At 41.6% G+C, this 57,671-nt stretch carries 53 protein-coding genes and 1 tRNA gene (2 of these 54 only partly in view); 31 read left to right on the top strand and 23 right to left on the bottom strand.

All coding sequences use genetic code 11. The annotated features are described in order from the left end of the window. Positions 1-656, bottom strand: the 5' portion of a protein-coding gene (nusB, locus tag FQ608_RS09450) for a transcription antitermination factor NusB (protein ID WP_158857769.1). Its footprint begins 532 nt before the window's first position; the window shows 656 of its 1,188 coding nt (coding positions 1-656); the start codon lies at positions 654-656; its stop codon lies beyond the left edge, outside the window. Between the two features lie 175 nt (positions 657-831). After that, positions 832-1,932: a Glu/Leu/Phe/Val dehydrogenase dimerization domain-containing protein gene (locus FQ608_RS09445; RefSeq protein ID WP_158857767.1), complete on the bottom strand. Its 1,101-nt coding sequence runs from the start codon at positions 1,930-1,932 to the stop codon at positions 832-834. A 152-nt stretch (positions 1,933-2,084) separates the two neighbouring features. On the opposite strand from FQ608_RS09445, the gene FQ608_RS09440 reads away from it, so the two are divergent. Beyond that, positions 2,085-3,881, top strand: coding sequence for an ABC transporter ATP-binding protein (locus tag FQ608_RS09440; RefSeq protein WP_158857765.1), 1,797 nt, complete (start codon positions 2,085-2,087; stop codon positions 3,879-3,881). Positions 3,882-4,026: 145 nt separating this feature from the next. On the opposite strand, the gene fabG is transcribed toward FQ608_RS09440, so the two are convergent. Next, positions 4,027-4,773: a 3-oxoacyl-[acyl-carrier-protein] reductase gene (gene fabG / locus FQ608_RS09435; RefSeq protein WP_158857763.1), complete on the bottom strand. Its 747-nt coding sequence runs from the start codon at positions 4,771-4,773 to the stop codon at positions 4,027-4,029. A 217-nt stretch (positions 4,774-4,990) separates the two neighbouring features. Between fabG and lpdA the strand changes: the two genes are divergently transcribed. From lpdA to FQ608_RS09365, 14 genes are all read left to right on the top strand, one after another. Then, complete coding sequence (gene lpdA, locus FQ608_RS09430; protein ID WP_158857761.1) at positions 4,991-6,391, top strand: dihydrolipoyl dehydrogenase; 1,401 nt, start codon at positions 4,991-4,993, stop codon at positions 6,389-6,391. Between the two features lie 69 nt (positions 6,392-6,460). Continuing rightward, positions 6,461-6,994, top strand: coding sequence for an RNA polymerase sigma factor (locus tag FQ608_RS09425; RefSeq protein ID WP_158857859.1), 534 nt, complete (start codon positions 6,461-6,463; stop codon positions 6,992-6,994). Then, on the top strand, positions 6,994-7,824 hold the full coding sequence (locus FQ608_RS09420; protein ID WP_158857759.1) for an anti-sigma factor: 831 nt from the start codon (positions 6,994-6,996) through the stop codon (positions 7,822-7,824). The genes FQ608_RS09425 and FQ608_RS09420 overlap by 1 nt, the downstream gene beginning before the upstream one ends. Before the next feature lie 98 nt (positions 7,825-7,922). Next, positions 7,923-8,354, top strand: coding sequence for a DUF2721 domain-containing protein (locus FQ608_RS09415; protein WP_158857757.1), 432 nt, complete (start codon positions 7,923-7,925; stop codon positions 8,352-8,354). A 40-nt stretch (positions 8,355-8,394) separates the two neighbouring features. Further along, the gene (locus tag FQ608_RS09410; RefSeq protein WP_158857756.1) at positions 8,395-9,411 is read left to right on the top strand and encodes a threonine aldolase family protein; all 1,017 of its coding nucleotides are present in this window, start codon (positions 8,395-8,397) and stop codon (positions 9,409-9,411) included. A gap of 22 nt (positions 9,412-9,433) precedes the next feature. After that, on the top strand, positions 9,434-10,696 hold the full coding sequence (locus tag FQ608_RS09405) for a replication-associated recombination protein A (RefSeq protein WP_158857754.1): 1,263 nt from the start codon (positions 9,434-9,436) through the stop codon (positions 10,694-10,696). A gap of 204 nt (positions 10,697-10,900) precedes the next feature. Further along, positions 10,901-12,100, top strand: a complete 1,200-nt coding sequence (locus FQ608_RS09400; RefSeq protein WP_234364146.1) for an ATP-binding protein — start codon at positions 10,901-10,903, stop codon at positions 12,098-12,100. A gap of 471 nt (positions 12,101-12,571) precedes the next feature. Continuing rightward, on the top strand, positions 12,572-13,177 hold the full coding sequence (locus FQ608_RS09395) for a Uma2 family endonuclease (RefSeq protein WP_158857752.1): 606 nt from the start codon (positions 12,572-12,574) through the stop codon (positions 13,175-13,177). A 170-nt stretch (positions 13,178-13,347) separates the two neighbouring features. Continuing rightward, positions 13,348-13,638 carry a hypothetical protein gene (locus tag FQ608_RS09390; protein WP_158857750.1) on the top strand — a complete coding sequence of 97 codons (291 nt, stop codon included), beginning with the start codon at positions 13,348-13,350 and terminating at the stop codon, positions 13,636-13,638. 87 nt (positions 13,639-13,725) lie between these two features. Beyond that, on the top strand, positions 13,726-14,502 hold the full coding sequence (locus FQ608_RS09385) for a hypothetical protein (protein ID WP_158857748.1): 777 nt from the start codon (positions 13,726-13,728) through the stop codon (positions 14,500-14,502). A gap of 58 nt (positions 14,503-14,560) precedes the next feature. After that, on the top strand, positions 14,561-15,748 hold the full coding sequence (locus FQ608_RS09380) for a hypothetical protein (RefSeq protein ID WP_234364145.1): 1,188 nt from the start codon (positions 14,561-14,563) through the stop codon (positions 15,746-15,748). 236 nt (positions 15,749-15,984) lie between these two features. Next, positions 15,985-17,190: a DUF4221 family protein gene (locus tag FQ608_RS09375; RefSeq protein WP_158857746.1), complete on the top strand. Its 1,206-nt coding sequence runs from the start codon at positions 15,985-15,987 to the stop codon at positions 17,188-17,190. Positions 17,191-18,037: 847 nt separating this feature from the next. Beyond that, a complete protein-coding gene (locus FQ608_RS09370) occupies positions 18,038-18,586 on the top strand; it encodes a DUF4221 family protein (RefSeq protein WP_158857744.1) in 549 nt (182 codons plus the stop codon). Continuing rightward, on the top strand, positions 18,558-19,181 hold the full coding sequence (locus tag FQ608_RS09365; protein WP_158857854.1) for a DUF4221 family protein: 624 nt from the start codon (positions 18,558-18,560) through the stop codon (positions 19,179-19,181). Before FQ608_RS09370 ends, FQ608_RS09365 begins: the two co-directional genes overlap by 29 nt. A gap of 80 nt (positions 19,182-19,261) precedes the next feature. Here the strand turns inward: FQ608_RS09365 and FQ608_RS09360 are convergent, their stop codons facing one another. Then, positions 19,262-20,101 (bottom strand): Rpn family recombination-promoting nuclease/putative transposase, encoded by an 840-nt coding sequence (locus tag FQ608_RS09360; protein ID WP_158857742.1) that lies wholly within the window; start codon positions 20,099-20,101, stop codon positions 19,262-19,264. A gap of 465 nt (positions 20,102-20,566) precedes the next feature. Here FQ608_RS09360 and FQ608_RS09355 point away from each other — a divergent pair, with 465 nt between their 5' ends. From FQ608_RS09355 to FQ608_RS09345, 3 genes are all read left to right on the top strand, one after another. Then, positions 20,567-21,706: a DUF4221 family protein gene (locus FQ608_RS09355; RefSeq protein WP_158857740.1), complete on the top strand. Its 1,140-nt coding sequence runs from the start codon at positions 20,567-20,569 to the stop codon at positions 21,704-21,706. A gap of 91 nt (positions 21,707-21,797) precedes the next feature. After that, the gene (locus tag FQ608_RS09350) at positions 21,798-23,633 is read left to right on the top strand and encodes a 3-keto-disaccharide hydrolase (protein WP_158857738.1); all 1,836 of its coding nucleotides are present in this window, start codon (positions 21,798-21,800) and stop codon (positions 23,631-23,633) included. 24 nt (positions 23,634-23,657) lie between these two features. Further along, the gene (locus FQ608_RS09345; RefSeq protein ID WP_158857736.1) at positions 23,658-25,607 is read left to right on the top strand and encodes a c-type cytochrome; all 1,950 of its coding nucleotides are present in this window, start codon (positions 23,658-23,660) and stop codon (positions 25,605-25,607) included. Between the two features lie 335 nt (positions 25,608-25,942). On the opposite strand, the gene FQ608_RS09340 is transcribed toward FQ608_RS09345, so the two are convergent. After that, complete coding sequence (locus tag FQ608_RS09340; protein ID WP_158857734.1) at positions 25,943-26,146, bottom strand: hypothetical protein; 204 nt, start codon at positions 26,144-26,146, stop codon at positions 25,943-25,945. Continuing rightward, a complete protein-coding gene (locus FQ608_RS09335; RefSeq protein WP_158857732.1) occupies positions 26,143-26,286 on the bottom strand; it encodes a hypothetical protein in 144 nt (47 codons plus the stop codon). Before FQ608_RS09335 ends, FQ608_RS09340 begins: the two co-directional genes overlap by 4 nt. 184 nt (positions 26,287-26,470) lie before the next feature. Here FQ608_RS09335 and FQ608_RS27225 point away from each other — a divergent pair, with 184 nt between their 5' ends. Then, complete coding sequence (locus FQ608_RS27225; protein ID WP_199856347.1) at positions 26,471-26,626, top strand: hypothetical protein; 156 nt, start codon at positions 26,471-26,473, stop codon at positions 26,624-26,626. A 236-nt stretch (positions 26,627-26,862) separates the two neighbouring features. Here the strand turns inward: FQ608_RS27225 and FQ608_RS09325 are convergent, their stop codons facing one another. From FQ608_RS09325 to FQ608_RS09300, 6 genes are all read right to left on the bottom strand, one after another. After that, entirely contained in the window at positions 26,863-27,189 is a 327-nt protein-coding gene (locus FQ608_RS09325) for a DMT family transporter (RefSeq protein WP_158857730.1), read from the bottom strand. A gap of 102 nt (positions 27,190-27,291) precedes the next feature. After that, a complete protein-coding gene (locus tag FQ608_RS09320; protein WP_158857728.1) occupies positions 27,292-29,970 on the bottom strand; it encodes a cation-translocating P-type ATPase in 2,679 nt (892 codons plus the stop codon). 40 nt (positions 29,971-30,010) lie between these two features. Next, complete coding sequence (locus tag FQ608_RS09315; RefSeq protein ID WP_199856346.1) at positions 30,011-30,880, bottom strand: alpha/beta hydrolase; 870 nt, start codon at positions 30,878-30,880, stop codon at positions 30,011-30,013. Between the two features lie 124 nt (positions 30,881-31,004). Then, positions 31,005-32,318, bottom strand: a complete 1,314-nt coding sequence (locus FQ608_RS09310) for a M56 family metallopeptidase (protein ID WP_158857726.1) — start codon at positions 32,316-32,318, stop codon at positions 31,005-31,007. Positions 32,319-32,320: 2 nt separating this feature from the next. Then, a complete protein-coding gene (locus FQ608_RS09305; RefSeq protein ID WP_158857725.1) occupies positions 32,321-32,677 on the bottom strand; it encodes a BlaI/MecI/CopY family transcriptional regulator in 357 nt (118 codons plus the stop codon). Positions 32,678-33,219: 542 nt separating this feature from the next. Further along, entirely contained in the window at positions 33,220-36,723 is a 3,504-nt protein-coding gene (locus FQ608_RS09300) for a sulfatase-like hydrolase/transferase (protein ID WP_158857723.1), read from the bottom strand. A 370-nt stretch (positions 36,724-37,093) separates the two neighbouring features. On the opposite strand from FQ608_RS09300, the gene FQ608_RS09295 reads away from it, so the two are divergent. The 3 genes from FQ608_RS09295 to FQ608_RS09285 all read left to right on the top strand — a co-directional run bounded on the left by FQ608_RS09295 (position 37,094) and on the right by FQ608_RS09285 (position 39,636). Further along, a complete protein-coding gene (locus tag FQ608_RS09295; RefSeq protein ID WP_158857721.1) occupies positions 37,094-38,641 on the top strand; it encodes an AbgT family transporter in 1,548 nt (515 codons plus the stop codon). A 251-nt stretch (positions 38,642-38,892) separates the two neighbouring features. Then, entirely contained in the window at positions 38,893-39,219 is a 327-nt protein-coding gene (locus FQ608_RS09290; RefSeq protein WP_158857720.1) for a four-helix bundle copper-binding protein, read from the top strand. A gap of 30 nt (positions 39,220-39,249) precedes the next feature. Beyond that, entirely contained in the window at positions 39,250-39,636 is a 387-nt protein-coding gene (locus tag FQ608_RS09285; RefSeq protein ID WP_158857718.1) for a DUF2784 domain-containing protein, read from the top strand. Positions 39,637-39,791: 155 nt separating this feature from the next. Here FQ608_RS09285 and FQ608_RS09280 read toward each other — a convergent pair whose 3' ends face one another. After that, positions 39,792-41,459 carry a hypothetical protein gene (locus tag FQ608_RS09280; protein WP_158857716.1) on the bottom strand — a complete coding sequence of 556 codons (1,668 nt, stop codon included), beginning with the start codon at positions 41,457-41,459 and terminating at the stop codon, positions 39,792-39,794. Positions 41,460-41,613: 154 nt separating this feature from the next. Here FQ608_RS09280 and FQ608_RS09275 point away from each other — a divergent pair, with 154 nt between their 5' ends. The 4 genes from FQ608_RS09275 to FQ608_RS28010 all read left to right on the top strand — a co-directional run bounded on the left by FQ608_RS09275 (position 41,614) and on the right by FQ608_RS28010 (position 44,244). Further along, entirely contained in the window at positions 41,614-41,892 is a 279-nt protein-coding gene (locus FQ608_RS09275) for an outer membrane beta-barrel protein (protein ID WP_317168910.1), read from the top strand. A 304-nt stretch (positions 41,893-42,196) separates the two neighbouring features. Next, positions 42,197-43,771, top strand: coding sequence for a SulP family inorganic anion transporter (locus FQ608_RS09270; protein ID WP_158857712.1), 1,575 nt, complete (start codon positions 42,197-42,199; stop codon positions 43,769-43,771). A 140-nt stretch (positions 43,772-43,911) separates the two neighbouring features. Next, positions 43,912-44,118, top strand: a complete 207-nt coding sequence (locus FQ608_RS09265; RefSeq protein ID WP_158857710.1) for a hypothetical protein — start codon at positions 43,912-43,914, stop codon at positions 44,116-44,118. 18 nt (positions 44,119-44,136) lie between these two features. Next, positions 44,137-44,244: a TraR/DksA C4-type zinc finger protein gene (locus tag FQ608_RS28010; protein WP_158857708.1), complete on the top strand. Its 108-nt coding sequence runs from the start codon at positions 44,137-44,139 to the stop codon at positions 44,242-44,244. A gap of 14 nt (positions 44,245-44,258) precedes the next feature. Here the strand turns inward: FQ608_RS28010 and FQ608_RS09255 are convergent, their stop codons facing one another. The 3 genes from FQ608_RS09255 to FQ608_RS09245 form a co-directional block, all read right to left on the bottom strand. Then, positions 44,259-44,819: an acyltransferase gene (locus FQ608_RS09255; protein WP_158857706.1), complete on the bottom strand. Its 561-nt coding sequence runs from the start codon at positions 44,817-44,819 to the stop codon at positions 44,259-44,261. Between the two features lie 437 nt (positions 44,820-45,256). Beyond that, positions 45,257-46,435, bottom strand: coding sequence for a PQQ-dependent sugar dehydrogenase (locus tag FQ608_RS09250; RefSeq protein ID WP_158857705.1), 1,179 nt, complete (start codon positions 46,433-46,435; stop codon positions 45,257-45,259). 1,251 nt (positions 46,436-47,686) lie between these two features. Then, complete coding sequence (locus FQ608_RS09245) at positions 47,687-48,598, bottom strand: serine hydrolase (RefSeq protein ID WP_158857703.1); 912 nt, start codon at positions 48,596-48,598, stop codon at positions 47,687-47,689. 200 nt (positions 48,599-48,798) lie between these two features. Here FQ608_RS09245 and FQ608_RS09240 point away from each other — a divergent pair, with 200 nt between their 5' ends. Further along, the gene (locus FQ608_RS09240; protein WP_158857702.1) at positions 48,799-49,260 is read left to right on the top strand and encodes a hypothetical protein; all 462 of its coding nucleotides are present in this window, start codon (positions 48,799-48,801) and stop codon (positions 49,258-49,260) included. Positions 49,261-49,678: 418 nt separating this feature from the next. On the opposite strand, the gene FQ608_RS09235 is transcribed toward FQ608_RS09240, so the two are convergent. From FQ608_RS09235 to FQ608_RS09220, 4 genes are all read right to left on the bottom strand, one after another. Further along, positions 49,679-50,785 (bottom strand): D-2-hydroxyacid dehydrogenase, encoded by a 1,107-nt coding sequence (locus tag FQ608_RS09235; protein WP_158857700.1) that lies wholly within the window; start codon positions 50,783-50,785, stop codon positions 49,679-49,681. Positions 50,786-51,243: 458 nt separating this feature from the next. After that, a tRNA-Ala gene (locus FQ608_RS09230) sits at positions 51,244-51,320 on the bottom strand. Between the two features lie 45 nt (positions 51,321-51,365). Then, complete coding sequence (gene recR / locus FQ608_RS09225; protein WP_158857698.1) at positions 51,366-51,983, bottom strand: recombination mediator RecR; 618 nt, start codon at positions 51,981-51,983, stop codon at positions 51,366-51,368. A gap of 11 nt (positions 51,984-51,994) precedes the next feature. Then, positions 51,995-52,282 carry an ATP-dependent Clp protease adaptor ClpS gene (locus FQ608_RS09220; protein WP_158857696.1) on the bottom strand — a complete coding sequence of 96 codons (288 nt, stop codon included), beginning with the start codon at positions 52,280-52,282 and terminating at the stop codon, positions 51,995-51,997. 53 nt (positions 52,283-52,335) lie between these two features. On the opposite strand from FQ608_RS09220, the gene FQ608_RS09215 reads away from it, so the two are divergent. Then, positions 52,336-53,793: a sodium:solute symporter gene (locus FQ608_RS09215; protein ID WP_158857695.1), complete on the top strand. Its 1,458-nt coding sequence runs from the start codon at positions 52,336-52,338 to the stop codon at positions 53,791-53,793. On the opposite strand, the gene FQ608_RS09210 is transcribed toward FQ608_RS09215, so the two are convergent. The 3 genes from FQ608_RS09210 to FQ608_RS09200 all read right to left on the bottom strand — a co-directional run bounded on the left by FQ608_RS09210 (position 53,787) and on the right by FQ608_RS09200 (position 55,943). Then, positions 53,787-54,506, bottom strand: a complete 720-nt coding sequence (locus tag FQ608_RS09210) for a sugar transferase (protein ID WP_234364144.1) — start codon at positions 54,504-54,506, stop codon at positions 53,787-53,789. The genes FQ608_RS09215 and FQ608_RS09210 overlap by 7 nt on opposite strands. 230 nt (positions 54,507-54,736) lie before the next feature. Continuing rightward, a complete protein-coding gene (locus tag FQ608_RS09205; RefSeq protein ID WP_158857693.1) occupies positions 54,737-55,075 on the bottom strand; it encodes an MGMT family protein in 339 nt (112 codons plus the stop codon). Next, a complete protein-coding gene (locus FQ608_RS09200; RefSeq protein ID WP_158857691.1) occupies positions 55,065-55,943 on the bottom strand; it encodes a mechanosensitive ion channel family protein in 879 nt (292 codons plus the stop codon). Before FQ608_RS09200 ends, FQ608_RS09205 begins: the two co-directional genes overlap by 11 nt. 86 nt (positions 55,944-56,029) lie before the next feature. Between FQ608_RS09200 and FQ608_RS09195 the strand changes: the two genes are divergently transcribed. The 3 genes in view from FQ608_RS09195 to FQ608_RS09185 are tightly spaced (at most 50 nt apart) and all read left to right on the top strand, a layout consistent with a single transcriptional unit that may run on beyond the window. After that, positions 56,030-56,707, top strand: coding sequence for an SDR family NAD(P)-dependent oxidoreductase (locus FQ608_RS09195; protein WP_158857689.1), 678 nt, complete (start codon positions 56,030-56,032; stop codon positions 56,705-56,707). A gap of 50 nt (positions 56,708-56,757) precedes the next feature. Continuing rightward, positions 56,758-57,453, top strand: coding sequence for a head GIN domain-containing protein (locus tag FQ608_RS09190; protein WP_158857687.1), 696 nt, complete (start codon positions 56,758-56,760; stop codon positions 57,451-57,453). Further along, positions 57,443-57,671, top strand: partial view of a nuclear transport factor 2 family protein gene (locus FQ608_RS09185; protein WP_234364143.1) — the start only. 245 nt of this gene lie beyond the right edge of the window; 229 of the gene's 474 nt are visible here — the first part of the coding sequence; its start codon is at positions 57,443-57,445; its stop codon lies beyond the right edge, outside the window. Before FQ608_RS09190 ends, FQ608_RS09185 begins: the two co-directional genes overlap by 11 nt.

The following is a 57,671-nucleotide window of genomic DNA, read 5'->3' as shown; positions in this document are numbered from 1 at the left end:
TCTTCTTCAAAACTGGGATTAATAACCTGGATGTATTGCTGATATTCTTCCAATGGCTTGACATAATCTCTAAACCACTGCTTTATTTCCTCTTTCCAATCATCCAGATGCACGTGGTGCCGAATAAACTCGCTATTTATGGGTGATTCGTTTTGAAGATAGACCAGTACCTTATTTTTAGATAAATTATCCTCACCGGGACTCTCCACTGCCATACTCCCATGTGAGAATTTTTTCCTCTTTTCTGATTCTTTACCCACGTGATCGCCAAATGCCATTAGAATACCAATGGCATAAAGGTAAAGCTCTGGAATACGTTCCGCTGCGGTGATCATGTTGTTTCTAAGGAACGTGAGATCGGCGTCGCAGGTTTTATGATATTGCTTAACGGCCAAATTGGCTACGTTTTTAATTTTGGCAGATATATCTGAACTACTTACCAGGTTGTGGGAGGCAAGATTTTGAACAAAAAGTTCAAAACAGGTGTCCGCATCTTTTTTCAGCTGCACTTTGTCCTGCACCTCCATGCTGTTCAGATCCGGCAGGAAAGAATCCTTTATGAAGTCTCTCGCCAAGTTGAAATTTGATGTCTTGCATTGGTGATAAGCATACAAGGACTGAAAAGCTTTTACTCTAAGGATTCTTCTGTTAAGCATTACCTGAATTTAAAGAACGCAAATTTAAACTATTTTTCGATTGGTAGGAGCCAATCCTTTAAGATTGTACCTTTTTTCCACAATTAGTCAACTACCGTACCAGCAATCAACTTCAAGTTGGTTAATTGTACGGTTGTTTAAACCAAGTTAGATTTCCTTGCGGATTTGTCGGGTTTTAATAGGCCAGTTTGACCTTGGACATGCTTGAGATTCGCTTTAAAGCCATGTCGATAGCCACCTGTTGGGGAGGCATTCCGGAGTCCTCAGCTAGTTGAAGAACCCGAAGATTGGTATCGTAAATCGCCTCTGTCTGCTTCAGCGCAAGCTCCTTTTTGTATCCCCCCAAGTACTCGGAGTACACATTTATCAGCCCACCTGCGTTTATCAAAAAATCCGGGGAATATATAATTCCTTTCTCCACGAGCATTTGCCCATGAGTTTCCTCATCGGCCAACTGGTTGTTGGCAGCCCCTGCCACAATGTCACAGGTTAAGGAAGGGATGCTGAAGTCATTAAGTGTGGCTCCCAATGCACATGGTGCGTATATGTCCATCGGAAAATCATAGACAGAAGCAGACGAAATGGCCTGGGCTCCGGTAAGCTTGGCTACTTCACTGAGTTTTTCTTCAAAAATATCTGTGATGAAAACCTGGGCTTTTTCTTTTATCAGGTGCTCTACCAGATATTTTCCCACTTGACCTACCCCTTGGACTACAATACGCTTACCAACCAAGCTGTCATTTCCATAGGCTTTTTTAGCCGCAGACTTGATACCAAGATAGGTGCCGTAGGCTGTCACGGGTGAAGGGTCGCCGCCACCACCTTTTATTTCAGGAAGCCCTGTGACGTGGGAGGTCTCCATGGCAATATATTCCATGTCCCGGGTTTTCATATTTACATCTTCGGCAGTGACGTAGCGGCCATTGAGGCTTTCTACAAACCGGCCAAAACGACGAAGATATGCCTCAGTCTTAAGCGACGTATCTCCAATTAGTACGGCTTTGCCGCCTCCTATGTTCAGACCTGAGATTGCCGCCTTGAAGGTCATTCCCCTAGAAAGTCTTAAAGCATCCGTAATGGCAGATTCGTCCGTAGCGTAATGCCACATACGGGTTCCCCCAAGGCTGGGTCCCAGCACTGTATTGTGAATCGCAATAATGGCTTTGAGCCCGGTAGGCTCGTCGTGACAGAATACAACCTGCTCATGTCCCATGGCGCTTAGCTGCCCAAAGATTGATTCCTCTTTTTCCGTTTCCGCTGTTTTAATCCCCGACATGTGAACTTTGAGTTTTAGATTGTGTTATATTTGAGTTCTATGAGAACTGGGTTAAATGGATCAACGCAAAATTAAATATTTTTGAGTTGCTTTACTAATCTAGGTAGTAAGATATTATAAAAGAATTTACTGTATTTCTAGTTTTTTATTTCGTGAAGCCACTCTGGAGATTAAACAAATACCTGCTCAAATATAAGTGGTACCTTATCTTCGGTACCATATTTACTGTCATTTCCAATATTTTCGTAATCATACCCGCACAACTGGTCCGGATAGCAATCGATTATGTGGTCGAAAGCTTTAGCTTTTACCAACTTTTTGACCAAAGCCCGCTAAGCGGTGAAGCCCGGTCTGTGTTTTTGAATTTTATTTTTGTCTTCGGGAGTTTGATTTTGGCCATGGCTCTGTTGAGGGGTGTGTTTTTATTTTTGATAAGGCAGACTATTATTGCTATGTCCCGGCTGATAGAATATGACCTTAAGAATGAAATATACGAGAAATACCAAAATCTACCACTTTCATTTTACCGTCAAAACAGTACTGGAGACCTCATGGCCCGGATTACCGAAGATGTCGGTAGAGTCAGAATGTACCTAGGTCCCGCACTCATGTACGGCATCAATCTTGTCGTTTTGTTTCCTATGGTAATCGCCTACATGCTTTCGGTAAATGTTCCCCTGACCATTTATTCGCTGCTTCCTTTGCCAGTGTTGTCCCTTAGCATCTATGTAGTCAACAACATGATTAATGAACGGTCTGAAAAAATCCAAAAGAGCCTTTCAAACTTGAGCACGTTCGTCCAAGAAGCATTTTCCGGTATCCGGGTAATTAAGGCGTTTGTGCGGGAACAGGACAGTGCTAATGACTTTCAGAAAGCAAGTGAAGATTATAAAGTTAAATCCATCCACCTTACCCTGGTGGAATCCTTGTTTTACCCGTTAATACTGGCACTTATCGGATTAAGTACCATCATTACCGTGTATGTGGGAGGCAATCAAGTCATTGACGGAGCTATAGGTTATGGAGTTATCGCCGAGTTTATCCTTTATGTCAGCATGCTAACCTGGCCTGTGACATCGCTTGGTTGGGTGACTAGTATAGTGCAGCGAGCGGCCGCTTCGCAAACTCGGATAAATGAGTTTTTGGATGAGAAAAACGATATTCTAAGTACTGAAAATTATCAAAAAGATATCATCGGGGAAATTGAGGTTAAAAATCTGTCTTTTGTCTATCCGGATTCAGGCATCAGGGCCTTGGATAACGTTTCATTCGAGGTAAAGGAGGGGCAGTCGCTGGCAATTATTGGAACAACTGGATCAGGAAAATCTACAGTTGCCAATCTGCTCCTTCGGATGTATGATGCAACTTCCGGATCTATCTTGATCGACGGGAAAGATATCAGATCTTATAGCATTTCAGGACTTAGAAGTCAGGTAGGATATGTTCCACAGGATGTTTTTTTATTCAGTGATTCGATTTCAAATAACATAGGTTTTGGCTTGGAAGGGAAGTTGGATAAAGAGCAGATCGAAAACGCTGCCAAAGACGCAGACGTTTATGATAACATCATAGATTTTCCCAACGGGTTCGAAACCCGCCTCGGCGAGCGGGGTATTACGCTGTCCGGGGGACAAAAGCAGCGGGTAAGTATCGCAAGGGCGATCGCCAAAGAACCTAAGATTTTGGTGTTGGACGATTGCCTCTCGGCAGTGGATACGAAAACCGAAAATTCTATCCTGAACTCCCTGCACAAGATAATGAAAGGACGAACTTCCATAATCATCTCACACCGGGTTTCTTCTGCCAAGTTAGCAGATATGATCGTTGTGCTGGATGACGGCAGGCTTATCGAGAAAGGAACCCACGAGGTTTTGATGGAAAGGAAGGGAGTTTATGCGGAGTTGTACGAAAAACAAACGCATCAAAACGCAGACGCAGAGGATAGCTGATGAATATGTCGAACTGAGCAGGGAATTCAATATAGAAGAATGAATAAATAGAATCGTTGCTGACCAAAAAGGCCCATTCCTAGCTGCTGAATTTCCACAGCTAGGAATGGGCCTTTTTAAATTTAATATCTTGCATATGCTACTATCAGGTGGCCATTGCACCGTTGACCTGCAATACCTGTCCGGAAATATAGGTACTCATGTCCGAACCAAGAAATACACAGGCATCTGCAACCTCTTCAGGTTTTCCGCCTCGCTTCATCGGTATCCCATCCCTCCAGCCCTGAACCGTCTTCTCGTCCAGCACAGCCGTCATTTCAGTTTCGATAAATCCCGGAGCAATGGCATTGCATCGGATATTTCTGGAACCCAGCTCTAGGGCAACGGATTTGGTAAACCCGATAATTCCGGCTTTGGAAGCGGCATAATTGGCTTGACCTGCATTTCCTTTTACGCCTACTACAGATGTAATATTAATGATGGAACCCGATTTTGCCTTCATCATGGATCGGGTGACCGCTTTGACGGTGTTAAAGCAAGATTTCAAGTTGATGTTAATGACTTCGTCCCACTGTTCTTCACTCATGCGCATAAGAAGGTTGTCACGGGTGATTCCTGCATTGTTAACCAATATATCAATTTTCCCAAAGTCCCCAATAACTTGATTTATAAGTTCTTCCGCAGCTTTGAAATCAGAGGCATCTGAGCGAAATCCTTTTGCTTTGATGCCAAATTTCTTGAGTTCTCCCTCAAGCTCTTGGCCTTTTTCCACACTGGACAAAAAAGTAAATGCCACATCGGCACCTTCTTCGGCAAATCGCATGGCAATGGACCTGCCTATTCCTTTGGATGCTCCAGTGACTAGAGCCGTCTTTCCTGTAAGTAATCCCATATCAAAATTTTTGGTTGATTTTCTGACAAAAATAGGAATTTATTGTTAAACCCCCCCCATTTTCCCTATCCTTATAGGGTAAGCATTTTTAGGGCATATACCTCGTAGGGATGGGATAAATATTGTTTACTCTTGGTTTCTTTATCAAAACCAAATTTTTTTCTGAAAATTATTATCATAAATTTGCATAGCAAAAAAGAAATAAAAATATAACAATATGTCTTCAACTAAATTTGATGTTATCGTAGTGGGTAGTGGTCCGGGTGGATATGTAGCTGCCATACGTGCTTCTCAATTGGGTTTAAAAGTGGCCGTGGTAGAGGCGGAAGAGCTTGGCGGAATCTGTCTGAACTGGGGATGTATTCCCACTAAAGCCCTGATTAAGAGTGCTCAGGTATTTGAATATATAAACCATGCCGGAGATTACGGCATCAAAGTAGAAAATGCGGAGGTGAATTTTGCCGACATGATCGGTCGCAGCCGTGGGGTTGCGGACGGCATGAGCAAGGGTATACAGTTTTTGTTTAAGAAAAACAAAATCGAAAAACTTCTGGGCTGGGGAAAAGTACTTCCAGGTAAAAAAGTAGAAGTTGAAGACAAAGATGGAAATAAAAACACCTACAGTGCGGATCACGTGATCATCGCGACTGGGGGCAGGGCTAGGGAACTTCCGAACCTGAAAATTGACAATGAAAAAATCATCGGATACCGTAAGGCCATGACTTTGGATAAAAAGCCTGAAAAAATGATCGTGGTTGGTTCTGGTGCCATAGGGATAGAGTTTGCCTATGTGTATAGCTCCATAGGAGTCGATGTTACCGTGGTTGAATTCATGGATACGATCGTACCTAATGAAGATGTAGAGATATCCAAAACGCTCGAAAAAATTTATAAAAAGAAAGGTCTAAAGATCATGACCAGCACGGAGGTTACCAATGTGGATACATCTGGTAAAGGGTGTAAGGTCACTGTTAAATCCAAAGACGGGAAGGAAGAGCAAATAGAGGGTGATATTGTGCTTTCTGCAGTTGGAGTTGTTTCCAATGTGGAGAATTGCGGGCTGGAGGATGTAGGTATTTTGGTCGACAAGGGCAAAATTAAGGTAGATGAATTTTACAAGACCAATATGCCTGGCTATTATGCCATAGGTGACGTAGTCGCTGGGCCGGCGTTGGCGCATGTAGCTTCAGCTGAGGGCATTATTTGTGTTGAGAAAATCGCTGGGCAAGATCCGGAACCGTTAGATTATAACAATATACCAGGCTGTACCTATTGTGTGCCGGAAATTTCATCCGTTGGTTATACCGAAGAAAAAGCTAAGGAGGCCGGATATGAAATAAAAGTCGGCAAGTTTCCTTTCTCCGCTTCTGGAAAAGCTTCTGCAGCAGGTGCCAAAGACGGATTTGTTAAGTTGATTTTTGACGCCAAGTATGGAGAGCTTCTTGGTGCGCATATGATTGGATATAACGTAACTGAACTCATTGCGGAAATCGTGGCAATACGTAAACTTGAGACCACGGGCCACGAGATCATAAAAACCGTACATCCGCATCCTACCATGTCTGAAGCAATTATGGAAGCAGCCGCTGCGGCATACGGCGAGGTAATTCATTTGTAATATCAAAAAAGTTGAATAGATTTACAGGCACAAGTTTAATCACTTGTGCCTTTTTTACAAGCCAACTCTTTGGAAGAACAGGAAATCATAGCAGGATTAAAAGCCAGAGACCGCAAGACGGTGGAATATGTGTATGCGAAATACTCTAGGGCTTTGTTCGTAGTGATTTCCAGGATCATTACCGATAAGGACATCGCCGAAGAGGTTTTTCATGATGCGTTTATAAAGATTACCATGAAAATAGATTCCTACGACGAGAGTAAAGGTAGATTATATACCTGGATGTCAAATATTTGTAGGAATTCAGCCATAGATAAAACACGGTCTAAAGAATTTTCAGAGAAGCGTAAAACTAATACCATTGATGACTACGTATATGGATTGGAGAGTCAGTCAGGTACCGCCGATTTGGTGGATGGTATTGGTGTGAGGGAGCTGATGGGTACGCTGAGTGACGAACAGAAATTCATTGTCAACTGCATCTACTTCAAAGGCTACACCCATACCGAGGTTTCAGAAGAATACGACATCCCCTTGGGGACAGTTAAATCGAGGATTCGCGCTGCAATAAACGTTTTGAAAAAGAAAGTGGACAGAATTTAGTGGATATAAAAACCTACATATCGTCAGGTAAATTAGAGTTGTTTGTGCTCGGTGAGCTCTCGGAGAGGGAGCGTGAAGAGGTATTGACGATGGCCAAGCTCCATCCGGAGATACAGGATGAACTGGATCAGATAGAGGAGGCCATGTTCAATTTTGACAACCTGTCAGGCCCGGCTCCTTCTGATGAAGTCAAAAACAAGATTTTCGCTTCGCTGGAAGAAGATTTCGCTCCTCAAAATCAAGAAAGAAAAATCAGCCCAGTTCCTGTAGCTGAAAGTCAAACAATTATAGCCAAGTTGAACCCTTGGAAAACTTACACTGTGGCGGCCTCATTAGTAGCTTTTTTGGCTATTGGTGCAGCCATTTTCTATGCTAACAAATATACTACTGTAGAAAGTCAACTTACCGCATTAGTCCAGCAAAACACTCAACTAGCCGAAGATCTACAGACCAATCAGGTGAAAATGGAATCACTTGACATCCAAATGGACCAACTGTTGTCAGGGAATTTCGAGCGGGTATTTATGAAAGGGGAGGGACTTCCAACACAGGAAGATGCCCGCGTGGATGTTTTCTGGGATAGAAATAGCCAAGAAGTGTTGCTTTCAGTCAATATATTGGCCGCCTTGGATTCCGAGAGTGACTACCAACTTTGGGCTATAGGTGCTGATGGTCCGGTGGGTATTGGAATAGTCAACCCTGAAGATAAATTAACCTTACAAGCTATGCAGGACGCAGGTGATGCGGCAGCGTTTGCTATCACTATAGAACCCAAAGGGGGGAGTGTTAAGCCCAACTTGGAGAAATTGGTTGTCTTAGGAGAGGTCTAATAGCAATAAAACAAAATGCAATAGCGAACCCCTTCACTATTCGAAGGGGTTTTTATTTTGCCCAAAAATAGCCAACTTAGCTTTTTATTCAATACGTTATGGAACTACAGCTATCTACACCTGCTCTGCTTTTTTCAGCCATAACGCTGCTGATGCTGGCATATACAAACCGTTTTCTGGCCATGGCGAATTTAATTCGGGGCCTGCACAAGAAATATTTGGAAGCCCCGGATGAAGAGGTAATTATTGCCCAATTAAAAAATTTGCGCAAACGGGTCAACATGATAAAAAATATGCAGATTTACGGGGTATTAAGTTTTTTACTTTGTGTGGTATGCATGTTTTTACTTTATCAGGGCTTTACTACCGCTGCTAACCTCGTGTTTATGGCTAGCATGCTCAGCCTTTTGATATCCTTAACCATTTCTTTGGTGGAGATACAGATTTCAACGAAAGCCATCAACATCGAATTGGCAGACATGGAAGACGTGCTCAACCGGAAAGCAGAAACTGGCAAGCGTTTTGGATAGCGTTTAGCCATAGAGAATTTTAAATGAAACCAACAGCTACATGATAATAGATTTACGCAGCGATACGCTAACCCAACCCAGTCCTGCTATGAAGGCAGCGATGTTTGAGGCTCCCTTGGGAGACGATGTGTTCCAAGAAGATCCGACAGTAAGGAGGTTGGAAGATAAGATGGCTGTAATTTTTGGAAAGGAAGCCGGGCTTTTCTGTCCTTCCGGCACCATGGTCAACCAAATTGCGATTCGGCTGCATACCCGTCCGCAGACAGAGGTCATATGTCACAAGGAATCCCACATCTACCTCTACGAGGGTGGTGGGATCATGTCCAATTCTATGGCCTCGGTGAAATTATTGGATGGTGATTATGGTAAAATTTCAGCTGAATCCATTAATGACGCCATCAATCCCGATGACGACCATGCTCCGGAAACGGCGTTGGTTTCTCTGGAAAATACCATGAATAAGGGAGGAGGAAGCATTTATACCTTGGATGAAATCCGTCCTATCAGAAAATTATGCCGGGATAAGGGATTAAAGCTACACCTAGACGGTGCCCGGATTTTCAACGCACTGGTTGCAAGCGGGGAAGAAGCCGAACATTGGGGGGAGCAATTTGACACGCTTTCCATTTGTTTGAGCAAAGGACTCGGATGTCCTATTGGTTCGGTGCTGGTTGGAAGTAAGGAGGCCATAAAACGGGCACGTAAAATACGCAAGGCTATGGGCGGCGGAATGCGTCAGGCAGGTCTATTGGCAGCAGCTGGGATTTATGCCTTGGATTTTAACATCCGACGTTTAGCCGAGGATCACAGTCGAGCCTCTGTCATTGGAACGGAATTAGGGAGACATCCTTTGATAGAAAAAGTAGTTCCTGTCCAAACTAATATCGTGATTGCGAAACTAAAGGGCATAAAGCCCGAGGAGATGATCGCCAAGATGTCGGAATCCGGTATTAAAGCAGTAAAATTTGGCAAGGACCAAATTCGTTTAGTAACGCATTTGGATTTTACAGATAGTATGCTGGAGGCTTTTGTACAGCGAATCCATCGGATTAATTGAGCTAATTGGAATTACCTAGAATATGAATCAGATACCTCTGGCAGAACGCATGCGGCCATCCCGCCTTGAAGACTTGATCGGGCAGGAACACCTCTCGTCCCCGAAGTCATTCCTACACCGGGCGATTCGTGCAGGGAATGTGCCTTCGCTGATCCTTTGGGGCCCTCCGGGGGTGGGAAAGACTACCATTGCGAATATCATCGCCAATGAGGTAAAGGCACCTTTTTATACACTCAGTGCCGTCAGCTCTGGAGTGAAAGACATCCGTGAGGTAATCGAAAAAGCAAAATTCCAACTAGGCGTCGTATTATTTATCGACGAAATCCACCGCTTTAACAAATCACAGCAAGATGCGCTCTTAGGTGCGGTGGAAAAAGGCACGATCCGACTTATTGGGGCAACTACGGAAAACCCTTCTTTTGAGGTCAATGCAGCTCTACTTTCCCGCTGCCAAGTATTTACCCTCAATGCACTGGGAAGACAAGAACTTGAGGTCATGATCCATCAAGCGATGGAAAAGGACGATTACTTGAAGAAGAAATCTATTGAACTTGCTGAGACTGATGCCCTATTGCGGATATCGGGAGGTGATGGCAGGAAGCTGTTGAACTTGCTTGAGATCGTGGTGGATGGAATCAAAGAGGACCCTATCCGTATCACTAATGAAAAAGTGATGGAAATTGCCCAGCAGAAAGTGGCGCTATATGATAAGTCAGGAGAGCAGCATTATGATATTATTTCAGCTTTTATAAAGTCCATCCGTGGCTCTGACCCAAATGCTGCAGTCTACTGGCTGGCCAGAATGATAGAAGGAGGGGAAGATGTAAAGTTTATAGCCCGCAGACTACTTATTCTGGCATCTGAGGATATTGGTAATGCCAATCCGAATGCACTGCTGCTTGCCACCAATGCATTCGAAGCCGTAAAAGTAATCGGCTATCCGGAGGCCCGGATCATCCTTTCCCAATGTGTTACCTATCTGGCTTCATCTCCCAAATCAAACGCCAGCTATATGGCCATCAATCAGGCCCAAGCCTTGGTGAGGCAGGAAGGAGACCTTCCTGTACCGCTACATCTACGGAATGCTCCTACCAAACTAATGAAAGACCTTAATTACGGCAAGGAGTATAAGTATTCCCATGATTTTGAGAATAACTTTGTAAATCAGGAATATATGCCGGATAAGCTGAAAAATGCCAAATTGTATGATCCCGGTTTAAATCCAAGAGAAAACGAACTTCGCAAAAACCTGCAGAAATTGTGGGGGAAAAAGTACGGATATTAGTCCAGACCTTTGGGATTTCTAAAACCCCGAAGGTCTTAGTAACAATACCGGTTGAAATCAGAGCTTTGATGGTTTCTCAAACCCAGTTTACCTTAATAAAGCTGAACCGCAAAAAAAATAATTCCTACAGCTATTAATAATATATAAATATTGTTTTGAGACTAGAACAAAAAATAGCTATTTTTGTTCTGGATCCAAAACAATATGATTGAAGAACTGATCCAATATCAAAACAATTTACTTAGCCAACATTCCATGAGTTGGCTCAGATACCTGTACCCTAAGCTGGATTTAGGTGAAAAACTTCTGGGAATTAAAGGACTTCGAGGAGTAGGTAAAACAACCATACTTTTACAATATCTGGGTCAATCAGAACTTCCCGCAAATAAAAAACTATATGTCACTGCGGATCATCCATATTTTTATTCTAATGGACTTTTTGATTTGGCGCAGCAATTTTATTCCTATGGAGGGAAGCTATTAGTGATCGACGAGGTGCACAAATACAGCAATTGGTCAAGGGAGTTGAAGTTAATTTATGATGGGTTTCCAGACTTGAGGGTGCTTTTTACGAGCTCTTCGGCACTGGATCTTTACAGGGGGGAGTCAGATCTCAGCAGAAGGTTAATAAGCTTTCCCTTGGAGGGCTTATCTTTTAGGGAATATTTGTCTCTTATGACCGATCGGAATTTCAACACGTATACTTTTCAGGAGATTCTGGAGAATCATCAAGAAATTTCAACTTTTCTTAGACGTGATTTTCATCCTTTGCCCTATTTTCAAGCTTATTTGAAGTTTGGATACTTTCCTGCTATTAAGCACCTGAGTCCTGAAAGTATGAAGAACCGAATTTTTCAAACCATCAATACCGTCTTGGAGACCGATTTGGCTTTCTCAAAAGAATACACCCCTTCCAATATTGCCAAAATCAAGAAGTTATTGGGAGTTATCGCAGTTACAGTACCTTTTGAACCGAATATTTCGAAAATAGCTGAAAAACTTGGCATAGGGAGAAACACGGTATATGCCTTTTTAACGCATTTGCAGGATGCGAAAATCCTTAAGTTGATGAATAGGCCCAACAGAGGAATCAGCTACCTACAAAAGCCTGCAAAGATATACTTTGAAAATACCAATTTTGCCTTTTCGATGCAGGTAAATCCCAATAAGGGAACGATTAGGGAGACGTTTTTTATTAATCAGTTGGGAAATGCAGGTCAACAAGTCTATTTAAGTGAGAAAGGAGATTTCGGGGTAGCGGATACCTGGACTTTTGAAATTGGAGGGACATCAAAGGATGACAAACAGATCAAAAATGTAAAGAACAGCTATTTGGTAATCGATGATATTGAAATCGGCATTGGCAACCGAATTCCACTTTGGTTATTTGGCTTTTTGTATTGAGTAGCCATACCCCCACCAAAACTGCCCCACCCCTTCCCTGCCCTCCCGTAACCGCTACGCTATCACGGGATTTGCAACTTAAGGGGAGGGCGATCGATGACGTCAGAAATGCTAATTTATGTTTCGAAAATGGTCCTAAACAGGGGCTCAGTTACTGTTATTCACATCTCTTAATATCAATCAATATCAAGTTTCCACAAATATCCATTCCCAATATTTCGTCCGTAGACCATACCCAGAACCGCGAGGGTCTACGATACGCTCTGATTTCCGTTATATTTCCACCATATTTCAATCCTCCCAAATATCCACTAATATCTAGTATCCACAAATATCATTATTCATATTTCGGCGGTAGGCCATATATCCACTATATTTCCACCCTATTTCAATTCAATTAACCACCACTCCAATTCCAAAACTCATCGCATTATACTATCTTTAACTCCTGAAAACCAATGAATAACCCCCATGGAAAAGCATTTTGACAAAAACATCGTCAAAGAACCCGACTTTGCTTACGGCTCATATACCTATGCGGATTATCTTACTTGGGAGATAGATGAGATGGTAGAACTGATCCGTGGAAAGATATTTCGGCAGGCAGCCGCCCCCCGGGTGATCCATCAGCGGATATCCGGAAAAATTTTCAATAAGTTGTATAATTTTCTGGAGGGTAAATCCTGCGAAGTTTTCTCAGCACCTTTTGATGTGCGCCTTCCGGTCGCTTCAAAAAGAAATGAGGACATCGATACAGTCGTACAGCCGGATTTATGTGTTGTCTGCGATGCGGAGAAGGTGGACGAACGTGGCTGTCTGGGCGCCCCAGACTTAATCATAGAAATACTTTCTCCCGGGAATAACAAAAAAGATATAAAGTTAAAATACGAGGTGTATGAGGCTTCCGGAGTGAAGGAATACTGGGTCATCCATCCTGATGAGCGTACGTTACTTATTTATACTGTGGATGGGAGGAAATACCGATCCTCCCCGCTATTTACCTTTGGAGACCGGGTAAGTTCCCAGGCCGTGCCCGGATTTGAGTTGGATTTGGATGGTGTATTTGGAGCGTTATAGTCATTTTGAACTTATTATTGACTATTGCGAAAAAAGCAATATCTGCATACTTTTTATATTTAAACTTGGTTTGTTATTTTTAAACTATTAAATTAGTATTAAATTATTTATCTTCCTTTTTGAATAAGGGCATCGCTTCAATTGGTAAAAAAATAACATTCTTATTTACTATGAACGCTTGGACTATAAGCAAGATTTCGTTTTTTGGAGTAAAGGCAGTGATATTAACCCTCTGCTACCTTTGTTCGGCATGTGGAGGAGGGGATAACTCAGAATCAAAGGATACGAGCCGACAGGAATATTACCTGGAAAAAGTCGATTCGATCCGTGTAGACCGGGAAACGGATGTACGCATACTGGATTACCATCCTGAGAAAAAGCAGTTTTTGGCTGTTGATAAGATTTCCGAAGAGTTTTTGTTATTGGATAGCAAGGGCGGTATTCTTGAGGAAGTACTTTGAAGAGGCGAGGGGCCCAATGAGATTAACACAAATCTTCTCGCTGTTTCTTTTAACCAAGAGGAGGGAGGGTACTTTGTCCAAAGCTCTTTGGAGCAACTGTGGTTTGACGACGCATGGGAAGTAGAGGAACGGATAAAATTTGCCTCTTATTCAACGATTTACTTTTACTCCGGTCCCCAGAAGAGCGTTCCCTATTATCGACCTATTAATGATTCAAGTTTTTATTTTTTCATAAATTTTTTCTCAGGGGTACCAAACGGCGTTGGTGCGGAAATTGCGAGTTTGATAGAGCAGTATAACCACCATCGTAAGGAATTGGAATGGGTGCTGCCTTTTGACTTGGAGCAACTTCCAGTATTTGAAATAGATGAAAAAAATAAAGATAGAAAGCCCACAGCAATTTATTCCTTGAATAGGGAATTAGGCCGGTTGTACCTCACCTTTGAACGCTCCACGGAAATGGGGGTTTATGATATGACTAATGATTTTGCTCTTATAGAAAAATCAGGATTTAAGCATAAGAGTTTTTATCCATCGTATAATGCTAAAAATATCAGTCTAATTGATTTCGGCCAAGACATTTTCGGGTTACTTTATTATAAAGGTCTTTCGGAGGCAGCCACAGCATCACGAAAGGAATCCGATCCGGGGAACTTCCCTTTTATGGATGCCTCTCTATACCAATTTATTCTCATAAACGATGGCGTACAACAAAGTGAAGAAATTGCGTTTCCGGCTGGAAGCGACCCTAGGGCTGAGATTTTATCCCTCCCCAATAGCCGCCTATTGCTGCGCGACAAGTACACGGGAGACGTGGAGCCTGTTTTCCATACCTATTCCATCTATGAGCTAAAGGCACGATGACAATGAGTGGATGTGGTATTCGCTACTAAGGATTAACAAAGTTTATAAAAAATACCTCATGACTAAACTCAAAACTATTCTAACAATCTACCTGCTTCTCTTGAGTTGTTTTCCAATATTCTTTATATCCTGTGATTCAAATTCAAACCAGATTAAATCAGAAGATAGTGAGATAGAAACCTTGGATAATACAATTGATTTTGAAAAACTTGACAGCATAAAAATCAATTATCTTGGTAATCCCACTGTTCACGATTTGGATCCCAAATCCGGGACAGTTCTATTTATGGAACACAGGGAGACTTCAGAAGAAATTCATATAGCAGATTTTGAGGGAAATGTCAAGGCTTCATTTTCGAAAAGAGGTGATGTGCCAGATAGCTATGGAGCTTTAATGTCAACGTTGAGGATTCAAGATAACAATACATTTTTAGTATATGGTTACAATGGTTTTATGGTCTATGATTTTGAAGGGAATCTACAGTCACAAGTAAAGCTAGATGATTTTCAGATTCCTAGCAGTAGTTGGAAGAATATGGGTTTTGGAATGGAAAAGATGGGAAACCGATATGTGTACCTAAATCAAGGAAAGCCACCAGAAAATTCGCAAGAGTATAAAGAGTTTTCGTTATTGTCTTGGCTGGATCCCCAAAATGGCAAAAAGGAACCTTTTATTCAGTTTCCAGAAGGGAGTATATTTAGTAGTGGGAAGTTTTTTTTTATGCGTTCTTGGTTTCCAATTTATTGCCTAGAAGGAGATCGAATTTATTTGGTTTTTGGTGCGGAGCCAGTGATTTATGTTTATGAAAATCAACATCTGATTTCATCTATTCCAATACAGTTGCCATCATACAATTATTTTAAAGGAGCTGATAGTTCTTCAGATGCACGGTTATTTGGTATGTCCATGATCACGGGAATGATAGTAAACATTAAAAAAATTGATGAGTTTTTCTTAATTGCCTATTTTCCGGGATATAATAGGTTGGATATAGAAATCAATTTTGAGAATAAGTCTCCTGATGAATCAAAAGCATTTAGGGAACGAATGCTGAAGAAATACCCTAACCGCATTGCCATTCTGGATTCGGCTGGAAACCTAATCAATGATTTTGTCCCCGGTAAGCTAGAGCCAAGAAGTATGTTGGTCAGAAATGGCCAACTCTGGATGCGGGAAACCCCGGATGATGAAGTGGAGGAGGATTTTTTCCGGCTGTTTCGCCTGGGATTAAAAAAGGAAAATTAAATAAATTGTCATAGCCCAAAATCTGCTTGCGGATTTTGACCCACCCATTCATCAATGTCTAAGATTTTCATAAGCAATTGCTTTTTCGATTTAAAACTATTAAATTAGTGATTAATGAAAGAGCATTTATGCGATTTGGCGTTTGGGATTACAACCTAATCCTCCAACTAGAACATCGAAATACGTGAACAAACATTTCCATCGAAACGAACAAAGTAATACCTAACTGGATAATTATGGACGCTACATTAAGCAGCTTGAAGCCTGTTTCGGACAGCCCAATTTGTAAACTACCGATATCGGGTTACATCGACCATTCGAGGTGGTATTGTTTGCTGTTTATTTTGTTGGGATGGACGTTGGTCTCTTGCCAAAGGGGGAATAATGAGCAGCACACACAAATAATGGGTTATTCGGTTGATACAATCCTTATCGACGCAAAGGAGCGGATCTTGGATGTGGGGGGGTATATGGATAGATCCGACCTGGATGATGATGGAAGGTCTTTTTTTCTATACAATCATCATGATCATTCCGTTGACGAAATCAACCTCGATACCAAGGAGTTCGTCCGAGCCTTTCCTTTGGAAGCTGAAGGTCCCAATGGAGTGGGACAGTATGTCTTAGGATTGCAGTGTTTGAAGGACAATCTTATGTTTCTAAAATCAGTGCCATTTTCCTCAGTGATTGATAAAAGCGGAAGTGTAGTTCAAAAGATCAATTGGCTACCAGCAAAGGATTCAGAAGGAGACGCATTTGGTGAAGTACCTCCAAGAATGGAAGTAGTGGTAGACATCAAGGATTGGCGAGTGATGGGAACCAATCTTGACTTCTTAAAATCGACAGCTTTTCTCGGTGTTCTTTCAGTCGAGGAAAAATTGGTAAAAAATATCGATGTAGATACCGAAAATTCTTTTTCCAATTATTTCCTGAAAGCTGGCAATAATTTTCGTGATCCGTGGGTATATCTGAGGGCTGACGAGAACTATGTCTACTTAACCCACGAGTATTCCAACGAAATTTTTCTATTCCATCCTAATGGTGAGCTTGTGAAAGTAGTCCATTATGAACCGAAATTAACACCTGCCCGGGCAAAAGCACCGGAGGTTTTAACCGGCTCCCGGGATCAAATCCGACACCAAAGTCGGAAGCTTTTGGAGCAAGTGCGTTATGGATCACCGATATGGGACAAGGTAAAGAGGCGCTATTTCCGATTGTCCGCACAGCGGATTTTCGGTGACGGATCTGGATCTGATGATAACGCGGAGCTCATCAGGACTAGGGTGTTTTTGTCGGTTCTGGATGCGGAATTTAATCTAGTATCAGAGGTAGAACTTGAAGAGTTATTTAGCGAGTACTATAAGTATTTTGCCAAAGATGGAAAACTGTGGGTATGTCAGAATATCTTGGATGAACTTGGGTTTTTAGTGTTTGATTTTTAATTGGCTTTATCGACATCCGAAATTATGTATAGATTCGAGGTTTCTGATTCCTCCGGGAATAGGGTTGGTTGTTTTTTACATAACAGACTGGTTTGCAGATATATAATTTTTCGAGGAGGATAATTATGGATTCTGGAAAAGCGTTTAGAAGAAATGGAGCATTGACGATCCCGACGGCCAAGCCGCTGGCAATCTATTGGACTCAGACTTATTTATTTTAGATCTTTAGCTTCTATTTCTTTGATCACACCATTTTCGCTAATAACAATGGTTTTACCTAACTGCTTTTTTAGGGCTTTTTACTTTTCCGCTGAAAGCCTCATACCCTCAACAATGTCATTTCTCAATTTTGATATGTCAATATTTTTCATTCTAGATATTTTTTTAATTTGGACAATCTTTTCTGGTCATACACAATTTCAGATGCTCCTTTTACTAGTTCAAAAATGTAAGGTATTTGGATTATAATTCGGAGTGCAATATAGGTTTATGCAAAATGTTCGAGTTTTCTTAAAAGAGGGAATTCATAACTTTTGCCTGTAGTCTACCATGTTCCAAAATTTAACTAGATATATGAAATCTTTACCATTATTTGAATTGGAAGCAGAAGTGCCATCTTTAGATTCTACATCGTTTTGCCCATTAGCTCGCCAGAGTGCCGGTTAAAAATGGTTAAACATGTTACGCCTGTCTGCGATCAAACCTATAAAATACATATGTTTACTAAAGGTTGATTTGCTGTTAGCCAATTGGCTGACCTTTGTTCTTGAAATGTAAAGCGGTGACCGAATTATCCACAACTAAAAGTCAGAAAGCAAGAATCAATATTTAATTCCAACCAGACCTTATGTTCAAATACGCAGTTTTTTTCTTTTTACTTTGTGTGATTTTTTCCTGCGGAAAGCCACAAGATACCGCAAACGGTGAAGCAATCTCTTACCGTGTTGATTCCTTGGTAATTGATTCCAAAGAGCATATTTTTGACTTGCGGTATTCATTGCATGTCTCGGATTACTGTCAGGAAGATGGGTTTTTGTATAATTACAGCGCATTTGACCACAGCATTGAAATGATTGACCTGGATCGGTTGGAGTTAGTTGAAAAGTTCCCCTTACACAAGGAAGGTCCGGATGGCACAGGGTCATGGGTGTTCAATCTTACTAGTAAAGGTAATGGTAACCTTTTCCTGGCATCTGAGATTGGAGCAGCAATCTTCAATTTAGAAGGTAAATTCCTCAAGAAATTTGATTGGAAAAAAATTCCCCGGGCTGCTGGAGGAATTACTGATGTGGAATATATACAGCAGATAGTGGCAAATCCATTTTTTGAAAATTTGGCTTTTGCCTTAGTTGTTGATCAATTGACCAATAATACTAAAGAAACTAAACACAAGTGACGGCATAATTTCCTCCTACGAGATTGATCCGGAGGGGAATTATAAAAAATATACACTCGGAGATCTGGCAACCTCCTACAGATGGGATCCCAAAGTATTTATAGCCAGTCAACAGGACAAAATCATCGTTTCCCATGAGTATTCAAACGATTTTTATGTGTACTCTCCGGAAAGTGAAGACCTTCAACAGGTAATCTATTCCTCTATCCACACGCCAAGTACCGTGACAATAACTACAGAAGGAGACTTTGATAATTCTATTGATGAAAGGAGAAAAGCCCTTCAATCCTACCGCGAACAAGTAAGTTTTGGCCCCTTGGTTTGGGATCCGAAAAATAAAAGATATTATAGGCTTTCTTCCTCAAGTACCTTTGGTGAAGAAAAACAAGAGAGTAGATTACTTAATGAAACGGTCAATGTTGACGTATATCTCAGTTTGTTTGATCGAGAGTTCAATCTGATTAGTGAAATTCCCCTCCCCCAACTTAATAATCAGTCCTCCGCCAAATATTTTGTCAAAGACGGCATGCTGTGGATTTTTGAAAACAAGGATGATGAGATGGGGTTTGTTAGGTTGGGTTTTCAACAATTTTGAAGTTTCAAAAAAATGTAGCTATATTTTTTGTAACAAAAAATGATCGATAGGGTATAACTTTTATCTCTTATCCCCAATCTCTACAGTTTTTCTATACGCTCTTTGGTCAAACCTGTGTATTTTACAATCATTTCAACGGCATGGCCATCTTTCTTCATTTCTTTCGCTACATCAACCATACCCTCATCTTTACCCTCTTTTTTGGCAGTTTCAATGATACTGTAGTTATCTCGGTAGATTTTCAAACTTTCTTCGTATGCTTTCATATCTTCAACATTTAGTTTTGCTATCTCTGCTTCTGAGAATAATTTTTGGAATACCTTCTCCTGTAACTTAACAGGCCTATCCTGTAAACGATGGAGATTCTTCAATACATACATCCACTTATCAAATTGGCTTACTAATTCAGACTCTTCCTTTTTGAATCTAGGCATCTCCAGATAAATAAACATTAACTTTTCGTAAAAGATTTCACCAATTTCTTTGTCTATTAGTTGTACCTCTCTTATATATCGTTCTCGGTTACTTGGGTCAGGAAAGCTAAAGTTCAATACGCCAATGGTGTAAACCGCTTTCAGATAATAATCCCACTCTTTTCCTTTAGGTGCTTGACTTTGTATAGGAAAGGTAGCGTAGAAAATGCTTCTATCCTTAAAATTTTGCTGTCTGACATTCTGCAGCTCTATAATAAATTTTTCACCTTTCTCATTTTCACAATATAGATCAAAAATTGCTTTTCTATCGGTTTCAGTATTTCCTAAATTTTCGGTATTTAAATAGGTTAAGTCTTGAACTCGTTCTCTATCACCAAGTACGTGATTCAAAAAATCAATTAAAAGCTCTTTATTAAACTCTGTTGCGAACAGTTTTTTGAAACCAAAATCGGTAAAAGGATTGATGTATCTTTCCTTAATTTCCATATCACAAATATAGTCATTTTTAACTGTCCAATTTTCAGTATACAAAAGGCATAACACCTGATCTTACACAGATCCTTTTTATATATTACCTATACAATTAGCGCAGCGTTAACGTACCCCTTTAACGAAACTTCACCAGCAATTGTCAAATCGGTGTCACTAGCACACGTGCTAAATATATGAAATCTTTACGATTATTTGAATCGGACATTGTAGAGGTATTTCCGCATTTGGCATTACTAGTATTTAGGCATTCTATCTCAATGGAGTACCAGTTAAAAATGGTTAAACCTGTTGGGCCTGTCTTCGATTTCATTTATAAAATGAATATGTTTACTAAACGTTGATTTGCTGAAAGGAAGTTAGGCGGACATTTATCAGTGAAATGAAAAGCCGAAGACTAAACCTTCCATCAACTACATGTATCAATAAATAAGTATCGCTATTCAAATCCAACATGACCTTATGTTCAAATACGCGATTATCCCCTTTTTACTTATTTTGATGTTTTCCTGCGGAAAACCGCAAGATGCCGCAAACGTTGAATCAATCTCTTACATTGTCGATTCCGTCGCCGTAGACTCGAAAGGACATATTTTTGACTTACAGTATTCAATGCTCAAATCAGATTACAGCCAGGAAGATGGAGTTCTATATAATTACAATGGATATGAGCACAGCATTGAAATGATTGACTTGGATCGGCTTGAATTCGCCGGAAGGTTTCCCCTACAAGTGGAAGGCCCCGATGGCACAGGTTCTCGAGTTTACACCGTCAAAAGTATGGGCAACGAAAAACTCTTCTTGGCGGGACAGTTAGCCGGCGTTTTTACGCTAGCAGGTAAGTTAGTTAAGAAGTTTGAGTGGAATAACATATCCAGTAACCAAGGGGGGATTGCTGCTGAGGAGTTTATATATCAATATATGGCAATCCCTGGCTTTGATCACTTGGCATTTGCATTGGTCACAGACCATATCGCCAATAGAGCTTCACTTAAAATGCTAAACTCAAAAGATGAGGTGATTTCTACCTATGAAATTGATCCAAACCGCAATTACAAGACGTACACTCTCGGCGACCTTACAAATTTCAATAACTGGACTCCTACGGTATTTTTAAGCAGCGAACAAGATAAAATTATTGTTTCTCATGAATTTGCTAACGATTTTTATGTGTATTCTCCGGATCGTGATCATGTTGAAACAGTAGCTTATTCCTCCACCTATACACCAAGCAAAGTAACAATAACTACAGAAGGCGACTTTATTAATTCCACCGAGGATAGGATTGGAGCCGCTCAGTATTACCGCGAACAAGTGAGTTTTGGCCCCTTGGTTTGGGATCCGCAAAATAAAAGATACTACAGGCTTTCTTCTTCAAGTACCTTTGGGGAAGAAAAAAGAGGGGACAGAATTCTACACGAAACGACTAGTGTAGACGTATATCTCAGTGTGTTTGATCAAGAGTTCAACCTGATTGGTGAAATGCCCCTCCCCCAACTTAATAACCAATCCTCCGCTAAATATTTTGTCAAAGACGGGATGCTGTGGATTTTTGAAAACAGGGACGATGAAATGGGGTTTGTGCGGGTTATTTTTGAATAAAACATAACCTCAATTCCAAGCCGGGATTGTAAGGTAAACCCCAAAACGATCCGTATATTTAGGGTTCAATAAATTAAACTATCTATTTTACATGCATAAATGTAATATTCTTGACCGTAGGCGGCTAAAAAAACTAAAGCTGCTTGTGTTGGGATCCCTGATGGGATTCGGTGCCACCGCACAGACGGAGGTGCCTTTTGAGCGGCTGGATTTCTTTAAGAATCCCGGCAAAAGCTGGAGCATCGTAGGCGATGTGTCAACAAACCTTCAGGAAAAGGATGCGCTTACCTCATCCAAAGGCTCCGGCATTCTGGCAAACATACCTACCAAACGTCAAAAAGGGGAGGATCTTTATACCAATGACTCCTTTGGCGACATGGACTTTGAGGTGGAATACCTTATGGCCAAAGGGTCCAACTCCGGCATTTACTTGCAGGGAATGTACGAGATACAATTGCTTGACAGCTGGGGCAAACCCCTATCGAATTACGGCGATAATGGCGGAATCTACGAACGTTGGGACGATAGCAAGCCCGACGGCCAAAAGGGTTACCAAGGCTACGCTCCCCGACAAAATACAAGCAAAGCTCCCGGACTATGGCAACATCTAAAAGTGTCCTTTCAGGCGCCTAAGTTCGATGAATCCGGAAACAAAATCTCCAATGCCCGAATGCTTAGGGTGGAACTGAATGGCGTATTAATCCATGAGAATGTAGAACTGTTAGGCCCCACCCGGGGAGCTATGTTCGAAAAAGAAGTTGCCAAAGGGCCTATCAGAATACAGGGCGATCACGGTGCGGTAGCTTTTAGAAATTTGAAGATTACGACCTTTGACAGTCCGCAGCCGGAGTTATTTGATCTAGCTTATAAGCTCTATGAAGGTTCCTACACCGAATTGCCCGATTTGACAAACATGGAGCCTGCCTTAACTGGCAACTCTCCAGTACTTACCGGAAATATCCGTAGCAATTCCAAGCAATACCTACTCCGGTATACCGGAAAAATCCGAATTACCGAACCAGGTTTATATTCTCTGGGGCTTCAAGTTCCCGGCGGTGGAGGTATGATGAAGATCAATGGGAATGATGTCGTCGGCAGAACCCAGAATGGAGGCCGTGGCGAAGTGGAGCTTCCCGTTGGCGAACACGAGTTCGAATTGGTTTATGTCAAGGTTCAGGATTGGGTAAATCCGGCTTTGGGTCTGGCAATCTCCGGTCCCGGACTTCGGGAAGTTCAATACAGCCAAAGTGCATCAGCAGGCGGTCGGGGTGCTGATCCCATTCTAGTTGACCCAAGAGAGCGTCCCGTTCTGCGAAGCTTTATGGACATTCCAGGAGGAACCAGGGTAACTCATGCGATTTCTGTAGGTTCTCAGGAAGGGGTTCATTATACCTACGACCTGGATCATGGAAATATTGTCCAAGTGTGGAGAGGCGGATTTTTGGATGCAACCCCCATGTGGAATAGCCGTGGTAATGGTACTTCACGTCCTACAGGATCTGTTCAACATCTTGGAGGAGCGGCAATTGGCCTCGCTAAGTTAGCAACTGATGGGGCGGAATGGGCAAGCGATTCTACCGGAACTGGATTTAAACCAAAGGGATATAAGGTGTTAAGTAAACCCAATCACTTGGCCTACAAATACCAAATTCATGATGCAGCCGTGGAAGATGAAGTAGAAATCCTCTCGAACGGACGGGGAATAAAGCGAAAAATTCAAGTAAGCGGAGGTGGCAATGATTTATTTATCCGCCTAGCTCATGGAGATACCATTTCCGAAATGGATGGCGGATGGTATTTGATCGACGATAAGTCATTCTACTTACAGGTTGAGGGTGGGGCAAAACCCGTTTTGAGAAACGTCGGTGGAAAGGCCGAATTGATCATTCCGGCATCCTCACAAATCACCTATTCCCTGTTGTTTTAGTCTGAAAAGTAACGTATTGAACCAATGATAAATAAAATCAAATATATTTTATGCCTACTGCTGTCCCTCTGTATTGGCAGTACGGCTGTAATAGCACAGGAATCTCCCATGGAGGAAGATTTCTATAAAATCCTTCGGGTAAGCAGCCCGGAAGGTACCCTTTTGGAAGTAGGGGGCCTAGTTATGCTTCCCAATGGAAATCTGGGCATCTCTACCCGAAGGGGGGATGTGTTTATAGTAGAAAACCCAACAAGCCCACGGCCCTATTTCCGAAAGTTTGCGAGCGGCTTGCATGAGATCCTCGGATTGGTCTATAAAGACGGTGCATTTTACTGCGCCCAGCGGGGTGAACTGACCAAACTTATCGATTCAAATCAGGATGGGGTAGCGGATATTTACGAAACGATCCATGCATGGCCGGTTTCCGGGCATTACCACGAGTATAGCTTTGGACCGGTGATCGCACCAGACGGTGACTTTTTCGTTTCCGGCAATGTGGCCTTTGGCAATGAAGAATGGTGGAGAGGCGAAAGCCGCGTTCCCTACCGCGGATGGATTATGAAGATCAAGGAGGACGGAACCTTGCAGCCTTGGGCCACCGGGATGCGCTCTCCCGCCGGATTGGGAATCATCGATGGCGAACTTTGGTACACCGAAAACCAAGGAGACTATATAGGCTCGGGAGGAATGTGGCATATCAAAAAGGGTACTTTTACCGGCCACCCCGCAGGACTTCGTTGGACAGGACTTCCCAATTCCCCGCTTAGTCTGACTACGGAGCAATTTAATAGCGTGGTAGATCCACGCCAAGTACGCAATGATCAGGGAAGAATGATCAAACCTGAAAACGTAGTTGATGAAGAATTTCTTACCATGTATGAAGCGCAGAAGCAACTTCCGGATTTGAAGTTACCTGCAGTATGGTTTCCGTATGGTATACACGGGATTTCAACCTCGGAACCCATCAAGATCCCTGAGGGAAATTTGGGTCCATTTGGCGGTCAGATCCTTGTGGGTGATCAGGGGCAGAGCAAGATTATGCGGGTATTTTTGGAAGAGGTCAACGGAGAAATGCAGGGCATGGCCATTGATTTCAGAAGTGGATTCAGGTCTGGTGTGTTACGCATGGCATGGGCACCGGACGGATCCCTCTTTGTGGGAGAAACCAACCGGGGCTGGGGTTCTGCGGGAGAAGCTAATGAAGGATTAGAAAGAGTCGCCTGGACTGGTGAAGTGCCGTTTGAGATACGCACTATAAAGGCAATGCCTGACGGTTTCGAAATTGAGTTTACCAAGCCTGCGGACAAAAAGTCGGTAGAGGATATTGCATCCTATTCCGTTTCTTCCTTTATCTACAAATACCACCCGGTATATGGGAGCCCTCCAGTTGATAACGAAGAAGCAGTCATAAAAGGCGTAAAGGTTTCGGAAGACGGCACCAAAGCACGGATCATTGTGGACGGATTAAAGCAGTATTACATCCACCACCTGTTCTTGGAGGGAGTTCGGGAAAGGGATACTTTCTACTCCTTGGTACATCCCTCAGCCTATTATACGCTAAACAACATTCCTTCTGGTGCCTCGATAGCGATGACTGAGGTAAGTACCTTTGACTCAAGGGTGAAAAAGGAAGAGCCCAAAGCCACTGCGGCAAAACCGGCCACTACGGTAAAGACACCTCCCGCAGCGACACCCAAGCCTGCTCAGGAAGAGGAGATAACTTTGGAAATCGTACAGCCATTATTGGCTAAAAACACTTGTATAGCTTGCCACCAAAAGGACACCAAGCAGGTAGGTCCCGCCTATGTGGATGTGGCAAAGCGAAATTACACCCCCGAGCAAATTGTGGAGTTGATTCATACCCCGAGGCCTGAGAACTGGCCCGAGTATGCAACCCCCATGCCTCCCATGCCGCATGTGCCGCGGGAGGAAGCATTGAAAATTGCGAAATGGATCGTTTCGTTGAATAAATAAATAATAAAAAGGCAGGTTGATTTCAACCTGCCTTTTTTAATTGTAAAGGTTAGAAATTGAAATATAGCCTTTCGGCTGAAATATGGTAGAAATAAAAGTGTAGCGTAGATTCTGGAAAGCGTAGCGGATACGGGGTATGATAGTAATACGAAGGTTCGAGAAATGGCGATATATCGCCTTCGGCTGGAATAATAATTTTGAAATTTTATAACCACATCTCAGAATTAATGACCTCATTCGGGGTCAGGTGTGGGGAGAAGAGATTCATTCAGAACTTCCAGGTTTTCGCAGCGGTGATGTTTCCTGCTTCTCGTACATGTTGTGAATTAGCAAAATCAGATAGCCGAATAACCCCTTAAAAGGGAAACAGCAGGTTGGGTATGGTACTGATCTTTCTTAAAAAACCTCATCAGAAAATCAAGATCCTCGACTATGCTCTTTCCGTCTTCCTCCTGAAAAAATTTAAGATCATGTTTACAGTGCTCCATTGAATACAACGCAAGTTCTTTGGATACACTCGGAGAGGTGAGTAAAGTCATAATACTCTGTCTTCGCTTTCTTCCTCATCAAAGGATGGGTTCGATGGAAGGGGAAATGCGTCCGTAATTCCCCAACCCATTTCCAATCCACTTTTTGGATTAAAAAACACCAAACCGAATTCCTCTATATCAGTAAACACCGCATTTTGACCAATTTTGTTTTTCTCAACACCTGCCTTTTCCGCCCTACTGTTGGATTCCTCAGATTGTTCGTGGCTGAACAGAGCAGGATATCAGGTCTATGTGGGAACTTTGGGAGACAAGGAAGTGGATTTTGTTGCCAGCAAATGAGACCGCCTCATTTATGTGCAATGCGCATAACTTTTGATAGACGAGCCGACCATTCGGCGTGAATATGCACCCTTAGAAGCCATACCGGACAATTACGAAAAAATGGTAATCTCACTTGATGACCTCCCTTTACCTTCCAACCAAGGCATCAGACATTTCCAAGCATGGAACCTTTCCGGTGTTTTTTAATAAAATACTACGGAAATTCTGTTGGGAGCAATATTCAAACCCACAGTTTGCCCGCCCCCTATAATATCATGATTAACCCATACTCTCCACTTCGATCTAAACTCATTTACACTAAACTGTCTGCCGTGAAAAATCAATATTTCCACCATATTTCACACAGTATTCCAGTCTTCCGGCTGGCAGGTTTCCACCATATTTCAACTAATATCCAATATCATTTACCATTAATCAATATATCAATACGCAACCACCTTCAACCCAATTATCGATCCTATCAAAGTCGAAATAAAAAACAGCCTTAAAAAGGTTGCAGGCTCCTTGAAAATAAAAATTCCTACCAACACCGTCCCGACAGCACCGATACCTGTCCATACCGCATAGGCAGTACCAATGGGCAGCGTTTGGGTGGCTTTAATTAGCAAGCCCATACTGAGGCTGAGGGTTACCAGAAAGGCAACGTACCAGAAATACATCTCGCTTCCCGTGCTAAATTTTGCTTTTCCGAGACAGAAAGCGAAGGCCACCTCAAATAGGCCGGCGACAACCAAAATGATCCAGTTCATGTTTTTTTGTTATTTGAAGGCAAAGATATTGCCTTTTTTCTTCGGAACGGAAATCCGGTTTTTTAAATTTTGCCTAGGAGATAGTCTGCCTCCTTAGCAGTATTATTTTTTCCAGAATAATTTCCTATACCCCTGAACGACGACCAGTGGAATCAGCCCACAACTAATCGATACTCCCCACACTTCAGGTGGAAGTATCTCCAGTCCAAGCACCAGCCGTAATTGGGGTACCAAATACACCACGACGACTAATACGGTGCAAATAAGCAGTGCAAGCCATATGTATTTGTTTTTGGTAATCTCATTTACAAGCAAATGTGCCCTCGGAGAGGCCATATTGAAAACATGGAAGAGTTGTGCAAAGGCAAGGGTGATAAAGGCCACATTGTTTAAAATCTGAGAATCAGTACTCAAGGCATATTTAGTGTATATTATGGCGATAATTACCGCCATGGTCATGGAGGCGGCATAAAGGGAAATCGTGATCCAGCCTTTGTTGGTTATGATAAGCCGGTTGGGATCTCTGGGGGGCCTTTCCATAACGGCTTTGTCTCCTTTGCCCAAGCCCAATGCCAATGCGGGAAATACATCCGTTACCATGTTTAAAAACAGGATCTGCAGGGGTAGTAAGGTTGATGCCGGGGCAATAAACCCCAATCCGGTTACAATAAAGATTTCACTTAAGTTGCAGGAAACCAAGTAAACGACAAATTTTTGAATATTTTGAAATATTGCTCTTCCATGGGATACGGCCCGTGCAATGGATACAAAGGAATCATCTTTCAAAACAATGCTGGCAGTTTCCTTTGCCACCTGCGTGCCGCGTATACCCATGGCAATGCCGATATCAGATTTTTTTAGCGCAGGCGCATCGTTTACCCCATCCCCGGTCATGGCTACGATGTTGCCCGCCTGTTGATAAATAGACACCACATCCAACTTTTGTTTGGGTGTAGTCCTCGCAAAAATGGCAGTATTCAGGATTTTTTCTGTCCATTCCGGGGAGATAGATTCCATTTCCGGTATATCAAGTCCGGTTATGGTGTCTTTTTCCCCGGCATCAACCAATCCTACTTTTTTGGCAATTGAAAGCGCCGTCAAAGGGTGGTCGCCTGTTATCATCACAATTTTGATCCCTGCCTTTCTGCACAGCTGAATAGCTTCTTTTATGTCCAGCCGGGGGGGGTCAATGAAGGCGATCATGGCCACATAAATAAGTTCGTTCAGGTAATCATCCCTATTTATAGTATCATCCTCTCTGTAGGCAAATGCCAATACCCGCAACCCATCTGCTGCCATTTTTTCAGATCCTGCCAGGATGTTTTTTCTTTCTTTATCATCCAGCTCCTGTATGGCAGTTCCGACCTGCAGTTTGGTGCATTTTGCCAACAAATGCTCTACGGAGCCTTTTGCCGCCACAAAATTCCCATCGGGGCCTTGATGTATAGTAGCCATAACTTTAGTCTCTGAACTAAAAGGTACTTCCCCAACTCGCTCAAATGATTCATTTAATTTATCAAAAGGTTCCCCTGCTGCATTCGCAAGATTGGCTAAGGCAATTTCTATTGGGTCTCCCATGAGAGCTGCTTTTTGATCCCCATGTAGGTGAGCAGCATTGTTGCATAAGGCCCCGATAAGGATCAATTTTTGAAAGGCGTTCTCGCTTTTTTCAATGGGTGCTTCATCAAAATGAAGCTTATTGTTTTGAATGGTTACGCTGACCGTTTCCCCGGGAAAAGAAAAAGTATCTACATGAATTTTGTTTTCCGTTAAGGTGCCTGTTTTATCGGTAAGTATCACGTTGGTACTTCCCAATGTTTCTACAGCGGATAGTCTTTTTACAATAGCATTTCTTTTGGCCATTAACAGCATCCCATGAGCCAACGCTACAGTAGATACGATAGGTAACCCCTCAGGGAAGGCTGCTACGGCCAAGGCGATAGATGTCTCCAAAATCAACAGCGGATTTTTGCCCTGAATCAAACCCGTGATGGCAAAAACGGCTGTCATACCTAATGTAAACCAAATCAGTTTTTTACTTAATATGGTTATCTTCTTATCGAGCGGCGTCTCTTTGTCTTCAGCACTTTCTACCAACGATGTGATCGTCCCTAACTGAGTATGTTTAGAGATCGCTACGACAATGGCTTTTCCGTTTCCATTAGTAACCGAAGTGCCTTTAAACACCATGTTGAATTGGTCCCCAAGGGAGGTTGCTTTCGCAAGTTTGCCGAGTTTCTTTTCCGTCGGGAGTGATTCCCCGGTAAGGGAGGACTCATCGCACTGCAATTGATTGGTGGATAGCAGGTAAGCGTCAGCGGGAACCATATCGCCGGCCTCCAACGCTATCAGGTCTCCGGGAACCAGCTTTTCGGAAGGCACCTCCTGAATATTCCCATCACGGAATACCTTAGAGTGCGTTACGTCCATTTCCTTAAGCGCCTTCATGGAGTTGCGCGCTTGAAACTCCATCAAAAAACCGATAACCGCATTTATTAGAATCACTGCCGCTATGGCTGCTGCTTCAATATAATCTTGAAAAAAGAAGGTTACCGCAACGGCAAAAAATAATATATAAACAATTGGACTTTTGAACTGCAAAAGCAACATTAGTAAGAGACTTTTCTGCTTTTGAGCTTGGTAACTATTTAGACCAAAATCCTTGCTGCGTTGTTCCGTTTCCCGTTGGCTAAGCCCCGCATCAGCATCAGTACCAAATGCATCTAGGATTTTTTCTACGGATAAGGCATGTGGATCGGATAGTGGATAATTGATGTTCATTAGCGCCTATTTGAATACACAAAATAGGGCTTAATTTTGATTATTTTCTACTCTCGGCGGTAAGATTTTTTGTTACCGTCTCCAGCCACTTTTCCGCCAAGTCCGGCCAGGTTTCCGCTGCGATATTTCCAGGTCTAAGGCCATAACCATGTCCCCCTTCGGGAAGTAGATGCAACTCCACCGGAATTTTGTGATCTCTGAGTGCCCCCGCCATCACCAGGCCGCTATTGCCATAAGTATCGTCCGCAGTGCCAAATATAAATAGGGGAGGAGTGTCTTCACTAATGGAAAGTTCTGGAGTCAAGGTTCTGTTTTCCCCGTTGTCTAGGTAGGCCGGATAGATCAACAACCCAAAATCCGGGCGACTAGAAGCTTGGTCTATTTGGTCTGATTTGGGATAGGTATCTTCGTTAAATCTGGTCGCTGCCCTGGCACTCAAGCTTCCTCCGGCTGAGAAGCCCAACACACCGAGTTTTTCTACACCCCATATTGATGCGTTGGTCCTTACCAGACGTATGGACCGCTGTATGTCGTAAAGTGCCTCCGCCTGTTTTTGGGGAACCCGGTATTGCAGGACAAAGGCGGTATACCCCAAGTTGTTGAGCCATTCGGCAATCTCATACCCTTCTTTGTCAATCGCAAGGATATTATAGCCTCCTCCCGGGCAGACAATAACTGCTGTATTGTTGCTCAAAGCTGTCTGTGGCTTAAAAACGACTAGGGCTGGATTCGTCACATCGGTAAGCCGGGTGACATTGCCGCTAGTATTATCCGTCTGAACCGGATTTGACTTTGGAAGCGACTCACCGGGGACTTTTCCGGTCCAGAGGTATAGGGTATCTCTGGTTTGGGCAAGAGCCATAGTAGTAAAAGAAAATAGCAGTATGAATATCAGTTGTAATTTCATCATCCGTCATAATATCGCCGATAAGATATCTATTCCGGCTTGACAAATATGCAATTTTCCGAATATAAATAGTGGATTTTTCGGCTAGTCAACGAAAAAAAATCAACATATGGAATTGAAAGTGAACTTACCTAATTGCTTGTCGCAAATCATATTTAAAATTGAACTGAATTAGATTACCCTGGAACTCGGGAATTTCCAATTTTGGAAGCATTTCTACCACCCTTCTTCCCTCCGCTAGAAGGCTTTCATGGCGATAGGACTTTGTTTTTCTGAGTTTTTTTCCTTCCTCATTTAAGTATGCAATAATTACGACTTCATCAAATTCCAAAAATTCCTCTTTAGGCTTTACATCAAGGACTTCCTGGATGCTGCCATCAGGGTTGACCCTAGCATAAATCCTCACAGTTCCTATTAGATGAGCGGATCTTGCTTCTAGTGGATATTTTAAGTTTTTTTGAAAATGCTTACTTATCTCTTCAATGGAATTTACAGGCTGGGAAGGGTTTTCCTGCAAGCCAGTAGATAGCTGGGTTAGTTGCTCACCATTAGAGACGTTATCACTTATTTGTGCTGGTTTTTGTGTGGAAAGACATGCGATAAGAAGTGCAAATACGGGTATAATGGCCAATCTGGTCAGCAAAGAAAACTGGTTTTTATTATTTGAGTTCATCATGACAATTCTTTTTTTTAGGTTACTTGAATTAAGAGCTGTGTATAACGTGGAGTCAATACTGTTAAGGGACATCCCCAACATGGTCAACTGGTATTTTTTTTTGTCCGAGGCCTGAATGACCACATCATCAGCACGGAATTCAAGGTTATTTCTTATGGCCTCGACATGTAACCAAGCAAATGGATTGAACCATTGAAATGCCAAAAATAGTTCGGCAAGGAGAATGTCGAAAAAATGCCGCTCACGGGAATGCACCGCCTCATGATTTAAAACCATTTCCATTGACGGATTGTCGAGTAGGTTTTTGCCAATGATGATTTTGTCAAGGAATGTGAACGCCCGGTTATTTTCCTCAGATACCAAAACTTGCATGTCACCGATAAACTGTTCGGTACAACTTTTCCGTATTCCCACTGCGGCTATATATCCATAGATCAACTCGACTAGTAAAAAGAATACACCACAACCATAGAGGCATAATAGAATGGTCGTAATTCCAATGGATGAATCTAGTTCTATTCCTGTGGTTGCCGATACAATTACATCAGCATCGAGGTCTCCAGTAAGAAAATTAGTTGCCTTGCTTAGTTGGGAGGTTGTAGAGAAAGTGATCAGCGGAATGATAAAGGCAGCCAAAAATGATCCCGCCAGGTAGATGCGGTTAAAAACAAATTGCTTTCTCGTCCGAAACAACCAATAATAGGTGCCATAGAAAACTGCCGTGGCAATGGACACCTTGATGAGGTAATATGGCAACTGTTCCATGATCATTTGGAATTTATAAGTTTCAGAATCTCTTCGACTTCTTTTTTATCTAGTTTCTCGTCCTCGATAAAGGAAGCGACCGCTTTGGAAAAGGAGTTGTCAAAGTAATCATTGATGATTTCCTTTATAAAGTCTTTTCTGTAATCCTCTTTGGAAAGCAGCGGGAAATATTCATACGTGTTTCCATATTGTTTGAATCCAACAATCCCTTTTTCCTGCAGGATCCTCACCAACGATGATACGGTATTGTAGGGAGGTTTTGGGTCAGGAAATACGGCTATAATGTCCTTTACAAAGCCTTTTTCAAGCTTCCAGAGAATTTGCATTACCTCTTCTTCCTTTTTTGTAAGTTTTTCCATTTTCACGATTTCTTAGACAATCAAATATACAACGTATAAATCAGTTTACCAACTGATTTATCAGGTGATTTAATTAAAATTTTAGTATTGATTTTTAATGGTCAGTCCATTTTTTTCATTAAAGTAGTTGTTATCCAAGAGGTTTTGGGAAAAAAAATTGACTTCCTTTTAAAGTGTCACCAGATTATAATCGATTGAATTAGGCACTTCCTCAATAATCGAAATCGATGTACTATACTCTATAAATATGCATCGATTTTGCAAAGAGAAAACGCGCCGCCGTCGGTCATTTGCTCAATTCCATTTCTACCCAAAAAGACCACGAAGGACACAAAGAAGGCACAAAGAGCACAAAGTTTATTTTAGAAAATTCTCCGTATCTCGTATGTGGTTTTAATTTTTACCGCAGAGGTCGCTAAGGGTATCAAAAATCTCTATGTGAACTATGTGGTTAAAAAAAGACCACATAGAGCACAGAGTTTTTTTAGAAAATAAGTATCCAAAAAATCTTTCGAATGAAATTAACCGGAGTTTTTCAGGCTTTAAAAAGAATTGACCTGTAATTCAATCTCATTCTTCCCAGGTGAAAGGCGGATAGAACCAAACTGGGTGTTGACTTTTTCTCCGTTTAAGGAGACAGCATCGTTTGGACCGAATGTCAGAAACAGTTCTGCAGAAACATTGGCGGGTAATTCAAATTCATAGCGCTGTAGGCGGTTATTTACCTTCTTGTACGTTGCATGAACTTTTCCTGTGATAAAAGGAACTGTAATTGCCGTTTCTGTCAGCGTGCTCAATTGCGGTTTGATTTGCAGCAACCCCGCTCCGGGTATTTTTGGGACAATTCCCCACATTTTCCGGGCTACGATATTCCCCGGCACGGCACCCCATGCATGATTCCAGTCGGAATTGGGTTTGTATTTCATATCCCAAGCTTCCAAGGTCATAGTGGATCCGATGGCGATCATATTCCACCAGCTTCGGTCATGTGTAGCCGTCATTAGCTCCAAGCCATAATCCGCTTCTCCTGCATTGTATAGGCCGTCCATCAGAAACTGCGATCCATACACACTGCAGGCCATGCCCCTTGATTTAATGAATTCCACGACTGCGGGAATATTTTCTTCCGGCACCAAATTGAAAGCAAGCGGCATCATGTTGGCGTGCAGGGAGGAATGTCCGGCACCCTCTCCGTCTAGATAAATCCCTTTTTCAGGATCCATTAGTTTTTCAGCGATTGCCTTTTTCACTTTTATCGCCATTAGTTCATATTCCAAGGCCTCATCTGATTTCCCCAGAAGAGCAGCAAATTCCCCCATGATTTCCAAGTTACGGTAGTAAAGTGCGTTGATCACGGTATTGATGGGTGTAAATACAAAACCATCCCGCTCCCCCTCGGCGGTAGCCAGTTTCCATCCGGTGTCTTTTTGCGCAGGAGGCCAATCTACTATATCGGTTAGTTTGACCGACGGGTCTTTGAAACCTAATTTTTTCATAAACTCAGGTGTGGCTTTGGCCGAACTGATTAGCCCGTCCTCCCGGGCCAATTCCACCAGGGTTTTATGTTTGAGATCATCGTAATATTTTTCGATCAATTCCGTATTGCCTGTATACAGGTAATCCTCATAAAACATCAGTGCCACATGAAGCTGCCACTCGGTCGGCCAGGTAGGGTATTCCATAAAATACTCAATGCTCCTTCGTGCGATTGGGTATTCCCAGTCTACGGCATAGTGACTAAGTTGATTGATATACGCATCGCCTTCATAGGGAATACGTTCCCGGTCCCCATCCACATAGATGCCTGTAAAGGAGGTGGCTTTCATGGTATACTTGCAAATATCCCACACCTGATTTAGGATGGTATCGGAGCTGCTGAAATGGCTTTGATCTGCTTCAAAATAACCGAAAAATGCCTGCTGTGAGACTATTTCCGGTTGCTTTTTAGCCTCTATTTCCGCATAGCGGAAAGGCAGCAATACCGGAAATGAATCAGGCAAAGCTACTGCCGCGGGTCCGGTGTTCCGTTTATCTGCGGGCAACTGCAACACATAGTGATCCTTTTCCGGGCTGACTGCTACTTCTATTTCCTGAAAGCGGATATGTCCTTCGGGGAAGCGGTTTATCCTGCCTTCTTCTAGTTGTTCTCCCAGCCTTATGGTCATTTTTTCAGCTTGATCAGCCTGGTAGGTAAGTGCTAAATTCGCAAATGCGGCTTTGCCAAAATCTGCGATCCAAGTATTTTCAGCTACTTTTTCAAGGGTTTGAGAGAAGATGTTTTCCTGCTGGAAATGGTTGGCTGTGGTTAAGTATCCATCCGTGTCGCCTATCTTAAAAGCTTGATTTTCGGCGTAGCGGCCTGTCCGGTTGTCACCATCCCAGATCCTTACCTTCCAGAAATAGGTCTTGTATTTTTCCAAATCCGAGCCTTTATAGGTTATGTTGACCGAATTGGATCCCTGAACCTTGCCGCTATCCCATACATCTCCCAGGTTTTGGTCACTCTTCTCCTGAGAACTGCTAACCAAAACCTGATAGGCTGACTGAAACTCCAAACCACCGGGCACCTGCCAGCCAAATTCGGGTTTGGAGTTTTTGATGGTCAACCCAGAAGGGTTTCGGATCATTTCCACATGCATGTTAGTAGGAGCTGCCGTACTTTCATCGGCCAATTCAGCCGTGAGTGTATTCAGCTTTTTGCGGAACTTTTTCAATCGGGCAGCGTGGGTAGGATCATTTACCAAATTGTTGATTTCCTTGGGATCATCGGTAAGGTGGTACATTTCTTCCACTGACTTGTCATTTACATAGCGGAAATATTTCCATTCAGCGGTTCGCAGCCCCTCACTGGGAGGGATGTTTTCGAAATCCCACAAATGTTCAATCAGGACGGTATCCCGATTAAGTTTCTCTCCCTTTATCACGGGTACTAGGCTCTTTCCTTGGTAAGATTCCGGGATCTTGATAGCAGCCAAGTCCAAAATGGTGGCAGGGACATCCACGTTTGCCGCTATTTCCTCAGAAGTTATGGGTTGATTCACACGGGGATCATAGACGATTAAAGGCACACGGATGGAATTGTCGTAAAGCAACCATTTGCCCGCCAGTTGCCGCTCACCCGTAAAATACCCATTGTCTCCCATTAAAATAATAACGGTATTCTTGTCCATGCCTTTCGCTTTGAGTTGCTGCCTGATTTTAGCAATCTCCAAGTCTATACCTGAGATCATCCGGTAATACCCTTTTATGCTGTGTTGGTACTTCTCCGGCGTATCATAGCGCCATGTCCAGCGGAGTCGGTTAAATCCCGACTTCACAAACTCCGGCTGGGCCTCAAAGTATTTGTCCTCCGCAAGGTCCGGACCGGGGACCGTCACACCCTGCAGTAATGGGTCTACTTCCTTTTGCCAATAATATTGCAATTCGGCCGGGTCGTGTGCGTGGGGGGCGCTGAAGGACAGAGAAAGACAAAAGGGCTCATCTGATTTTGCTTTGTCGATAAACTCCAACGCCTGATGCCCGGTATAACGGGTCAAATGTACTGTGTCGCCGTCTATGGTTTTATAAAAATATCCGCGATGGTCTTTAAACTGGCCATTTCGGTCATAGGAGTCGTATTCATCAAATTGTCCGGCCAAATCCTTGTGGTTTACGCCAAATTTCCCATAAAACCCTACGCGGTAGCCGGCTTCTTTCAAAAGTTTGGGGTAGGCGGCATCCATGTACTCATTTCTAATAGGCCCTGTCTGAAAGGTATAGGCATGGGTTCGCTCATAGAGACCCGTGAAAATGGTGGCCCGACTGGCTGCGCAGATGGGGGTGGTAACAAGCGCATTTTTGAAATAGGCACCTTCCCTCGCCAAGCGATCCATTTCAGGCGTATGGATCAGGTCGTTCCCCGCATGTCCCAATGCATCCCAGCGTTGGTCATCGGTTAGGATAAAGATTATATTGGGTTTTTCGTTCGGTTTGTTGGTTGATTGGGCGTGGCTATAAAACTGGGTTAAAGCCAGCAGCACCAAAAGAGTATTAATTATTTTAAGCATGAATTGGTTATTTTTTATGGGTAGTTTTTTTGGCTCTACAGTCCATTATCTTTTCTGTCGACTAAAATACCAATTATTCTGTCAAGGCTCTAATAGAAGATGGATATTTTTGTTGTCGATTTAGAATCTGATCATTCTACTATGAAATGGTTAATGGGTGGATAGGTTAATGGATCAATTCGGTTTATGTCAGTAGGGTTGCAGTCCCTTTTTATCTGAAGTTCGGCATTTCAAATGCCGAAACAGCGGAAAATCCAACGAGTTGGTTTCACAGTGAAACTAACGGAAACCCTTCTGTAAAAAAATAGCAAATAAAACGTGTATTTATCAGATAGCTACCTATTTTTGGAATTCTCCAAAAAGCGACCACATGGAAAGCCAGTCACCCAAACCATCTTTGGTGGATAGATTTTTAAATACCATTGAAAGGGTGGGGAACAAACTTCCCGATCCTGCCATGCTGTTTCTTATTTTAATGTTGATTACTTGGGTGCTTTCGGCCATTTTAGCACCGATAGATTTCGGCGAGCTGGATCCCCGAACCGGGGACAAACTCTATGTTCAAAATTTGCTCACGGGAACACAATTGGCAGCTTTCTTGGCCAATATGATTCAGGTTTTTATTAATTTCCCTCCTCTGGGGGTGGTTCTATTGGCCATGTTGGGGGTTGGAGTAGCCGAACACTCTGGATATATCAATGCAGGACTCAAATACCTGTTGGGATTTACACCGCAATCACTACTTACTCCCATTTTAACATTGGTAGCAATCGTCAGCCATACCGCCGCTGATGCGGGTTACGTGTTGGTGATTCCTTTGGGAGGAGTAATATTTTATGCTGCCGGCAGACATCCGTTGGCTGGAATTGCCGCTACCTTTGCGGGAGTATCCGGTGGTTTTAGTGCCAACTTTATCCCTTCCGCCATTGATCCATTACTGCAAAGCTTTACCCAATCTGCCGCTCAGATTATAGATCCTACTATTGAATTAAACCCGCTGAACAACATCTTTTTTACGGGACTGTCAAGCATACTTGTAATCGGGGTTGTATGGTACCTCACAGACAAAGTCGTAGAGCCTCGCCTAAAAAGGACCCTCCCCTTGGACGATACCATAGAAGATGCTCCCAAAATGGATGTCCTAAGTGAAGGGGAGAAAAAAAGCTTTTGGATAGCCAGCTTTATGATGGTCATATCGCTGGTGTTGCTTTTTTTCTGGGCATATCCTCAAGCGTCCTCCCTAAGGGATGCGGACGGGAACCTGACCTCTTTTGCCGCTCCGCTGATGAAATCAATCGTACCGCTGATATTTCTGATATTCTGGCTACCGGGAGTAATTTTTGGATTTGTGTCCGGAAAATATAATGCATTGAAAGATGTGGTAACCGGCATGTCCAACGCAATGGGAAGTATGTCCCAGTACATTGTCATGGCATTTTTCTGTGCCTTGTTTATCGATGCATTTTCTAAATCAAATATAGGGGCTTTGACAGCTCTCAAGGGAGCGAATTTTCTGCAAAGCCTGCAGTTGCCTGGGCAGGTGACTATTGTTGGAATCATCGTTTTAAGTGCGTTTGTGAATCTTCTGGTGGGGTCCGCTTCGGCCAAGTGGGCTCTGATTAGTCCTATTTTCGTACCGATGCTGATGCAGCTGGGAATTTCTCCCGACCTAACGCAAGCTGCCTACCGGGTAGGGGATTCGGTTTCCAATATAATAACCCCATTACTCCCTTATTTCCCGTTAGTTGTCATATTTTGTCAACGCTATGTGAAGGCGACTGGCATTGGAACATTGGTTTCAATTATGCTTCCTTTTACGGTAGTCCTATTGGTAAGCTGGACCATTTTCCTGTTGGTTTATTGGACGCTGGGTATTCCTCTGGGCTTGCAATCGACCTACGAATACGTTACCCCATAATACCAGTGATTCCCGAAAGGATTGAACCACCTCTGCATGCTTACCATTTAATGTTGGGAGAAAAGCCGTTGATTTTAACAGTGTTTGTTGAGGGGTTTGAAAACTCGGATGAGGCTGAGGATGTAATCGGGGAAATCGCAAAAATAGCATGGGAGACCTACTAGAAATCGTTTCCGTTTTACTGATTAAGTTGAAGATCAATAACATGGCATATTGTTTGCTCATTTTTCGGGCAACCAAACACTATGAAGATGAATACTCAACAATTGATTCGTGTCTTAAATGAATGTCAAGACACCTGTGAATACTGTGCCAATGCTTGCCTTGGAGAGCCCAAAGTGTCACATATGATAGATTGTATCCGTACAGATACCGTTTGTGCTACCATTTGTGGGGCCACCGCGTCGGTTTTGTCCGTTACCAATGCCAATTACGCCCCTTTACTTGAATATTGTATCACTGTTTGCGAAAATTGCGCTGACGAGTGCGAAAAACACAACCACGAACATTGCCAGCTTTGCGCCAGAAATTGCCGTGCTTGTGCGGAGGCCTGTAGAAATTATTTAAATGCGGGCTAATTGACATCTTAATACCAAACAAGTCTTAGAATGGGCGAAGAAATGTATCTTATAATTGCTGATTATTTTTTCCTTTTCTTCCACACTGGACTTATTTTGTTTAATTTGACGGGATGGATATGGAGGCCGCTTCGTAAATGGCACCTCGCCTGTATCCTGCTGACATTTGCTTCCTGGGGCATTTTGGGGATTTGGTACGGATTGGGATATTGCCCGCTTACTGACTGGCATTGGGATATATTATTACAGCGGGGGGAAACGGATCTCCCCGCCTCTTATATCAGTTATTTGCTGGAGAGATTATTGGGTCTTTCTCTGAAGGCCGATTTGGTTGATGGATTTACTGTGGGCTTTGCTGTTTTAGCATTGGCCATATCAGTCAAGGTTAATTTTTTCACAAATACTCAGGAAAGGTAGCCTTTGAAATGTTAATACGGTGTCTCAACACAAATCCAAATCATTTTCCCCGTCACAACATCCTTATTTTTTTCTGGGTTAATTTATCGGTCAAATCAATTCGCAATCATTAAATTAAACATAAGGTGTGTATTGCGGCCAACCATAGGGGGATTTTATCTTTGCCTTTTTAAAGTATCGCTTGCCAGCGTAGCATTCTCCAGTTGTATAGGGGGAGTAGGACGTGGTTCTAAGCGGACTATCCGGATAGAATTCTTCTTTTTATCCAGTACGATCATTTTATTTTCTTTCAATGAAACAGATAGTAGCTTTTTGGCGGATTTACCAATTTTAGTATAAAGATCGATTTGTGATTTCTGAGGGTTGCCTGAACTAGCGATAGATACTAGGGATAACGAATGGTCCTTTTTTTTCATGAGGGTATGGAAGGGGTGAATTTTAGATAAACTCAATGGATCCGTGTTTTTCTTATTATCATTAAAAAGCAAATAGAGATTGTTTTCAGCTTGCCACATGGAAAAGGATGCCAAATCAAAGTCTTTTTCCCCCACGAGTTGGTTTTTGCTTACCACGTGGTTCCAGCGGATATGGCCATGGGGAGATAGACCAACGGCCAGGATATTACCAAAAACTGCTTGTGTCCTGTTGGACATTGGTCTGTTAGCGTTGAGCATAGAAGTCTTTTGTTCAAAGGTTTCTCCTACCAACATAAGGTTTCCGTCTTCAGTAATCAAAAGGTCCTTAACATGAAGTGGGGGATTCCCCCCTAAAAGGTCTGAAATTTTGTTGGATTCCCCATTTACTTGTAGGTTGGAAGCTGCGGTGTTTATTTGGTTAAAAGGGATTGTTTTGCGGGAGATGACCCTATGGTCCGTGGAATTTATGTTTAAAAAGAATAGACCCGATGTGTTTTCAACGACCTGATCGGCAGTATAAAAGCCACCGATCAGGATAGTTCCAGATGGGTCTACGGCCAATCCTATTTTGGACAGCATTTCTCCTTCAAGATCTAGGGATGTGATCGCCGTAGTATTTGTCTTCAAGGTGTAACTAGTGAGTAGATATGGGGCCTTGATGCCCGTTGATTTTCCCTTTTCGCCGATCTGCTGAGGCCCGGCCAAAAAGTGGAAGTTTCCGGAGTTCTCTACCTGAGGCAAATAGATGCCCTGCTCATGCTGAAGCATTGTAATTGGAAAATCAAAGCCTCCTAAATTTTCAAAGTTTTCATTTACCAAAAGAAAGTTGTACCCTTGGTTGACGCCTTGTGAATCGATGAGTTGATGAATAATTAGAAGTTTTGTTTTATCCGGCGAAAATTGAAAGGTAAATGCATCTTGATTGGGAGAGGAGGGCACAGCTTTGCTTATTATCCCATCTACCGAAATGTCTGTTATTTTTACAGGATATCCAATTAGGGTTAACTCCTCGGGATTTAATTCTTGGGCAAAAATCCCAGCTTCATTTGAATCTGAATTAATAGACTCAAAAATCATATAGAGTTTTTCTCTAAAAGATAAAATATGTTTAAAATAAATGAATTCAAAGGAACAAATTTCCTGGAGATTCAGCTCTTTTATTATATTTAATTCCTGATCAAATTTAACCAACAAGGAGCTGGACTTGTGTTTTTTTGATCGATAATTGCCTGATTCTGAGATAGAATAATACGCATCTTTTTCTTTTATCAAGTATAAATGGGGGGAGTTTTTCCCGAAATTTCTCCTTTCTTCTCCCCAGATGGGAAGTAATTCCTGTGAGACAGATTGCGCATATAGGAAGTGATTAAATAGTACTATTCCTAAAAAAGATAAAATTATTTTCATTATAGTAAAATTTGAACAGTGTAAATATTTTGAAAAACAAATTTAATACAATGAAAAGCAAAAAACCTAGTATAAAAAAATAAAATGTAATTTTTTTAAGTGCATATCCTGACTGATAAGATATCAAATTTTACCTGGACGGTTGACCTATTGGGTGATCCCCGATTTATATAATGTGCAACTTATGGCATATTATCGCGAGCCAATTGCATTTACTCAGGGAGAAATAGATCCGATTTATGTGGTAAACCTTGGCATTAGAAAGGATTTTACAAACATAAGAGCTACGGTTAGTCTTAACGGTAGCGATATACTCAATATCAGCGTTTTCAGAATTCAGACAGACGATATCGAAATCTCCCAAATGCGGTTCTTTAATCAGGAAGCCCGTATTGGGACGATATCCCAGACATATTCGATTTGGTGTATTTAAAGGAAAAGTGGAAAAGCAGTCAGTTCGATATAATGATGATCCTTTTAATGATGTTTTGAAAATCAAAAATTGCAGGAAGTAAACAAATAGTTTCATTAAATTGAATTTTTTCTTTTAAACAAATAGAACTTTTGTAATTTTGGCAAAAAATTGAAAAATACGATCTATGTGAAGTCAGTTTGATTTTTATTGCCAAATGTATGTCTAGCGCTAGCTTGATTGATATTTGTATTTTTTTACGAATTGAAAAATTCAGTTTCCTATTTCTTTGCTGCCATCCTATGGCATTACTCTTATTTACCCTATGAAAGTCGATACCGCATCTAAACGTAAGCATTTTAAGACAGATCTTTCCGCAGGTCTAGTTGTTTTCCTTATAGCACTTCCACTATGCCTGGGGATTTCCTTGGCCTCAGGGGCTCCATTGTTTACTGGAATTATTTCTGGAATTATTGGAGGCATTGTAGTGGGTTTTTTAAGCAATTCCAATATAAATGTGAGTGGCCCTGCCGCAAGTGTGGCATTGGTAGTGTACACAGCTATTCAAACCATGGGTAGTTATCAGGCTGTTCTGTTGGCGGTAATTTTGGCGGGTGTGTTTCAAATTGGCCTTGGGTATTTAAAGGCCGGTACAGTGGCTTACTTCTTTCCCAATGCCATGATAAAAGGTATTTTGGCATCAATAGGATTGGTGTTGATCCTGAAGCAAATCCCCCATGCATTTGGAATTGATCAAGTATTTGAAGGTATCGAGTCTTTTGGGCAAAATGATGGACGTAATACGTTTTCTGAAATAATTTATGTATTTCAAAATATTGGATGGGGAGCAACAATTATTACATTGGTTTCATTAATTATTATCATCGTCTGGGATCGCCCGGCATTAAAGAAATACGGCTTTTTCAAATTTTTCCCCTCAGCATTGGCAGCTGTGATTGTAAGTATCTTGATCAATCAGGTTTATAAGATGAATTTTCCGGATTTGGCATTAGGACCGGGGCATTTGGTGACTCTTCCGGTGGCAAACGATATTTCCAGCTTTTTTGGGTTTTTCACTTTTCCGGATTTCTCCCAAATCACCAACCCACAAATTTTTTCTATAGCATTGAGCATAACCTTTATCGCCAGTTTGGAGTCCCTGCTAAGCACCGAGGCCGGGGATAAACTAGATCCATATAAAAGGAAGACATCCACCAACACAGAACTGAAGGCTCAAGGAATTGGTAACATCGTAGCCGGATTAGTAGGCGGCTTACCAATAACTGCAGTAATTGTTCGGACCTCAGCAAACGTTAATTCCGGAGGTAGAACAAAAACGTCTACGATAACACATGGCATTTTAATGTTAGTATGTGTGGCTTTCATCCCTTTTCTCCTAAACATGATTCCATTGGCAGCATTATCCGCCGTATTATTTGTGGTTGGATATAAATTGACCAGCTATCCTGTTTACGCTGGAGTATTCAAGCAAGGTAAAAAGCAGTTCTTGCCATTCATTATTACAATCCTTGTCGTGATGTTCACTGACCTGATTACAGGCATCATTGTAGGTGGCACAGTAGCTGTGTTTTTTATTTTGAGGGATAACTATAAAAATGCGTATCTCTATAATAAAATCACCAAAGAGGGGACGGAAAAGACAATCATCAAACTTGCTGAAGAGGTCACTTTCCTTAACAAAGCAGACATCATGTTGTTTCTGGACCACATTCCAGAAAATCATCATGTGGTTATTGACGCTTCCAAATCAGTGTTTATTCATCCGGATATCTTCGATATCATTGAGGATTTTAAGTATACCGCTGATTATAAGAATATAGAGGTTGAGTTGATTGGGCTTGAAAATAGAAATAAAACAAAGACTTTCTGGAAGGGCTGATTTGGTTCTGTTAATGAGAGAGGACATTTCTAAGAATTGAATCTACTTCAGCAGCTTGGCACCACAATGAGGGAATCAAGAGAACGGGCAGTTTGTTATTGAACCTGATAGCTTATCTTTATTTTTCTACAACTAAAGTCATGGATTCAAATACTGAAGAGCAGATCAAATCCGTAATTGTAGGAAAGACCCTGCAACTAGAGCAGGAACTGGTCAATCGTAAAGAGCAGACCCGACCAATGGGGCTGGATAGCGCTATTGGTCGGGTAAGCCGGATGGACTATATTAACAAAAAATCCATTGGTGAAGCTCAATTGAAAAAAAAGGAAACCAAAATAAAAGCCTAGAATAATTGGCTTTCAAAAGTGGGTACGGCTGATTTTGGAAAATGTATCCGATGCGGCAACGAAATCAATATAAATCGGTTATTATTTGTACTTGAAAGTAACCATTGTATACAATGCGCATCCTAATTTGATTATTTTTTTCATTTAGTAGAATAGTTGTGTTCGAACTCCAATTCCGGTCTCATCTCCGAATCTAGGACACTTCCAATTCTTTCCTCAAAACTTCCTTCAGCGAAATCATCGCAATGTGGAAACTTATCCCTGGATTTTTCGACAAATCGTTCATACGTGGAAATTATTCTGGCAGGATTTCCAGCCACGACTGAGTTAGGAGGCACGGACTTGGTTAATACCGAACCCGCACCAACTATGACATTGTCTCCAATTTTCACCCCAAGCAAAATAAGAGAATTCATTCCTACAAATACGTTATTTCCGATCTCTATCCTTCTAAACCGGTATTCCCTGCCAAAGAGCGAGCCGCTGCCGTCATGGGTTATCAATTTCACGTCGTCAGCCAAGGTTACATTATTCCCAATTTCTATTAAAAATGGCTCGTTCCCAAAATGCTTCGTGTAAATGGAGCAGTTTTGTCCAATTTTGACTCCTCTTTTTTTTGCATAGAACTCGTTGCCTTTAGTACGTATGATGTATTCATTGTAAAGGGCGTTGAAAAGGGCAGAAAGTTTTCTTAGTGACATGACGAGTTTTTTATGTAAAAATCTATGTGTTAGTCTATTTCTATTTTACTACCGTAAATTTCGATGTTTTCACATCAGCAATTATTTTATAGTGATATATATTCTCCATATTCTACCAAGTATAAATAATGTGATATATCGATGAAATTTAATTTTTTTCTATGCCATTTACAACAATACCTTTAGTTTTATTTGTATTAATTTTGGTTCATTCAATTATAAATTATATAAAAAGTTAGGAATTAGTTTACAACGAACACAGTTATTGAGTGTAACCTAATGATTTTGAATTTATTAGAATTTAGGATATCTGATAAATGAGCTTGAAGCGGCAATAAGTATTCGATGCGGGAAAGAAATAAACATCAACCGCCCATTGATTTTTGTCGAAGAGTATACGTTTTATATTTGGTATTTAAAAGCTCAATTTTAATCCTCTAGTTTATAATAAGGCGGTGAATTTTACCATCAAAACCGCATAAAAGCAATTCATTATTTGAATCCACCCCAAAAGAGGAAAGCCCAAATGGCACTTGAATAAGTTCGGTGTTAATGGGATCGTCCATATCGGTGACTTCCAGTGACCATATACGCCCCGAGACAAAATCACCATAGATATATTGACCCTGTATCTGGGGAATGCTCTCTCCACGGTAGACAAATCCACCGGTGATTGAAACGTCCCCGGCGGATCGTCCATATTCCCAAATGGGCAAAGTCAAACCGCTTCGATCGCAGTCTACAGCTGGATTAAAACACTGTGTCCCTTCCATGACCCGCCAGCCATAGTTCCCGCCATTTTCGATGATGTTGATTTCCTCCAACCGATTCTGTCCTACATCCCCGGTCCACAAATTTCCATTTTCCACATCAAAACTAAACCGCCATGGATTTCGCAACCCGTAAGCAAAGATTTCCTCACGGTAACCTTCCTTATTATTTACAAACGGATTGTCGGGAGGGATAGAATAATTCATCCCATTACTGGGGTTGTCCACGTCTATCCGAAGGATTGCTCCGAGCAGGTTAGTGAGGTTTTGGGAATTGTTTTGGGGGTCCCCGCCGGACCCTCCGTCTCCCATTCCAGTATATAGGTAACCATCCGGTCCAAATACAACCTGGCCTCCGTTGTGATTACCATAGGGCTGTTCAATTTCCAATAGGACCAGCCCACTACCCGAATCGGCCTGGTTTGCGTTTGACGCAGAAACTTGAAAACGCGATATGACTGTTCGATTCGGACTGGAGGCGGTATAGTTGACGAAAAAATATCCGTTGTTCTCAAAGTCTGGGTGAAAGGCTAAACCTAGAAGTCCTTCTTCATTGCCTTGGTCCCGAACTTGGGACTCAATATCTAGGAAAACCCCCTTTTCAGGATTTTGGAGATCTCCACTGACAACTGAGATGACACCACGCTGTTCTACTACAAAAAAACGTTCATCTCCTGCATGCTGTACATCGACTGGCCTTGTAAATGTCAGGCCGGGAAAAGCATCGGTAATACTGATTTCAGTTGGAATGATCGGTTCAGGGTTTTCGGTTCCTTGGGTGCAGCCCGAGGAAAGCGAAGCTAGAAATATGGGGATTAATGCGCAAAGATTACAGAAGGACTTCATGGTGAATTGATTAGAGCTGATAAACAAGAAAACCTATGCTTTTTCAAAGCAAAGTAGGTGCCATCCTTCAAATTTACGGAATTAGCCTTGGGGTTGAATTTATTACTCCAATATTATTCGGCCAATCAAAGTGTAAAATAATCTATATACATACGAAATAAGTAAGTTTTTATATAACTAATATTGTTGTATAATCAACTACATTTATAATCAGTGGTATTACTTCATATTATAATAACATAAATATTATTTAGAAATAAAATAAAAATTATACTTGTAAGTTTGAATTAAATATTTTTTTATATTTTTAACATCATTACAATCCATACGATAGTTTGTATTTTCATTAATAATGCGGAGTCTTTTTAGGTTGTCTCTATTCCTCATTAGATACTAACAATTCCCAAATAATAGTTTTTGTATATTCAGTTTTAGATTTAGCTTAATTTTTATTTAAAATTAAAGCGAATAGAGTTGGTTGTTCAAATCTATAAGCTATTATACAGAGTTTATTTTTATATTTTGTTTGGATCTATAAGGAAAATTTCGAGTATGAATTAGTTAAATATAACAGAGGTTAAGTTGTACTTTATGTATTATAAGTGATTGAAAAATAGACCACTATGAAGTGTAATCAGATTACAACAATCTGTAATTTGCCAATTAAAAAGACAGGTTGGACGGGGGGAAATAGAAGAAAAACTCAGTAATGTTAATTATTGATTGGTTTGTTAACTAATACTTTAACCTCTAAATAATTTATTATGATTACCAATCTACCTGCAGGCTATTGGAGGATAATGGTATTGCTATGTCTTCTAATGCCTGACCCCTTAATTGTTTGGACTCAAAAAAACTTCACCAAAGGGACAATAAAAGATGAGCGTGATGAGAGTACTGCTGGAGAGTGTTATAGTTAAAGGCACTCAAGAGCCATCCAACCGCAAGGTAATGCACAGATTGTAACTAACATCGTTGATTTTAAAATGAATTTCCAAGAAGCATACTTGTCATCTGAAAGTTTCCCATTAATAAGTATCATGAACCTGGGACAAAATTTTATCCATTTCCCGCTTCAGGTCCTCTGATGGAATCAAAGAGCGCATCCGAGACTAAAATCATCAACTGTTCTGCCAGAAATTATCACTTGTCGGTTTCGCTGCACCTTACAGGAGGAGAGTACGGCCAGTAAAATTTGAAGGAAATTTTTCATGTTAGTGGTTTTGTAAAGGTTTGAGAAAAAATGGACAATCAAGGGTTAGGAGTAGTGACGAAGTCATAGATTAACTTACTGATCTGGGCGATTGCTTCTTTGCCTTTTGGAACGTCTGTCAGATTTTTGGATAGGATCACCAAGACATACCGGTTTCCATCTGCTAACTCCACAATGGCAGAGTCATGTTGGACCCCGGTGATGGATCCGGTTTTATGGGCAACTTTTACACCTTCCGGTAGGTATTTAGGTATCAGATCATTAAAGTATTGATCCGAGAGTATTACCAACATATGGGAGGATGCTTCTTGGTTTACAGCTTTACCAGAGGCGATTGCCTCCAGGATGACCATAAGGTCGAAAGCGGTGACTGTGTTACTCATATCGGCATCGTAGGCTTTCTGGTCTTCAACCCCACGTAGCACTTCAATATCAGCAGCGCCTAAGTCCCGCATGGTTTGGGTAACTTTTTTGGCATCTACCTTTTCAATCAAGATGTTTGTAGCCAAGTTGCTGCTCTTGGTGATCATTTGGTACATAAGCTCGTAGATTGTGGTTTTTTGACCGATTTGGTTATAGAGTCCCTCTTGGGAGTCCACACCTAAATCCATAGCATATAGACTTCCGTCATAGATACTCTTGAACTCATTGATGATGGGGATGGAGTCACTAAGATCAAAACTTCCCTCGGCTGCCTGCTTATAAATCTCAATCATTACTGGGGTCTTCATAGTACTTGCGGCATGGAAGACCTCTTTTTCATTTATCAAAAGTTGCTCACTAGTATCAGCCAAATTGTGGAAAGCAATAGCAAAATTCCCCTTAATTTCTGAAATATTCCCCAAAATGGTATTTTTTAGGTCTTCAAGTTGAGTACCGTTTGAGGATGAATTCGGTTTGCAATTTACCAACAGAAAGCAAATACAGCCGATTAATGTTAGAATTTTCATGTTGTCAGTGGTTTTTCAGAGCAAATTGTGATGAAATGGGGACATTATCTGGGAATGAGGTAATTTCTTTGGCAAGTTAATTGATGAATGTCAAACACCCAGCTGATTTTTCTAAAATGTATTCATCGGCCAAGGGTTAATTTGACGGAATTATCGCCTTTTTTTGCAAAATCACAGTAAAATATTCAATCTTTGTATCCATGAATGAAACTTCTTCTACGTTAAAAATTTCCCTTTGGACAAAGGCCCAAGAAACTTTGGTAACTCATATTAAGGAGGTGCAATATCAGTTACTTGAGTTGCAAGAAGCTTCTGATGGCGAAGATAAAAATTCGGCAGGGGATAAATATGAGGTCGGACGTGAAATCATCAATCAAAGTAGGGAACTGCTAGACAAGCAACTTGAGTCATATAGAAAAATGCAGCATCTCCTTAAAACAGTATCGATGAGTGATGCGGACAAAGTACAGGAAGGCTCACTTGTGAAACTCCCCTTGGGATATATCTGGGTATCTGTACCTTTGGGAAAAATTGAGTTGGAAGGGGTAAGTTATCAACTTGTTTCGAAAGATTCTCCTTTGATTCAGGCGTTATGGGAATTGAAAGCCGGGGAATCGGGTACTTTTAGAGATAAAAAAATGAAGGTTGAAGAGGTTTATTAATTTTTAAACCTATTAAATCCCTCAATTCAATTAGCTGGTCAGTGCAAAATCGGATGTAGTGGCAATATAGAGGTACGGGAAAAAATCTGATATAAGAAAATTTAACGAGGAAGAAGAGGAAACGGGTTTTATCAGGAGTTCAATTCAACGCCCAGGTATTTCAGATGTTCGGGAAATAGAATTACCACAACTGGGCTTGGCCCAACCCTTCCTACCGGTCTTTATTCTTCAGGACCAATGAGCAATAGCTCAATAGAAATCCCAAAGCCCAAATATATTCCTTAGCCCGTTTAGTTGGATTACCATGTTGTGCGTTCGCTCTAGTTCTACTGCTTCGTTCCAGATTTATTAAATGTAAATTCCTCCAAGAAAAAAACTCTAATAGTATCTGATATATGCTGTTCGCTTTTCGGTATTTTTAATACCCTTTTATCTTATCCACTACATTCATCAGCGGCAGGTTATTGGAATATCGGCGTACATTTTCAGCAATCAATGCTACGGCTCTTTCCTGCCGCACTGGGGCCTGGCCGGAATTGTGAGGGGTGATGACTAAATTCGGACAATTCCACAGCGGGTCATCCGCTGGCAAAGGCTCCGGCGTGGTTACGTCCAGTCCGGCGCCTTGTATTCTTTTTTCTTTCAAAGCTGTTACTAATGCACCCTGATCCACCAACCCGCCGCGGGAAACGTTAATAAAGTAGGCACTATGTTTCATTTTGCTGAAGACAGCCGCATTAAACATGCCTTTTGTTTCTGACGTTAAAGGCGCTGCACTCATCAACACATCCACTTGCGGTACCATTTCCATAAACCAACCGGGATCATGCAATTCTGCTACAAACTCCGATTTGGGCAAAGGCTTGGCATCTGTGCCAAATACCTGCATATTAAAGCCGTAATGCAGGCGGCGGGCCGTTTCCGAACCGATCCCACCCATGCCCACTATGCCGATCGTCTTGCCGTACAGGTCCACCAACGGCGTATCGCTTGGCGCCTGCACCCACTTTCGCTGTGCAAGGGCAGGAATGGACACTTGTGCCAAGCCTCGGGTAAGGCTGAGTAAGAGGGCAATTGCCGTCTCGGCAATGACTGGGGCGTACACCCGCTGCATGTTGGTAAGCGTACAGGGATGTTCTTTTAGTTCCTTGGACATGTTTTCCACGCCGGCGCCCATAGTTTGCACCCATTTCAGCCCCTTTGCGGCCGGCACCAGGCTGCCGTCAATTGAACCCAAAATCACCTCCGCATTTGTAACGTGCAACTTCAATTCGCTTGCGTCCTCTATCATAATCAAATGGATATTCTTCCCTGCCGCACGTATACGTTGTACCTCTTGGGAAGAAAATTTCTGAGTACATAGAATTTTTATAGGTCCGGCATGGGGGTTTCGCTTTTTTAAATCATTCTCCCTAGTAGAACCGCCGGGAACGAAAGCCGAGGCTTTATTGGGCAGTGTAACGGCAGCAGCGGTGGAAGCAAGCGCAGTAAGGAAATTGCGGCGGGAAAAGGAAGAGTTTGCCATTTTTATTACGTTATTTATTTGAAGTTTATTTATAAAAAATAATGAGCCTATATCCAATACATCGTTTAATTACAGAAACAAATACAAAAAGAAAATGAGACTTACTTATTTGTAAGGAATATTGCTATGGTAGTTGAATAAAGGCCAATGAACTACCAAATGATATTCCGAGGAGAAACTACGTCAATCAACGAAGTGTAGTTTCAAACTACTAGGATTTTAGTGGAACAAAATCGAGTTAGATGAATTGCACTTAAAATGAAGTACAATTAGTTTATATATATGATAAAGTTAAGCAAATCCTTTCAATTCCATTAGCTTTGTGTATATTTTTTTACTACAGATCATTGTAGATCAGATAAATATCTGCCGGATATCGGGGAATACAGGATGTAGACGTAATACATAGTCTATAAAAAATTAGATTAAACAAAAAAGGCAGACCCTTGGATCTGCCTTGGTGGAGGATAACGGATTCGAACCGATGACCCCTACACTGCCAGTGTAGTACTCTAGCCAGCTGAGCTAATCCCCCGAATTGGATTGCAAAGATAAGTAGCTAATCGAAATCAGCAAACAATTAGGTGGAATAATTTGTCCGGGTGAGAATGCTTCTGCCCAAGGTAACTTCATCCGTAAATTCCAATTCACCTCCCACGGGAATCCCCCTTGCGATGGTGCTAACTTTAATTCCGATGGCTTCCAGCTTCCTACCGATAAAAAAGGACGTGGTATCTCCTTCCATGGTGGCAGGCAATGCCAATATGATTTCTTTAACTGTCTCCCCGTCGAGCGGCGTATTGACCCTCTCCATCAAAGACGAAATATGGATATCTTCAGGCCCCCTTCCTTGAATGGGGGAAATTACCCCGCCGAGTACATGGTATAGCCCCTGATATTGCGAGGTGTTTTCTATAGCCAATACATCAGGAATATCTTCCACCACACAAATTATCGAGCGGTCTCTTTTGGGGTTGGAGCAGGTGGAACATACCTCCGTATCGGATATATTGTGGCATATCTTGCAATAGGAGGTTTTGGAGCGAAGGTCGATAATGGACTGTGCCAGTGACGAAGCTACCGACTCATGCTGTTTAAGCAAGTGGAGGGACAGTCTTAAAGCCGTTTTTTTACCTATACCGGGAAGCCGGCTGATTTCGGTCACAGCCTCTTCGATAAGCCTTGAGGGGAAATTCACAGCAATTACCTTTAAACTATGGCCGCTTGAATACCCGCATCCAAAATGGATTGGCACAAGGGTTTAAGCTTTGACACACTTCCTTTTTTAACGGAGCATTTCCCTTTGAAATGTATGATAAGTGTACACTGCTCGGCTTGTTCGGAGGTGTGGTTACAGACCTTAATCAGGATTTTTGTGACATGTTCGAAGGTATTAAAATCATCATTGAAGACCACTAAGTCGTATTCTTCCTGATCGACTAGATCTTCCAGCAATACCTCTACCTCGTTCTCTATCAATTGTTCTAATGGTTTCATTTTGCAAAGTTAATAATAAATCACAACTTTAACGCTTTCTATCGTAATCGTATATGGATTCCAATTTAATTTTAATAGTCATAACAGGCTATTTTTTGATGTTGTTCATCATCTCTTGGTTTACTACCCGAAAGCTTTCCCAAGATACGTTTTTTACCGGTGACAGGCAGTCACCGTGGTTCTTGGTTGCATTTGGCATGATAGGAGCTTCCTTGTCGGGAGTCACCTTCATTTCAGTCCCCGGAGAAGTTGGCAATAGCAACTTTTACTATTTTCAGGTGATTTTAGGGTATACGGTGGGCTATGCGGTTATTGCCAAGGTCTTGCTACCCCTTTACTATCGGTTAAATCTGGTTTCGATCTATGCCTACCTTGAGCAACGCTTTGGCTTTTGGTCCTATAAAACAGGTGCATTTTTCTTTATCCTATCCAGGACTTTGGGCTCCTCTATTCGGGTTTTTTTAGTTGCCAGCGTTTTGCAGCTGATTCTTTTTGACCATTGGGAGATTCCTTTTTGGGTTTCTGTTTTTATTACCGTCATGCTCATATGGCTGTATACCTTTAGGGGGGGGATAAAAACAGTTGTTTGGACAGATACGCTTCAGACATTTTTTATGCTAGCCGCAGTAGGTGTCAGTATTCATTTGGTCATGGACGAATTGCAAATTAGCGGGGTAGGGGACTTGATAGACGTCGTCTCTTCACACCCCAATTCCAAAATCTTTAACTGGAACTGGCAGGAAGGGACTAACTTCTTTAAGCAGTTTTTGTCGGGCGCATTTATCGTTATCGTAATGACGGGTCTTGATCAGGATATGATGCAGAAAAACCTGACCTGTCGCAATTTGGGAGATGCTCAGAAAAACATGTTTTGGTTTACCAATATATTGGTAGTTGTGAATTTAATATTTTTGGCTTTGGGCGTATTGCTTTTTATTTATGCGGATGCCAAGGAAATACCGATCCCTGCCAAGACCGATGAATTATATCCCTTACTGGCCACCTCTTATTTCTCGGCCTTTGCTGGAATTGTATTTGTCTTAGGAATAACAGCGGCGGCTTATTCCAGTGCGGATTCGACCCTTACGGCACTAACGACTTCCTTCTGCTTTGATTTTCTTGAAATTCAGAAAAAATACGGATTGAAAAAGCAAGTATCCGTCCGGAAAACCGTTCATTTGGGATTTGCATTTCTAATGTTTCTGGTAATTTTGGTGGTAGAGTGGTTGAACGACCAAAGTGTAATCAATGCCGTATTCATTATCGCAGGCTATACTTATGGCCCATTATTGGGACTTTATAGTTTCGGCTTATTCACTGATCGACAGGTTGTTGACAAATGGGTGCCACTACCTGCATTATTGGCTCCCCTCTTTGCTTTTGTCATTTCTCTAAACTCCCAAAATTGGTTTTGGGGTTATAAATTTGGTTTCGAAATTTTGATCCTTAACGGACTTTTGATGTTTTTGGGGATGTGGATCCTTTCTAAACCGCCTGAAAAAAATCAATAGACATCCGTTTTTTTCAAAATCAAGGAAAAAAACGTCCAGATTATAATTTTAATATCCAGGATTAAGGACCAGTTATCGATATAGAAAATATCTAATTTACATCTTGAATTGATGTCATAGAAATCTTTTGTTTCTCCCCTGAATCCCTTAGCCTGAGCCAGGCCGGTTATGCCAGGTTTGACAGTGTGCCTATACATGAAATTATCTATTTCTTCTGAGAATTTATCGTTCATTGGAATGGTATGCGGCCGGGGACCGACAATTGACATTTCACCGATTAAAACATTTATAAACTGGGGAAGTTCATCCAAACTGCTTCCTCTCAAAAGCCCTCCTATCCGGGTGATTCTTGCGTCATTTTTCGTGGCTTGTTTGGTGTCTGCCTCTCCATTTTCATACATTGACCTAAATTTATAACAATAAAAAGGAACGTTGTCTTTTCCGTGCCGAAGTTGCCTGAAAAAAACAGGTCCTTTGGAATCGAGTTTGATAATCAATCCAATTAGAGGAAATAGCCAAGAAAAGACGGCAATAAATAAAATAAGACTTGTAAAAAAATCAAAACCACGCTTAAGCTTTGCACGCTTAAGCTTTCGCTTAGGCGCGTTTGAAAATTTCGATGGTAAGGCTTTTTTCGATGAATCTTTTCGTTTTTTCTTAACCCTACTAGGCTGCGCTTCCTGAATTAGAACTCCTGCCATAAAACTTTCCATTCAAATTGTAGATTTTAATCAAATAAAATTAGATATGATAAACTTTAGTAGCGGGATTATTGTTTTTGAAACTTGAAAAATGCATTTCAAATTTATAAATAAGTATTTTGATAAACAATAAAATTAACACATTAAACTCGAAAGTTCAAAAGTCGTGCCTAAATTCTCTATCAATTTAAAATTAAGCCTTGTAAGAATAACAATTTTTTAACTTTAAATGCTATAACAGGTCACAAATCCAGATTGCATTGAGGATCCCAAAAATGAAAACCGAAATTCTGAACAATATCATTTTTAATATCAATCCCTTCTTTGCTTAGCCTTTCAATCATTTCGGTGGGTGAGTTGAAATGATGCTTCCCGGTAAGTAATCCTACCCTATTTACTACACGGTGGGCAGGTATATCAGGATAGGAATGGGCCGCATTCATCGCATAACCCACCAACCGAGCACTCCCTTTGGCTCCTAAATAATTTGCTATAGCTCCATAGGTGGTGACCCTTCCAGCAGGTATTAACCTCACTACTTGGTACACTTGATCGAAAAAATTTTCCCGCTTAGTTTTCACCTGTCAATAAAATTATCCTTTGGTTAAGTTTTCTCTTTATCTCTTTTTCCATTGACCTTTCTGAATGGGTAAGTTGAACTTGTAACTTTATTCTTACTGAATCTTTTTGAATTGACAGGGTTTTTATGTAAAACGTATCAATGTCGATTGCCGCTAAATAAGGTGTTAGCGAAATTTTCAGTGCGCTCTCCAACTTTCCCAAATCCAGATGTGGACTTAATTTCACTTCGAATTCCAAAGTAATTTTTTTGACATTCTGTCTAGAGTGGTTGATAACTTGGGAGGAAAGGATCAGGCTATTTGGGATCATAACTAGGTCTTCGTCTTCATTCACAATGACGACATTGAGAAGGGTAATGTCTTGAATTTTCCCTTTTATTTCACCAAATTTTATATAGTCTCCTAGAGTAAGTTGATCTGAAAACATAAGAATCAGTCCATTGATCATATTGGTAATGTAATCTTTGGAAAGCAGTGCAATTGCTGCTGCCACGATCGTAATGCTACTCAAGAATTCCAGTGGCTGAATATCAAAAAGCACCATGATGCTTAGTAAAACAATCAACACATTGAAAATTCCCGCTATATGATTTATACCAAGCACAAAGTTGGCATGAAGTCCGGCTCTCCGTTTTTTCCGTAGATAGAAACGGACCAAGATTATTCTGCCAAGGGAAATAATCAGGTTTCCGGCGACGATGATCTCTACCGCATTCAACAGTCGTTGAATTTTCGGAAAATAAGGAGCGGCAATTTCACCCAATAAACCGGAAAAGAGCAGAAAGGCGACATACACAAAGATCTTTAATAAAAAGATTGCCCGGGTTTTTCTTTCTCTAAGCTCTAACTGGTCTTTTTTGGATTTCATGGGGTAATTCAAAAATTAGTCTTAATTTTAACAAATTCGATAGAACGGAGACAAAATTACCTGTTTGCATAATAAAAATAGATAAAATGAATAGAAATATCATAGTTACCGGTAGCACGGGAAATTTAGGCAGAAAAGTAGTAAGCAAATTTAAACGGGAAGGATACAAAGTTATCGCCATTATTGAACCAGGTAGCGGCGATGAACTGGATGAGGCGGATGATGTATATGAGGTAGATGTTACCAAAGATGGCGCCGCCAAGGCCTTTGCTAAGGAATATGCGCTTCAATATGGTGAAGTAGAGTGTATTGCCCTATTGGTTGGTGGGTATGCAGGAGGGTCCATTGAAAAGACCAGTACCCAGGACCTGAATAATATGATTACGCTTAATTTTTTCAGTGCTTTTAACATGGTCAAGTATTTCTTGCCGGTAATGAAAAAGGCAAACCATGGCAGTTTTCTTTTTGTGGGAGCCAGGCCGGCTCTGGAAAAAGAGACGGGTACAGGTGCATTGGCATACGCTTTGAGTAAAGGGTTGGTTATGGATTTGGCTGAATATACAGCCAAAGAGGTGGCTGATACATCCATTAGATCTCACGTCTTTGTACCAAGTATAATTGATACACCCCAAAACAGAGAGAGCATGCCGGAGAGTGATTTTACTAAGTGGGTAAGTCCTGCCGATATCGCGGAGGCGATGCACTATGCGGCAAATAATGGTGCCCTACGTAACATGACATTCAAGCTTTACGGAGGAGTGTAATCTACTTTCACACCTCATAGTTCTATAAGTAACTTATAAATTAAACCGAAATGAAAGTTTTTAGAAATTTTATATCGTGTTGCTACATACTAGTGGTAGCTACCACAACGGTCTCCTATGCACAGACAGTAGAGGAATCAAGGGCCTTAGCTGCATTTAACAGTATTCAGGTATCAAGTGGTATAGACGCAACCTTGGTAAAAGGAGATACTCATGCGATAGAAATAACTGCTTCCGGGGTTGAACTTTCAAAAGTGGAATCCAAGGTAACCAACAGGGTGTTGGAACTGAAAGTTTCAGGAATAAGTCCAAAAGCAAGTACGGTAAAAGCAACAATAACTTATGTTAGCTTAGAGGAAATAGGTGCGTCCACAAGTGCGAAAGTTTTTATAAAAGACCCTATTACCGAGAAAGCTGTCAAACTTTTCGCGGCCACAAGCAGCTATATAGAAGCGGAGGTTAATGCCCAGGATCTACTGGTAGACGCACAGACCAATGCCAAAATATTTGTGACTGGAAAAGCAACTAATCTGGATTTCTCTGCATATACCAATGCTGAAATTGATGGGGAAAAGCTTGTGACGGATAATGCCACAGTTAGAATTAACACCAACGCCAAAGGGAGTTTTCATGTTAATGAATCCATAAAGGGTACTGCGGCAACGAGGGGAAGGGTCGTGTATACCGGTGATCCGAATATAGTTGATATTAAGACCAATACAGGTGGGTCTATTAATGAGAAATAACAGATTAGTTCTTGGGTGGGTATTTGCATTTAGCCTTCTCCTATTGGTTGGTTGTCAGTCCAAATCCCAAGTAGTTTCAGGAGAATCTGACATTAAAAATTTGCTTACGGATTTTTTTTCGGCAATGAAATCTAAAAATCTCCGAGTTTTGCAAGGGTCCTTTCACGCAGATGCGATAATGAACACAACTTTGGATGCAGGAGATTTTGCTACCCTTG

The organism is Lunatibacter salilacus (genome assembly GCF_009797935.1).
Lineage (GTDB): Bacteria > Bacteroidota > Bacteroidia > Cytophagales > Cyclobacteriaceae > Lunatibacter > Lunatibacter salilacus.
This window is presented reverse-complemented; position numbering and strand designations above follow the sequence as displayed.

Bases quoted from the DNA above. Each gene is read 5' to 3' on its own strand.
- FQ608_RS09445 (WP_158857767.1), bottom strand. From the start codon at position 1,932: ATGTCGGGGATTAAAACAGCGGAAACGGAAAAAGAGGAATCAATCTTT.
- fabG (WP_158857763.1), bottom strand. From the start codon at position 4,773: ATGGGATTACTTACAGGAAAGACGGCTCTAGTCACTGGAGCATCCAAA.
- lpdA (WP_158857761.1), top strand. From the start codon at position 4,991: ATGTCTTCAACTAAATTTGATGTTATCGTAGTGGGTAGTGGTCCGGGT.
- FQ608_RS09415 (WP_158857757.1), top strand. From the start codon at position 7,923: ATGGAACTACAGCTATCTACACCTGCTCTGCTTTTTTCAGCCATAACG.
- FQ608_RS09410 (WP_158857756.1), top strand. From the start codon at position 8,395: ATGATAATAGATTTACGCAGCGATACGCTAACCCAACCCAGTCCTGCT.
- FQ608_RS09405 (WP_158857754.1), top strand. From the start codon at position 9,434: ATGAATCAGATACCTCTGGCAGAACGCATGCGGCCATCCCGCCTTGAA.
- FQ608_RS09400 (WP_234364146.1), top strand. From the start codon at position 10,901: ATGATTGAAGAACTGATCCAATATCAAAACAATTTACTTAGCCAACAT.
- FQ608_RS09395 (WP_158857752.1), top strand. From the start codon at position 12,572: ATGGAAAAGCATTTTGACAAAAACATCGTCAAAGAACCCGACTTTGCT.
- FQ608_RS09390 (WP_158857750.1), top strand. From the start codon at position 13,348: ATGAACGCTTGGACTATAAGCAAGATTTCGTTTTTTGGAGTAAAGGCA.
- FQ608_RS09380 (WP_234364145.1), top strand. From the start codon at position 14,561: ATGACTAAACTCAAAACTATTCTAACAATCTACCTGCTTCTCTTGAGT.
- FQ608_RS09375 (WP_158857746.1), top strand. From the start codon at position 15,985: ATGGACGCTACATTAAGCAGCTTGAAGCCTGTTTCGGACAGCCCAATT.
- FQ608_RS09370 (WP_158857744.1), top strand. From the start codon at position 18,038: ATGTTCAAATACGCAGTTTTTTTCTTTTTACTTTGTGTGATTTTTTCC.
- FQ608_RS09360 (WP_158857742.1), bottom strand. From the start codon at position 20,101: ATGGAAATTAAGGAAAGATACATCAATCCTTTTACCGATTTTGGTTTC.
- FQ608_RS09355 (WP_158857740.1), top strand. From the start codon at position 20,567: ATGTTCAAATACGCGATTATCCCCTTTTTACTTATTTTGATGTTTTCC.
- FQ608_RS09350 (WP_158857738.1), top strand. From the start codon at position 21,798: ATGCATAAATGTAATATTCTTGACCGTAGGCGGCTAAAAAAACTAAAG.
- FQ608_RS09345 (WP_158857736.1), top strand. From the start codon at position 23,658: ATGATAAATAAAATCAAATATATTTTATGCCTACTGCTGTCCCTCTGT.
- FQ608_RS09340 (WP_158857734.1), bottom strand. From the start codon at position 26,146: ATGACTTTACTCACCTCTCCGAGTGTATCCAAAGAACTTGCGTTGTAT.
- FQ608_RS09325 (WP_158857730.1), bottom strand. From the start codon at position 27,189: ATGAACTGGATCATTTTGGTTGTCGCCGGCCTATTTGAGGTGGCCTTC.
- FQ608_RS09320 (WP_158857728.1), bottom strand. From the start codon at position 29,970: ATGAACATCAATTATCCACTATCCGATCCACATGCCTTATCCGTAGAA.
- FQ608_RS09315 (WP_199856346.1), bottom strand. From the start codon at position 30,880: ATGATGAAATTACAACTGATATTCATACTGCTATTTTCTTTTACTACT.
- FQ608_RS09310 (WP_158857726.1), bottom strand. From the start codon at position 32,318: ATGGAACAGTTGCCATATTACCTCATCAAGGTGTCCATTGCCACGGCA.
- FQ608_RS09305 (WP_158857725.1), bottom strand. From the start codon at position 32,677: ATGGAAAAACTTACAAAAAAGGAAGAAGAGGTAATGCAAATTCTCTGG.
- FQ608_RS09300 (WP_158857723.1), bottom strand. From the start codon at position 36,723: ATGCTTAAAATAATTAATACTCTTTTGGTGCTGCTGGCTTTAACCCAG.
- FQ608_RS09295 (WP_158857721.1), top strand. From the start codon at position 37,094: ATGGAAAGCCAGTCACCCAAACCATCTTTGGTGGATAGATTTTTAAAT.
- FQ608_RS09290 (WP_158857720.1), top strand. From the start codon at position 38,893: ATGAATACTCAACAATTGATTCGTGTCTTAAATGAATGTCAAGACACC.
- FQ608_RS09285 (WP_158857718.1), top strand. From the start codon at position 39,250: ATGGGCGAAGAAATGTATCTTATAATTGCTGATTATTTTTTCCTTTTC.
- FQ608_RS09280 (WP_158857716.1), bottom strand. From the start codon at position 41,459: ATGAAAATAATTTTATCTTTTTTAGGAATAGTACTATTTAATCACTTC.
- FQ608_RS09270 (WP_158857712.1), top strand. From the start codon at position 42,197: ATGAAAGTCGATACCGCATCTAAACGTAAGCATTTTAAGACAGATCTT.
- FQ608_RS09265 (WP_158857710.1), top strand. From the start codon at position 43,912: ATGGATTCAAATACTGAAGAGCAGATCAAATCCGTAATTGTAGGAAAG.
- FQ608_RS09255 (WP_158857706.1), bottom strand. From the start codon at position 44,819: ATGTCACTAAGAAAACTTTCTGCCCTTTTCAACGCCCTTTACAATGAA.
- FQ608_RS09250 (WP_158857705.1), bottom strand. From the start codon at position 46,435: ATGAAGTCCTTCTGTAATCTTTGCGCATTAATCCCCATATTTCTAGCT.
- FQ608_RS09245 (WP_158857703.1), bottom strand. From the start codon at position 48,598: ATGAAAATTCTAACATTAATCGGCTGTATTTGCTTTCTGTTGGTAAAT.
- FQ608_RS09240 (WP_158857702.1), top strand. From the start codon at position 48,799: ATGAATGAAACTTCTTCTACGTTAAAAATTTCCCTTTGGACAAAGGCC.
- FQ608_RS09235 (WP_158857700.1), bottom strand. From the start codon at position 50,785: ATGGCAAACTCTTCCTTTTCCCGCCGCAATTTCCTTACTGCGCTTGCT.
- FQ608_RS09220 (WP_158857696.1), bottom strand. From the start codon at position 52,282: ATGAAACCATTAGAACAATTGATAGAGAACGAGGTAGAGGTATTGCTG.
- FQ608_RS09215 (WP_158857695.1), top strand. From the start codon at position 52,336: ATGGATTCCAATTTAATTTTAATAGTCATAACAGGCTATTTTTTGATG.
- FQ608_RS09210 (WP_234364144.1), bottom strand. From the start codon at position 54,506: ATGGAAAGTTTTATGGCAGGAGTTCTAATTCAGGAAGCGCAGCCTAGT.
- FQ608_RS09200 (WP_158857691.1), bottom strand. From the start codon at position 55,943: ATGAAATCCAAAAAAGACCAGTTAGAGCTTAGAGAAAGAAAAACCCGG.
- FQ608_RS09195 (WP_158857689.1), top strand. From the start codon at position 56,030: ATGAATAGAAATATCATAGTTACCGGTAGCACGGGAAATTTAGGCAGA.
- FQ608_RS09190 (WP_158857687.1), top strand. From the start codon at position 56,758: ATGAAAGTTTTTAGAAATTTTATATCGTGTTGCTACATACTAGTGGTA.